Raw genomic sequence first — 54,525 nt, forward strand, 5'->3', positions numbered from 1 at the left:
GAGCCCGGATTATGTCACCTCCCCGGCAGAACTCACCGCCTGGTGGGCGAAATATGCCGATGAGCCGGAGGCGGCCGAGATCTATCAGCTCATGCAGCACAAGCTGAGCCGCGCCAGCCTGCCGCCCGCGCCGCAGACGGCGCTGCTGCCCGAAACCACCATCACCGCCGGCGCCGCCGCGATGCCAGTTTATGCGCCAGATAGCGCGCTCTGGCATGCGCGCTTCATGACCGGGCTTGAAGCCTGGGAGCGCGGCGACCTCGTCTCCGCCGGCAAAATCTTCGCCGCTACCGCGCAATTGCCGGGCATTTCCGACGATGACCGCGCCGCCAGCCAGTTCTGGGCCGCGCGCGCCGCGCTGCGCCAGCAGCAGCCCGAGCAATATCTCGACTGGCTGCACCAAGCCGCCTGGGCCAGCAGCACCTTCTACGGCATGCTGGCCGGCAAGCTACTCGGCCAGGGCTTCGGCCCCACCGGCATTTCGGCGACGCTGACGGAAGCCGATGTAATCGCCGTCGACTCGCTGCCCGAGGGCCACCGCGCCTTCGCGCTGCTGCAGATCGGCGAGCCCGCCCAGGCTGCCCAGGCGCTGCGCGCGCTATGGCCGCAGATGCAAGCCAACCCTGCCCTCTCCCGCTCGGTGATGGCCGTCGCCGCCCGCGCCGGGCTGGCCGATGTTACCATCGCCATCGCCAGCACCATGCCGAGCCCGGTGGATGAGATCGCCGGTGCCCGTCTACCCCTGCCCGCCCTGCACCCAACCGGCGGATTCACGGTCGATCCGTCGCTGGTCTATGCGCTCACCCGCACCGAATCCGGCTTCGACCCGCGTGCCGTGTCGCGCTGCGGTGCGCGCGGGCTGATGCAGCTGATGCCGACCACCGCCGCCGCCGTGCGCCGGACCGAGGGGGTGGATGGCTCGCTCTCCGACCCCTCGGCCAATCTCGCCATGGGCCAGGCCTATCTGCGCTATCTCGGCGAGCAGCCGGGGGTGAACAACAACCTTCTCGCCGTGCTGGCAGGCTACAATGCCGGGCCAAACGCCGCCGCCAGCTGGTATTCGCAGCTGCAGGACACATCCGACCCGCTGCTGTTTATCGAGACCATCCCGAACAACGAAACGCGCCGTTTCGTCCGTCAGGTGCTGGCCGATAGCTGGCTCTACGCGGAGGAGATCGGCGCCAAGCCCGCCAGTCTCGACGCGCTCGCCGAAGGCAATTATCCTCAACTCAATCTCAACGTTTACACCGCAGACGCCAATTGAGCCGTATCGACGAGACCGCGCCATTTTTGCCCGTGCGCATCGCGCTGGCGACCATCTCTGACACGCGCACGCCGGAGACCGATAAATCCGGCGACGCGCTGGCTGCGCGCGTCACCGGTGCCGGGCATATTTTGGCCGCGCGCACAATCATTAAGGACGACGCGAACGCCATCGCCGCCCAGCTCGCGGCTTGGATCGAAGATCCCGCCATCGACGTGGTGATCACGACGGGCGGCACCGGCGTCACGGGCCGCGATGTCACGCCCGAGGCCTATCGGCGGGTGCTGGACAAGGAGATCGAGGGCTTCGGCGAGCTATTCCGCTGGCTCTCCTACGGCAAGATCGGCACCTCCACCATGCAATCCCGCGCGCTGGGCGGCGTCGCCGCGGGCACGTATCTGTTCGCCCTGCCGGGCTCCACCGGCGCGGTGATGGATGGATGGGACGAGATCCTGCGCTTCCAGCTCGACAGTAGGCACCGCCCCTGCAATCTCGTTGAGCTGCTCCCCCGCCTGAAAGAACATTTCTAGACCGTTGCGGCCCCGCACCTGCTGAAAGTTAACGGCGGAGTAAGGTTTTCCGGTAAATGTTCTTGTTTTGTTCTTGACGACCACACCCTGAAATGATTTTATCCACAGGGAACGGAGCATGAACATCATGGTCGCATCCCGGTTGCAGATCAACAGCGAGGTCAGGCACGGCGTCATCAAGGGGCGCGGCACCGCCGTGAACCCGCCCAACCGCTTCGAAAGCGCCAGCCGGGAGGCCTTCGACGATGGTTGGGAGCGCGAGGAAGACACCCCCCGCCCCCGCACCACGCTGCTGCGCGACGCCAGCCGCAGCATCATCGCCCGCAATGACAGCCCCGATCTCGCCTTCAGCCAGAGCGTGAACCCTTATCGCGGCTGTGAGCATGGCTGTATCTATTGTTTCGCCCGTCCCAGCCATGCCTATCTCGGCTTCTCCGCCGGGCTGGATTTCGAGACCCAGATCGTCTTCAAGCCCGAGGCGCCGCACCTGTTGGAAAAGGAGCTCTCCCGCCCCGGCTACAAACCCGGCGTGATCGTGCTCGGCTCGAATACCGACCCGTATCAGCCTGTGGAGCGGACCCTGGCGTTGACCCGCGCGGTGTTGGAGGTGCTGGAGCGCTTCGGCAACCCGGTGGCCATCGTCACCAAATCGGCGGGCGTGCTGCGCGATGCCGACATCCTGGCGCGCATGGCCCGCCGCCATCTGGCCAAGGTGTATGTCTCCATCACCACGCTCGACCCCGCCCTCGCCCGCGCCATGGAGCCACGCGCCGCCTCGCCCGCCCGGCGGCTGGCGGCGATCAGCGAGCTAGACGCGCAGGGAATTCCGGCCGGGGTGATGGCGGCGCCGATGATCCCCGGCGTGAACGACGCGGAATTGGAGAGCATTCTGCAAGCGGCTGCGGCCGCCGGCGCCCGTACCGCGCATAGCGGCATCGTGCGCCTGCCGCATGAGCTGGCGCCGCTTTTCACCGATTGGCTGGAGAAACACCTGCCCGGCCGCGCCAGTCATGTGCTGAGCCTAATCCGCCAAAGCCGCGCCGGGCCGCTGAACGATCCGAGGTTTCACACCCGCCAGACTGGCTCCGGCCCTTATGCCGAGATGCTGCGCCAGCGCGTCGCCCGCGCGATTCGGCAATTGGGCCTGGAGGATGGCGACACCCCGCTGGACTGCACCCAGTTCGCCGCACCCCGCGTCGCCTCGGCGGTGGCCCAGCTCAGCCTTTTCTGAAACAGGAGGAACGAAAAATGCTCATCGACGCGCATATGCTGATCGGTCTTTTGTCGCTGTTTGGCTGCCTGTGCATGCTCTGTTTCTGCGCTCTGCAAGTGGCCGAAATGCTGCAAACGCTGCGCCCCGCCAAAGCGCCGGTCCCCGTCTGGGAGATCGCGCCCACCCGGCATCTGGCGCGCGAAGGCTGGCGCCCGGCCTGAGGCCCTCACAGCGTGGCGAACATGCCGATGCCCGCAAATAGCATCACCGCCGTGCCGGCCCAGCCGAACAGCTTTTGCCAGGGCCCGATGCAAAATTGCCCCATGATGCGCGGGCTGCCCGCCAGCAGCACCATCACCGCCATCAGCGGCACCGCGACGAGACCATTGATCACCGCGCTCCAAAATAACGCCTTGACCGGCGGCAGGCCAAAAAAGTTCAGCAGCGCCCCCACCAGCACCGCCACTGTAATGGTGCCATAAAACGCCTTGGCGCGCTCGGCACGATACGCCAAGCCGACCGGCCAGCCAAAGGCCTCGCCCAGCGCATAGGCCGCCGAGCCCGCCAGCACCGGCAGCGCCAGTAGTCCGGTGCCGATGATGCCAAGCGCGAACAGGGTAAAGGCGAATTCGCCCGCCAGCGGCCGCAGCGCGTCGGCGGCCTGGGCGGAGGTCTGGATGTTGGTGATGCCGTGCACATTGAGAGTGGCGGCGGTGGTGAAGATGATGGCAAGCGAGATCAAATTGGAAAACGCCATGCCGATATACGTGTCGAGCCGGATGCGCCGCAATTCGCGCCGCGCTTGCTCTGGCGCCTCCAAGAGCGGCTTGGCGTCAGGGTCCTCGCGCTCATCCTCCACCTCCTCGGCAGCCTGCCAGAAGAACAGATACGGGCTGATGGTGGTGCCGAACACGGCGACGACGACCGTGAAATAACCGCTGTTGAACTGGATATGCGGCAGCAGCACCTGCCCCGCCACGCGCCCCCACGGCACATGCACGACAAACACGGTGGCGACATAGGCGAACAGCGACAAGGTCAGCCATTTCAGCACGGCCACATAGCGCACATAGCGCACATAGATTTCGAGCAGCACCGAGACGATGGCGAAACCCGCGATGCCCACCGGCATCGGCACCGGCACCAGCAGCCGGAGCGAGGCGGCCATCGCCCCGAGATCGGCGCCAATATTGATGGTGTTGGCGAGCAACAGCAGCGCCACGATCACGCCCAGCGTGCCGCGCGGCATGAAACGGCGCAGATTGCCCGCCAAGCCCAGCCCGGTCACCCGCCCGATCTCGGCGCTGATCTGCTGGATCGCGCACATCAGCGGATAGCCGATCAGCATCGTCCAGCCGATGCCATAGCTGAATTGCGCCCCGGCCTGGGAATAGGTGGCGATGCCGCTGGGGTCGTCATCCGCCGCCCCGGTCACCAGCCCCGGCCCCAGGATCTGCCGCAAGCGCGGCCAAGTGGGCACGCCGGCGCCTTCGGCTTCCGGGCGCCCCGTTTCAGCTTCGGACATGAGGACGCCTCACTCTCGCTCGTTATGAAAGCAAGATGCCGAAGCGCCCACCCTCGCGCAAGCGAGGCCGCCTCGTTATAGCAATTCCTTCACCATCTCCGCCGGGCGGCATGCCTTCACCCCCTTGGGCGAAACCACCACCGGGCGGTTGAGCAACACCGGATGCGCCGCGATGGCGTCGAGAATCGCCTCGTCACCGGCCTGTTTCAGCCCGAGTTCCTCAGCCAGCTTCTCCTTTTCGCGCAGCAGCCCGCGCGCCCCGCCCATCTGCCTGGCCAGCGCCGCCAGTTCAGCCCGGCTCGGCGGGGTTTTCAGATATTCCACGATCTCCGGCTCGATCCCGGCTTCGCGCAACAGCGCCAGCGTGCTCCGTGCCGTGCCGCAATTCGGGTTATAATAAATCTTATAATCAGACACTTGTACTACATTCCTCAGCCGCGATCACTTATGGATCATGGTGCCGATGCCGCCCTCGGTGAACAGCTCCAGCAGCAGCGCATGCGGCACGGTGCCATCCAGAATGGTCGCGCCCTTCACCCCCTGGGTCACGGCCTCCATGCAGGTCTCGACCTTGGGGATCATGCCGCCTGAAATGGTGCCATCGGCGATCAGCTCATGCACCTGCGCGATGGTGAGGTCGGAGAGCAGGTTCTTGCTCTTGTCGAGCACGCCAGGCACGTCGGTGAGCATCAGCAGGCGCTGCGCGTTCAGCGCCCCGGCGATCGCCCCGGCCGCGGTGTCGGCGTTAATGTTATAGGTCTCGCCATTTTCGCCCATGCCGACCGGCGCGATCACGGGGATCAGCCCGGCGCCGGTCAGGGCATGGATCACCCGCGTATCGACAAAGGCCGGCTCGCCGACATGGCCGAGATCAAGCACGCGCTCAATGTTGGAATCCGGGTCCTTGTAGGTCCGGTGCAGCTTGCGCGCGCGGATCAGCCCGCCATCCTTGCCCGAGATGCCAACGGCCAGCGCACCGGCGCGGTTGATGAGCCCGGCGACCTGCTTATTCACCTGCCCGGCCAGCACCATCTCGACAACTTCGACCATCGCCTCATCGGTAACGCGCAGGCCGTGGACAAAATTGCTCTGGATATTCAGGCGCTTGAGCATGGCGTTGATTTGCGGCCCGCCGCCATGCACCACCACCGGGTTGATACCGACCTGCTTGAGCAGCGCGATGTCGCGCCCAAACTCATTGGCCAGGCTGCCTTCCATCGCGTGCCCGCCATATTTCACCACGATGGTCGCCCCGGCATAGCGGCGCAGATAGGGCAGCGCGCGCGCGACGATATGCGCCTCCTGCGCGGCGGTGGTCATGGCGTCTTCAGTCATGTCTCGCTCCCCTGCTGCAAAAACCCGGCGATGGTGGCGCGCAGCTCCTCGATCCCCGCGCTCGTCTCACTAGACGTGGTGAAAATGCTGTTCAATGCCGCCGGATGCTTCTTCACCAGCGCCATTACCTCGTCCTGCTTGCGCTTCAGCGCCCCGGGCTTCACCGCGTCGGCCTTGGTCAGCACGACCTGGAACGCCACCGCCGACTGGTCGAGCAGCTCCATCACCGTCTCGTCGGAGACTTTCACCTCCACACGCGAATCGAGCAGCAGCAGCACGCGGCGCAGATTCGGCCGCCCGCGCAGATAGTCGAGCATCAGCCCCTGCCAGTCGCGCTTGATCTCCTTCGGCGCCTCGGCATAGCCGTAGCCCGGCATGTCCACGAGCACGATGGGCCCGGCGGCGCAGCGGAAGAAGTTGAGCTGGCGCGTGCGCCCGGGCTGGTGCGACACGCGCGCCAGCGCCTTGCGCCCGGTGAGCGCGTTCAGCAGCGAGGATTTACCCACATTCGAACGGCCAGCGAAGGCGACCTCCACCCCCACCGGCGGCGGCAGGGTTTGCAGCGTCTGCGCGGCGTAAAAAAACTCGCAGCCCGAGGCGAAGAGCTTGCGCCCCGCCTCGATCTGCGCGGGGGTCAGCTCTTCGCCGAAACCGCCCGCGGCTGCGCCGCCGTCTGGCGCATGATCAGCCATTGTTGCCCCACGGAAAGAAGGTTGTTCCATGCCCAGTAGAGGACCAGCCCGGACGGCGAGCCCGCCAGCATGAAAGTGAAGATAACCGGCATCAGCTGGAACATCCGCGCCTGGGTCGGATCGGCCGGGGCTGGGTTCAGCTTCTGCTGCAGGAACATGGTCAGGCCCATGATCAGCGGCAGCGCGCCGAGATGCAGCGGCGCGTAGATCGCCGTCGGGTCGAAAGGCAGCAGGCCAAACAGGTTGAACAGATTGGTCGGGTCCGGCGCCGAGAGGTCGTGGATCCAGCCATAGAACGGCGCCTGGCGCATCTCGATGGTGATGAAGATCACCTTATACAGCGAGAAGAACACCGGGATCTGCAGCAGCATCGGCAAGCAGCCCGAGGCCGGGTTGATCTTCTCGGTCTTATACAGCTCCATCGTCGCCTGCTGGAGCTTGGCCGCGTCATCCTTGAACTGCTCGCGCAGCGCCTGCACCTTCGGCTGAATCAGCCGCATCTTGCCCATCGAGCGATAGGAGTAGCTGGCCAGCGGGAAGAACAGCAGCTTGATGCCGACCGTGAACACGATGATCGCGAGACCGAAATTGCCGAGCAGCGAGTTCAACCAGTCGAGCGCGAAGAAGATCGGCTTGGTCAGGAAGTACAGCATGCCGAAATCCACAGCCTTGTAGAAATTCGGGATGTGATACTGACTCTGATAGGCGTCCAGGATCTTCACCACCTTGGCGCCGGTGAAGACATGGCTGGTGAAGCTGGCTGCCCCGCCCGGCGCGGCCGTGACCGGCGTGGCGGTGATGAACGAGGTCTCATAGGCGCTGCCGTCGCCATCCGTCACCGTGCCGTAGCTCATGCTGCCGGTCATCTTGGCGGATTGGTCGGGAGCCACGGCGGCCAGCCAGTATTTGTCGGTAATACCGACCCAGCCGCCGGGGGCGGTTTCGGTATAAGCAACGCCGCCGGGCGCCTTGGCGCCATCGGATTTCAGAGTGGCGTAGGATTCCTGCTTCAACGTGCCGTTGAACACGCCGAGCGGCCCGTCGAACAGCACCCAGCTGCTCTGCTCCTTGGGCTTATAGTCACGCACCACGCGCGACCACGGATAGAGCTGCACCGGCGCGGCCCCGTGGTTGAGCACATTCTGCGTGACCGTGAACATGTATTTGTCGTCAACGGCGAGCTGGAGCTGGAAGGTCAGGCCCTGGCCGTTATCCCATGACAGCGTGACCGGGCTTTGCGGCGTCAGCGCGCCCGCGCTGGCCGACCACACAGTGGTGTCATCAGGCACCTTCACCCCGGCGGGGGCGGTCCAGCCGAACTGCACATAGTTCGGCGTGGCGGTACCGCGCCGGCCCATGATCTGCACCAGCGGCGAATCCGGCGCGGTGGTCTCGTGATATTGCTTCAGCACCACATCGTCGAACACTGCCCCGGTCAGCCCGATGCTGCCTTGCATCAGCGGCGTCTCCACGCTCAAGCGCGGCCCTGGCGCGGGCGCGGCCTGGGGCTGCGCGGCGGCGGCGGGCGAGCCGCCCGGCGCCTGCACCTGGGTTTGCGCCTGGGTTTGCGCCGGCGGCGGGTGGGGCAGGAACTTGTCCTGAATGAAGGTGAACACCAGCACGATGACCAGCGACACGGAAAGGGCGAGCAGCAGACGCTTCTGATCCATGGGGCTTTCAGGAGTCCTTGTGGGAGGGAGGAACCGGGTCGTAACCACCGGGATTCCAGGGATGGCAGCGCAGGATCCGCCGCGCCGCGAGCGCGCCGCCCTTGCCCGCGCCATGCACGCGGATGGCCTCACGCGCATAGGCGCTGCAGGAGGGAAAGAACCGGCAATTCGCGCCAATCACGGGCCGCAGGGTCAGCTCATAAACGCGGATCGCGCCCGAGAGCATATACGCCGCGGGGCTCATGCCAGCGCCTCGTCCACGGCCTTGGCCAGATTGCGACGCAGCGTGGCGAAGGGAACGCCACCGGTCTCGCGCCGGGCGATCAGCACCAGCTCCACGCCGGGCAGGTCGCGCCCGGCCAGAGTCAAGCGCGCCGCCTCCCGCAACCTGCGCTTGGCGCGGTTGCGGGCGACGGCGTTGCCGATTTTCTTGGTCGCGGTGAAGCCGAGGCGCAGTTCCGGGGCTTCGGTCTCACGCAACGCCTGCATGACAAAGCCGGGCTTGGCGATCTTCCGCCCGCGCGAGGCGAGGCGAAGAAAATCAGCCCGTTTTTTCAAGCGTTTCGGTGGTGACAGCCGAGCCATGCCGGGCTCCTGGCGCGGCCGCGCCGGATCAGGCGGAAAGCTTGGCGCGGCCCTTGGCGCGGCGGTTGGCGAGAACCTTGCGGCCGCCAACGGTCGCCATGCGGGCGCGGAACCCATGCCGGCGCTTGCGGACGAGTTTGGAAGGTTGATAGGTCCGTTTCACGGTATTCTACTCCGGCGAAAGACATAAATAAGGTAAGCGCCAGACCGTCCCCGGCCAAGCGTGATGGCGCGGTATAGGCATCCTCGCCCGTTGCCGTCAATGTGGCGCAGTTGCGCGCGCTGGCGGAACACGCCACAAGGAAAACAAAAATCATGCTGAAATTTTCTCCCACACGTCCCCGGAACTGTCTGGCCCTGCAGGGCGGCGGCGCGCATGGCGCCTTCACTTGGGGCGTGCTCGACCGCCTGTTTGAGGACGGGATGGAGATCTCGGCCATCACCGGCGTCTCCTCGGGCGCGATGAACGCGGCCATGGCCGTGCAGGGCTACGTGAAGGGCGGGCCCGAGGGCGCGCGCGCCGCCCTGCGCCAGCTCTGGACCCGCGTGGGCGAGGCCAACATCTTCAGCACCATCGCCGCCACGCCAATGGATTGGCTCTGGGGCTGGGACAAGGGGCTGGAACTCGGTAACGAGCTGGCCTGGACCGGGCTGACCAGCGTGCTGCGCCTGCTCAACCCCGGCCAACTCAACCCGCTCGGGCAAAACCCTCTGGCGCCGCTGATGAAGGAGCTGCTGGACAAGGATGCCATCCGCTCTCCCGGCGCCCCGCGGCTTTATGTCGGCGCCACCGATGTCGAATCCGGCACCGGGGCCGTGTTCAGCAACGCCGAAATCGGCGTGCGCCACCTGCTCGCCTCGGCCTGCCTGCCGATGATCTTCCCCGCCATCGAGATCAAGGGGCGGCATTATTGGGATGGCGGCTATTCCTGCAACCCGCCGCTCGCCCCGGTGCTCAGCCCGCGGCCCGAGCGTCTGATCCTGGTGCGCGCGCAGCCGCGCAGCCGCAAGGGCGTGCCCAACTCCACCGCCGATATCGTGCACCGCCTGCACGAAATTGCATTCCAGGCGCCGCTGGACGCCGAGCTGGCCCTGCTCCCGCGCGGCGTCCAGCTGCTCGACATCTCGGCCGACGAGGCACTGGCCAAACACCCGCTCACCTCGAAGATGAACACCGAGAAGGGCTTCCTCGACAACCTGTTCGCGGCCGGACGCAAGGCGGCGGAGACCGCCCTTCACGAAGCATGAACCCGCTGAGCCGCGCCACCCGTCCGCGCTTCGAGCTGTTTGGCGACACGCTGTCGGGCCGGGTGCTGTGGCTCACCGTGGCCATCATCCTGGCGATCGAGCTGGTGGTCATGCTCCCGGGCCTGGGGCGCGAGCGCCAGCTTTGGCTGTGGGACCGCGCGACGCATGCGGATCTGATGTTTTCGCCGCTGGAACGCGCCGGCGTGCCGCTGCCGCCCGGCGTGGTGGAGCAGATGCTGAGCCTCTCGGGCATCGACCAACTGGTTCTGCAACTCCCCGGCCAACCGCCGCTGGTGCTTCGCACCAGCCAAGAGCCGCCTCCGCTCAACTCTCTGGTCAGCCTGGGGCAGGAAACGCTCTGGCTCAGCACTTGGCGGGCCTGCCTTCATCTACTCGGCTTTGGCGGCACCGAAATGCAGCTCAGCGCCTCCTCGCCCACCGGTGACGCCGCGCAGCTGCAAATCACATTCAACGAATCGCCGCTCGACGCCGATCTGCGCGGCTATGCCCGGCGCACCTTCACCCTCACCGTTATCGTCGCGCTGATCACCGGCCTCCTGGTGTTCGCGCTGCTCGACCGTATGCTGGTCCGCCCGATGCGGATCATCACCACCAGCATCATCAATTTCCGCGAAGACCCGGAGCAGGAGAGCGAGAGCGACCTTGCCTGGCTCGCGGCGCGGCCCGAGGATGAAATCTCGGGCGCGGCGCGGGAACTGAAATCGATGCAGGACGAGATGCGCGCGGCGCTGTGGCGCAATGCCCGCCTCGCCGCCGTGGGCACCGCGGTCGCCAAGATCAGCCATGATCTGCGTAACATCCTCAGCTCCGCCCTGCTCGTCTCCGACCGGCTGGAAGGCGCGAGCGACCCTGCCATCCAGCGCGCCGCCCATACGCTGGTGAGCGCGGTGGAGCGCGCGGCCCAGCTGGTCACGCGCACGGTCGATTTCGCGCGCGAAGGTCCGCCTCCGGTCGTTCGTTCGGCGGTGCCGCTTTTCGAGGTGGTGGAGGAAGCGGCGCTGGTCGTCCGCCCCGTGGATGCCGCCATCGCCATCCGCAACGAGGTGCCCGAGGCGCTGGTGCTGCCGCTCGACCGCGCGCAGATCTATCGTGTGCTGGTCAACCTGATGCGCAATGCCGCCGAGGCCGGGGCCAGGACCATCGATGTGACCACCGAGACCAAGGGCGGGCTCACCCGCATGCGCGTGGCCGATAATGGCCCCGGCCTGCCCCTACGCGTGCAGGACCGGCTGTTCAAGCCCTTCACCAGCTCCGGGCGCTATGGCGGCACCGGGCTGGGGCTGGCCATCGCGCGCGACCTGATCCGCGCCCATGGCGGCGATCTGGTGCTGGAGGAAACCGGCCCGCGCGGCACGGTGTTCGGCATGGATCTGCCGGTGAGCGACACGCCCGTCTGAGCGGCGCTCCGGGCATGGTGCGGCTTTGCCGCCAACGGCGCAAAATGATGAAAATATTTCGTCATAACCGCTAAAAGGCGAACAACAACCTTATTTTTCCGCTCCCATTGCAAGCTGAAAAAAAATACTCTTCTAGAGTGCCATGATCCCCGTGGCTCTCTCACCCGACCGTTTGCGTCTCGGCCTCGCCGGAACCGGCCCGGCCGCGTTGCGCCGGCTGCGCGCCCTGCGTGAGGCTGGGGCGGCGCCGCTGGTGTTTTCGCCCGCCCCAGATGCCGCGCTGACCGCCGAGGCCGGGGCCAGCCTGCGCGTCGCCCTGCCGGACGAAGCGGCGCTGGGGGAATTGCACCTGCTCTGGATCGCCGGCCTGCCATCCGAGGTGTTCGCCCCGCTGGCCGCCGCGGCGCGGCGCCTGCGTGTGCTGGTCAATGTCGAGGATGAGCCGCAGCATTGCGATTTCCACGCCGTCGCCGAGATCCGCCGTGGCGACCTGCTGCTCACAATCTCCACCGGCGGCGCCGCGCCAGGCCTCGCGGGCACCATCCGCCGCCATCTGGAGGGCTGCTTCCCCGCCGCCTGGGCCGGGCATGTGCGCGAGGCCGCCGCGCTGCGCCAAACCTGCCGGGCGGAGGGCGCCTCAATGCCCGAAACCGCCCGGCGCATCGCGCGCCTGGCCGATGACGCCTGTTGGTTCACCTGCCCGAAACCGGATTAACCCTTGCCCCTCGCCCACGACATCGCGCCGGACCTCGCCGGCCAGGACTCACCGCCCATGCTCGACACGCTTTCCACCACCGACGCCTTGACCGTGCTGCGCGACGCGATCACCCACCGTTTCCCCGGCAAGATCGCGCTGGTCTCCTCCTTCGGCACCGAATCGGCCATCCTGCTGCATATGGTGGCCGAGATCGACAAGGCGCTGCCGGTGATCTTCCTCGAAACCGGCAAGCTGTTCCCCGAGACACTGGCCTATCGTGACGAGTTGGTCGCGAGGCTCGGCCTCACCGATGTGCGGGGCATCCGCCCCAGCGGCGCCCAACTCGCCGCCTATGATCCGGACGGGCGGCTCTGGGAGAAGGACCCTGATCTCTGCTGCGCCATCCGCAAGACCAATCCGCTGGACGAGGCGCTGACCGGCTTCGAGGCCTGGATCACCGGGCGCAAGCGCAGCCAATCGGGCACGCGCGCCAATCTGCAACTGATCGAAACCGGGGCGGATGGGCGAATCACGGTCAACCCCCTCGCCTTCTGGACCGACGAGGATCTCGACGCCTATTTCGAGACGCATCACCTGCCGCGCCATCCATTGCAGGCCGAGGGCTACACCTCGATCGGCTGCGCCGTGTGCACGCATAAGCCGCTACCGGGGCAGGATAAGCGCTCCGGCCGCTGGGCGGGCAAGGCCAAGACCGAATGCGGCATCCACATGCCGCGCGCCATGACCAAGCCGGACTGGCCCGAGGAACTCAGCTTCGAGGTGTAACCCCGGCCCGGGCCGGGGAAGCACGGTGCCCGCTCAGCGCCGCCCCCGCATCGCGCGGCAACCCGGCGCAGAGCGGCGCGGCCAGCATCGCCACGGCGCTGACGATGAGAAACGCGATGTCATAATCGCCGCGCAGCGCCGTCGCATGGCCATGCAGCGCCGCCGAAATCTCCAGCGTGAACGCGCCAACCACAATGCCCATGGTCAGGGTGAGCTGCTGGATGGTGGAATACAGCGTGGTCGCGGCTGACATGCGCGGGCGCGGCACATCGCCATAAGCGATGGTGTTGAAGGCGGTGAATTGCAGCGAGCGGAAAAAGCCGCTGGTGAACAGAATCGCATCCATCACCAGCGACGGCCAGCCCGGCCTGAAGGCCGCCGCCACGCCCATCAGCGCCGAGGCGAGTACGCCATTCCAGATCAGCACGGTGCGGAAGCCGAAGCGCTCCAGCACCGGCTGCGCGGCGGGCTTCATCAGCAGCGCCCCGGCGGCTGAGGCAAAGGTGACCAGGCCGCTCTGCAGCGGCGTGTAGCCAAAGCTGAGCTGCAGCAGCAGCGGCAGCAAGAAGGGCAACGCCCCCACGGCGACGCGGAACAGGCTGCCCGCCAGCACCGAGCTGGCGAAGGTGGGAATGGCAAGCAGCGAGAAATCCAGCACCGGATGCTCCACCCGGCGCGCGTGCAGCGCATAGCCCAGGCAGCTGAGCGCCCCAGCGGCAAAGGCGCCGGCGGTCCAGAGCGCGGGCACCAGATGCCGCCCCGCCGTCTCCAGCCCGATCATCAGAAACGCCATGGCCAGACCCGAGAACACCAGCCCAGCAAGGTCGAGCCTGCCACCCCGTCCCTCCTCGCGCACATCGGGGATGAACAGGCTCACCGCCACCGCGCCGATGATGCCGATCGGCACGTTGATGTCGAACACCCAGCGCCAGGAGGCGTAAGAAACGATGAAGCCCCCGAGCGGCGGGCCGAGAATCGGGCCGATCAGCGCCGGCATGGTCAGCCAGGACATCGCCGCCACCATCTGCGCGCGCGAGACCGAGCGCAGCAGCAGCAGCCGCCCCACCGGCAGCATCATCGCCCCGCCCAACCCCTGCACGATGCGCGCCGCCACCAGCACCAGCAGATTGGGGGCCACGCCGCATAGCACCGAGCCGATGGTGAAGATGACAATGGCGGCGCGGAACACCTGGCGGGCGCCGAAATGGTCGGCCACCCAGCCCGAGGCCGGGATGAACACTGACAGGCTGATGAGATAAGAGGTGAGCGCCACGCTCATATGCAGCGGCACGGCATGGAAGCTGCGCGCCATCGCCGGCAGCGCCGTGGCGATGACGGTGGAATCGAGGTTTTGCATGAACAGCGCGGTGGCGATGATCACCGCCATCAGCCGCATCCGTCCGGGGGCCACCTCGGGCTCGGCCTCGGCGTCCGCGCTCATCCGCGCCCCGGCCCGGCGGGTGGCAGCCCGCGCCGCGCCGCCGCCTCGGTCACGGCGCCAGCGGGCGGGCTTCCTCCACCAGCATGATGGGGATGCCATTGCGAATCGGGTAAGCCAGCCCCGCCTTGGCGCTGATCAGCTCGTTATGTTCGCGGTCATAGGTCAGCGGCCCGCGGGTGAGCGGGCAGACCAGGATTTCCAGCAGCCGCGGGTCGAGCGGCGGGGAGGTGTTCTCGTTATCCATGTTTCAGCTCGCTCTTGGTTCCGAATCGCCATTGCCCCCGCCATCCAGCGCGCCAATCTCCAGCAGCGTGAGCAGCGCGCGGGCGCGCTCGGCGGGGTCGCGGGCTTCCAGCAGGGCTTGTTTTTCCTCGTTGGTAAAGGGGCATGCCATGCTGAGCGAGGTCACCAGCATGTCATCGGGCATCTGCTCCAGCCCGTCCCAGTTCACCTGCATGCCGATGCTGGTGAAATAGCGGCGCAGCGCATCGAGCAGCGTGGTCCGGGCGAAGGGCAGGCCCAGCTCGGGCGGCGGGCGCAGATCGGCGGCAAACCCCGCCAGCCCCGCGCGCACGCGCCGGTAGCCCCGCTGCATCTCAATCTCCTCGACGACGGTGAAGCGGATCACCCCGGTGAGGGTGATCAGATAGCGCCCATCAGCGGTCTCGTCGAACGAGGAGAGCCGCCCCAGACAACCGATGCGATACAGCCCCGGGCCGTTTTCGCCCTGGCCGAGGCGCTTATCGGGCTGCACCATGCCGAAATAGCGCCCCTGCCCCAGCGCGTCCTCGACCATGGCGAGATAACGCGGCTCGAAGATGTTGAGCGGCAGCCGCCCGCCCGGCAGCAGCAGCGCCCCGCCCAGCGGAAACACCGCGAACTCCTCGGGCAGTTGCTCAAGCTGTGGCCTGAACGCGGCCATCGCTCAGCGGAACAGCAAGGCGGAAAGCTTGCGGCGCGCCGCCATGGTGGCGGGGTCGTCCATGCCCCAGGCCTCGAAGAATTTCAGCAATTGCAGCCGCGCGCCGTCATCGTTCCAGGCGCGGTCGCGGCGCATGATCTCCAGCAGCTCCGCCGCCGCCTCGGCCCGCATGCCGGAGGCGTTGAGCGCCGTCGCCAGCTCATAACGCGCCTCGTGATCATCCGGATTTTGGCTCACACGCTGCGACAGCCCCGCCATCGCCGCCTGCGCCTTGCGGCCTTCCTGGGCCAGGGCCAGCGCCGCGCGCGCCCCCGCAACTTCGGCATGCTCGGCCAGCTTGGCCGGAACCTGCGCCAGCACATCGCCAGCCTGGTGCTCATCGCCCATCGCCAGCAGCGCGCGCGCCAGCCCACCCCAGGCTTCGGGCTTCTCCTTATCTTCCTGCAAGGCCGCGGCGAAGAGCTGCGCCGCCTGCTCGGCCGCGCCCTGCTCCAGCAGCTCCTTGGCCTCGGCGATGTAATCCGCCGCCGGGGCGGCGCTGCCCGCCAGCTTCAGCAGCGCCTCGACGAATCGCTTCAGCTCGCTCTCGGGCAGCGCGCCGGAGAAGGTGTCGGCGATCTGCCCCTGCCAGAACGCCACCACCGTCGGCACGGACTGCATCGGCAGCCCCATGCGCGCCAGCTGCGTCACCAGCTCGCGGTTTTTATCCACGTCGATCTTCACCAGCTTCACCCGCCCGCCCTGGGCGCGGATCACCTTTTCCAGCGCCGGGGTGAGGGTTTTGCAAGGCCCGCACCAGGTCGCCCAGAAATCGACCAGCACCGGCAGTTTCTGCGAGGCATCCACCACCTCGGTCATGAAATTGGCCTGGTCGCAATCGATGATCATCGCCGGCGCGGCGGGGCGCGCATCGTCCTGCGCGGTATTGAGAAGGCTAGTCATTCTGGTCCCGTCCATATACGTTTCGTCCCTATATAGGGGATCGGGCTCAACTCTCACACCCCAAAGCATTTTAGTTCGCAGGTCCGCTTGCATTCCGCCGCGCTGGTGGCTAAAGAGCCTCCACCGCGCCGTGAGCGGGCGTAGCTCAGGGGTAGAGCACAACCTTGCCAAGGTTGGGGTCGAGGGTTCGAATCCCTTCGCCCGCTCCAATTTTCTTTAAGTTCAGCGCCTTCCAGCCGGTTGGTCCGGTCCGGGCGCCGCGTGGTAACATAGCGCCATGAGCGGGCGTAGCTCAGGGGTAGAGCACAACCTTGCCAAGGTTGGGGTCGAGGGTTCGAATCCCTTCGCCCGCTCCAAAATTCCATTCCTTCCTGCACGCAGGTCCGCATGGCCGAAACCGACACCGCCGATGATCCGCTGACCACGCCCCGCGCGCTTGCGATCGAGGGCGGGCATAATCTGCGCGACATGGGCGGCTACCGCACGCGCACCGGCCAGCGGGTGAAATGGGGCATACTTTACCGCTCGGGCGCGATCACCAGCCTCACCGAGTCGAGCCGTGCCGCGCTGCACCGCCTCGGCATCGCCGCGATCTGCGATTTGCGCACCCCCGGCGAGCGCGCCCGCGTGCCAATGGATTGGCATGAAGGTAGCGCCATTCCCTACCACGCCTCCGATCTCGAACTCAGCATCGGCAATCTGCAGAACTTCGTCTCGCCCACGGGCGGCCGCGCCGGGGCGATGCGCGCGGCCATGCATGGCATCTACCGCAACCTGCCCTTCGAACAGGCCGCCAGCTACCGGCGGATTTTCCATTTGCTGGCCCAGGGCCAGGTGCCGCTGCTGTTCAACTGCGCCGCCGGCAAGGACCGCACCGGCCTCGCCGCCGCCCTGATCCTTTACACGCTCGACGTGCCGCGCGAGACCATCGAGCACGACTATATCCTGACCAACCAGGCGATCGCGGAGCTGGAAGCCACCATGCTGCGCGATGTCCACTTCGCTGGAGTCGCGGCGCTGGGGCGCGAGGAATACCTGCCGCTGCTCGACGCCAACCCGGAATATCTCTCCATCGCCTTCCGTGCGATCGAGGAAAAGCACGGCAGCATCGACAATTATCTGCACGACGCGCTCGGTGTTGGCGCGGCCGAGCTAAAAAAGCTCCGTGAGCTACTGCTAACGGCTTGACAAACACAACCTGTTAGTTTCGCTAACAAAGCGATGCGATGGCGGATTGTCCCGGTTTCGAATCTTACCTAAGGTGCAACATCCAGTTGCTTTTTAGGGGATATTCATGGGATGGCGCGCGGACAAAGAAATTCCAAGTGAGTACCGGCTGGGTTTTCTGCTGAATGACGTCTCCCGCCTGCGCCGCACCCTTATCGACAACGCGCTGAAGCCGCTTGGCATCACCCGCGCCCAATGGTGGGTGCTCATGATTTTGTGCCGCAACGACAACGCCCCCACCATGCAGAGCGAGCTGGCGCGCGCGCTCGGCATCGGCAAGGTGGCGATCGGCGGGCTGCTCGACCGGCTGGAGGCGATCGGCGCCGTTGTGCGGCACAGCACGATGCGCGACCGCCGTGCCAAGCTGGTCGCAATCACCCCGGCGGGCCAGGCGCTCCTGGCCAGCACCAAGCCGCTCTCGGTCGAACTCAGCCGTGAAATGCTGCACTGCCTAAGCGATGAGGAAGCCCTGGCACTGGAGGAGCTGCTGGAGCGGATGCGCCGCCACCTGGGCGGGCTGGCCCGCGCGGCGGACTAAGCCGCCAGATTTTACACCCCCGCGAAACCGGCCCATACTCGGGCCATGTCCAAGGATCCGAGCTACGACAAAACCCTGCGCCACCTGCAAATCGAGCTGGTGAAGCTGCAGCGCCACGTCATCACGCGGGGCCGAAAGGTGCTGATCATCCTCGAAGGGCGCGACGCCGCCGGCAAGGATGGCACCATCAAGCGCATCATCGAGCATCTCTCCCCGCGCGACATCCGCGTCGTCGCCCTGCCCAAGCCTTCCGACGTGGAGGTAACGCAATGGTATTTCCAGCGTTATATCGCCCATCTGCCCGCCGCCGGCGAGATCGTGCTGTTCAACCGCTCCTGGTATAACCGCGCCGGGGTCGAGCAGGTGATGGGCTTCTGCACCGAGCCGGAATATCACCAATTCCTGCGCGATGTGCCAGTTTTTGAAAACATGCTGGTGCAGTCGGGCATCACGGTGATCAAATATTACCTCGACATCGACCGCAAGGAGCAGAAAAAGCGCCTCGAAGCCCGGCACGACGACCCGCTGAAGCAATGGAAGATCAGCCCGATCGACGACAAGGCGATCAAGCATTTCGATGACTATACCGAGGCGCGCGACAAGATGCTGCGCGCCACCGACAGCGCCGCCGCGCCCTGGATGGTGGTGCGCGCGGGCGACAAAAAAGCTGCCCGGCTGGCGATCATCGCCGATCTCATCACCCGCGTCGACTACGAGGACGCGGTGAAGCACGATCTTCACGACGAGCTGGTTTGCCGGTTCGACGAATCTTGCCTGACCAATGGGTTCCTCGCCCGATGAACAAGCTCCTCGACGCCATCAAGTTCAACGCGGACGGCCTGATCCCGGCCATCGCCCAGCAGCACGACACCGGCGAAGTGCTGATGATGGCCTGGATGAACGCCGACTCCGTGCTGGAAACACTGGCCACCGGGCAGGTCTGCTACTGGTCGCGCTCGCGCCAGAAGCTGTGGCGCAAGGGCGAGAGCTCGGGCCAGCAGCAGAAGCTGGTGGAGATGCGCCTGGATTGCGACGGCGATACCCTGCTGCTGCAGGTGGACCAAAAAGGCGTGGCCTGCCACACAGGCCGGCGCAACTGCTTCTTCCTGGCCGCGCGCGATGGCGCGTGGGTGGAGATCGCCAAGCCAGAGGTAAGCCCGGAGGCGCTTTACGGCCATTGAACCGGCGCACTTGAAGCCGGGGCGGAATTTGGCGAAAAAGGGACCGACCAGAATTATTATAGAGCCTTGGGAGTAGTTCATGCCGCTCGCGTTGCCCAAGTTCCGGGTTAAAAGCCTCGTCATCGCCGCGGCGGCGCTCGCGCTGGTGTTTGGCGGTGTTGCCGCCACCCGCGTCGCCATCGCCGATGACAGCGCCGATTACCCGGCCGCCTCGCTCACCGCCCCCACCGACCAGGCGGCGCTAGTTGCCCGCGGCCAATATCTTACCAACGCGGCGGATTGCATGCCCTGCCATACCGGCCCCGGCCATGCGCCGTTCTCCGGCGGGCTGGTGATGAACACCCCGTTCGGCGGCTTGGCCACCCCCAACATCACGCCCGACAAGCAAACCGGCATTGGCGGCTGGACGGATGCGCAATTCTACGCCGCGCTGCATGATGGCATCGCCCCCGGCCATAGCTGGCTGGTGTTCCCGCGCTACCTCTACCCGGCGATGCCCTACACCTCCTACACCAAGCTGTCTTATGCCGACGTGATGGCGATCAAGGCGTATCTCGACACGCTGCCGCCGGTGAACGTGGCGCCGCCCCCGTCCTCCATGCGCTTCCCCTTCAACCAGCGCCCGACGCTGCTGGGCTGGCGCATCATGTTCTTCCGTTCAGGCCCCATGCACATGGACCCGAGCTGGGATGAACACATGAAAAACGGCGCCTATCTCACCGAGGCGCTGGGCCATTGCGGCGAATGCCACACCCCGCGCAACATCCTCGGCGCCATGGAACTGAGCCGCGCCTATGCCGGTGCGCCGATCGACGCTCTCTACGCGCCCAACATCTCGTCTGACAAAACCCAGGGCGTGGGCGGCTGGACGCAGGCCGATCTCGTCGCCTATCTGCATGACAGCGGCAACATGGTGAAGGGCTCGCCCTATGGCGCGATGGGCGACATGGTGAACCACTCCACCAGCCTGATCCCGGTCTCCGACGACGCCGACATCGCCGCCTATCTGCAAACCGCGACAAAGCCGCAGCAGGTCACCGCGCCCGCCGCGCTGGCCGATGCCACGGCCTCCGAGGCGCGGGGTGCGACCGTCTATGCCGCCAACTGCGCGGGCTGTCATGGTAAAACCGGCGGCGGGCTGCCGCCGAAGCTCGTGCCGAATCTCGCAGGCAACGACTCGGTGACGGCGACGCAGCCCTATAACGTAATCGGCGCCGTGCTCGGCGGGCTCGCCCCCTGGGGCAACGGCCCGGCCATGCCGGGCTTCGCCGCCAGCTTGTCGGACCAGCAGATCGCCGATCTCACCAATTATGTGCGCACCGCCTGGGGCAACCAGGGTGTGCCCAACGCCACGCCGGACGATGTGATGCGCCTGCGCGGCGTGGCCGTGGTGCCCGCGATGGCCGACGCCCAATCGGACGCGCTTGGCTGTCCGCATATCTCCGCGGCGGGCGGGCCCACCACGGTGGCCGACCCCGGCAACGGGCTGCTGGATATCTATGCCGGCGCCACCCCTGGGACGCTGGCCAACCGCACCCGCGCACTCATCGCGGCGGTGCGCGCCAATAATGCCACGATCAGCGACGCCGACCTCACCAACACGCTGATTGCGGCTTATTGCCCGGTGGTGGCGCATCAGGCCGGGATGAGCCTCGCCGATAAACAGGCGGCACTGAAGAACTTCGTCGCCGGGGCGGAGCCGCTGATTGCCGCACATTAACGTCGAAACCCTGCGCGGAGCGGCGCTGCTGCCGCTCCTGCCAGACCTCGCGCGGCTGCGCATCACCGTGTTCCGCGCCTTTCCCTATCTTTACGATGGCGACGAAGCCTATGAGCGCGACTATCTGAAACTCTACGCCGAAACGCCCGGCGCGGCGGTGGCGGTGGCGCGCGATGGCGCGCAGGTGGTCGGTGCGGCCACCTGCCTGCCAATGGCGGCGGAAACGCCTAACGTGCAGAAGCCGTTTCTCGATGCCGGGCTCGACATCTCCCGCATCTTCTATTTTGGCGAGAGCGTGCTGGAAGCCGCCTATCGCGGCCAGGGCATCGGCGTGGAATTCTTCCGCCACCGCGAGGCCGCCGCCCAGGGCTACGCCACCACCGCCTTTTGCGCCGTGCAGCGCCCGGCCAACCACAAGCTGCGCCCGGCCAATTACGTGCCGCTCGACGAATTCTGGCGCCATCGCGGCTACCGCCCGCGCCCAGAGCTTGTCTGCACCATGTCCTGGCGCGATATCGGGGAGGCGGACAAAACCGCCAAGCCCCTGATGTTCTGGACCAAAGACCTGTGAAACTCGCCCTCGCCGCCTTCGGCGTCACCCCGCCGCCCAGCCGCGCCGCCTTTCTTACCCGCATCGAACGTCTGGCCGCGCAGGCCGCGCTGGGCGGCGCGCAACTTCTCGTGCTGCCGGAATATTTCTCGATGGTGCTGGCCGGAGCGGCGGTCAAATCGCCCGATATCATGGCCGAGCTGGCCTTCGTGGTGGACGAGGCCGAGGAACTGGTGGCCGATCTCGCCGCCATGGCTAAACGCCACGGGCTGTATCTGCTGGCCGGGTCGGTGCCGATGCGCGGGGCGGAGGGTAAAATCTATAACCGCGCCCCGTTCATCGCCCCTTCTGGCCATGTGCTGTTTCAGGACAAACAGGCGATGACGCGATTCGAGGATGAGGAGTGGCACATTGCCCGCGGCGCCGGGCCGCGCGTGTTCGACACCGAACTGGGCCGCATCGGCGTGTCCATCTGCTATGATTCCGAATTCCCGCTGCATGTGCGCGCCCAGGTGGCGGCCGGGGCGAAGCTCATCCTCACCCCGTGCTGCACCGCCTCGCTGGCCGGGTTCAACCGCGTGCGCCTCTCCGCCCGCGCCCGCGCGGTGGAGAATCAGTGCTATGTCGCCGTGGTGCCGCTGGTCGGCAATGCCGCCTGGTCAGGCTCCATCGACACCAATACCGGCCATTCCGCCCTGTTCACCCCTTGCGACACCGGCTTTCCGCCCGATGGCGTCGCCGCCGCCGGGCCAATGGACGAGCCGGGGCTGATCTTCGCGGCGCCCGATTTCGCCGCCATCGACAATGTGCGCGCGGCGGGCACCGTGCTCAACCACCGCGACTGGCCGGATGTGCCCCCCTGCCCGGTCGTGGCGCTGGCGTGACCAAAATCTTCATCATCGCGGGCGAGGCCAGCGGCGACGTTCTTGGCTACCGGCTGATGACCGCGCTGCGCGCCTTGCGCCCTGGCCTCGAATTCAGCGGCATTGGCGGCGCGCGCATGGCCGAGGCCGGGCTGGTCTCGCTCTTCCCCATGCAGGAACTGGCGCTGATGGGGCTGGCCGAGATCCTGCCGCGCGTGCTGCACCTCAAGGCCCGGCTACGCCAGACCGTGCAGGCCATCGCCGCGCAAAAGCCCGATATCGTGCTCACCATCGACAGCCCCGGCTTCACCCTGCGCGTGCTCAAGGCCGTGGGAGCGAATGGGCCGAAGCGCGTGCATTACGTCGCCCCGCAGGTCTGGGCGTGGCGGCAGGAGCGCGTGAAGCATTTCCCCGGCCTCTGGGATGAGCTGATCTGCCTGCTGCCCTTCGAGCCGGACTTCTTCGCCCCGCACGGGCTGCACCCGGTCTTCGCCGGGCATCCGGTGCTGGAATCGGGCGCCGACAAGGGCGATGCCGCGCGCTTCCTGGCCCGCCACAGGCTGGGGCCGGAGGCGGTGCCGGTGGTGCTGATGCCCGGCTCGCGCGTGACCGAAACCAAGCGCCTGCTGCCGGTGTTCCGCGAGACCTTGGCCCTGCTGGCCCCGCACGTGCCCAATCTGGCCCCGGTATTGGCCGCCGCCCCCGGCATCGCCGATGCGGTGGCCGCGTACACCGCCAACTGGCCGCACAAGCCGGTGATCGTGCGCGATGTGCAGGAGCGCTACGACGCCTTCGCCGCCGCCCGCGCCGCGCTCACCAAATCCGGCACCTCGACGCTGGAACTGGCGATGGCCGGCGTGCCGATGGCCGTGACCTACCAGGTGAACCCGGTCTCCGCCTGGTTCGGCCGCCGCCTGATCAAGGTGCCGCATGTGGCGATGATCAACCTGCTGGCCAAGCGCGCTTTGGTGCCGGAGCTGCTGCAGGAGCAATGCCACCCCGAGATCCTGGCCGCCACGCTGCTGCACCTGCTGCGCGACGATGAAGCCGCCGCCGCCCAGCGCGCGGGCTATGCCGAAGCTCTGGCCAGCTTGCACGCGCCCGAAGGCACGCCCTCGCACGCCGCCGCCAAGGCGGTGCTGTCAGTGCTCGGCTGATTCAGGATTTCAGCGTCTTCAGGTAGGCGATGATATCATCCACCTGGGCGGTGGTGAGGCGCCCGGCCCAGGCGGGCATCGGCATGTCCAATGGCTCATCGTCCTGGTCCCTGGCGTGCAGGATAGCGCGGCGCAGCAAATCGTCGCTCTGCTTGTAGGTCTGCTCCAACCCCGGCGCGCGCAAATCGGCCGAGACGGCGCTGCCCAGATGCACCCCGCCCGCGCCAGTGCTGAGATGGCAGACGCTGCAATTCTGATCGAACAAAGCCTGCCCCGCGGCGAGTTGCGCCGCATCGGGCGCCTGCGCCAGCGCTGGGGCGGCAAGCCCCAGGGCCAGAACGAACGCGAGAAGAAATTCACGGCTCATGCGGCGCCTCCTGCGGCTGAAACGGCACAGCAGAGATAAGCGCCCCACCCCGCCCCCGCAAGCTCAGCGCTGCGCCGCCAGCGCCGCTTCCATCGCCGCCACGGCGGAGAGGTTGATGATCCCGCGCGCGGTGGCGCTGGGCACGGCGATGTGCATCGGCTTCGCCAGCCCCAGCAGAATCGGCCCCACGGTCACGCCCTCACCCGTCGCCTTCACCAGGTTGAAGGCGATGTTGGCGGAGTCGATATTCGGGAAGATCAGCACATTGGCGACACCATGCAGCGTCGAATCCGGCAGCGCCTGGCGGCGGATCTGCTCGACCAGCGCGGCATCGGCGTGCATCTCGCCATCCACCTCCAAATCAGGGTCGTGGCTGTGGATCAGCCCCAGCGCGTGGCGCATCTTCTTGGCGCTCGGCGAGTTGGAGGCGCCGAAATTCGAGTGCGAGAGCAGCGCCACCTTCGGCGTGATACCAAAATGGCGCACGGTTTCCGCCGCCATCAGCGTCATCTCCGCGATCTCCACGGCGGTCGGGTCCATGTTCACATGCGTATCGCAGAAAAACAGTACGCCCGCCTGCAGGATCAGCGCCGTCATCGCATAGACGCGCCCCGAGCCCGAGCGGCGCGGAATGATCGGCAGCGCGTATTGGAATTGCCGCCACCAATCGCCCACGCCACCGCACACCGCGGCATCGGCATGGCCGGTGCAGAGCAGCATGCCCGCGGCCACGGTCGGGCGCTTGCGGATGTGGCGGATGGCCGTGTCGGGCGGGGTGCCGCGGCGGCCGACCTTGGCCGAATAGGCGTTCAGCACGGTCTTGAACAATTCCGGCTCGCGCTCAAGGTCGAGAATATCGACATCGCGCCCCGGCTGCAGCCGCAGGCCCAGCAGGCGGATGCGGTTGACGATCGCGTCGGCCCTCCCGAGCAGGATCGGCCGCGCCAGCCGCTCATCCACCACGCCCTGCACGGCGCGCAGCGTGCGCTCATCGTCACCCTCGGCATAGACGATGCGCGGCCGCGCCTTGCGCGCCACCTCGATGACCGGGCGCAGCAACTGGCCCGAGCGCACGCCGAAACGCTCCAGCTCGTGCTTATAAGCCTCGAAATCCGCGATTGGCTTGCGCGCCACGCCCGCTTCCATGGCCGCCTTGGCCACCGCCGGGGCGACATGCAGCATCAGGCGCGGGTCAAACGGCTTGGGGATGATGTATTCCGGCCCAAACATCGGGGCGTGCCCGCCATAGGCGGCGGCCACGGTCTCCGAGGCCTCCACCCGCGCCAGCCCGGCAATGGCCTGCACCGCCGCCAGCTTCATGCTCTCGGTGATCGCGGTCGCCCGCACATCCAGCGCGCCGCGGAAGATGAACGGGAAGCACAGCACGTTGTTCACCTGGTTCGGAAAATCCGAGCGCCCGGTGGCGACGATGGCGTCCGGCCGGGCGCGGCGCGCTACGTCCGGCATAATCTCGGGCTCCGGATTCGCCAGCGCCAGGATCAGCGGATTCGGCGCCAGCAGCTCCAGCCACTCTTCCTTCAACACGCGCGGGGCCGAGAGGCCGAGGAAGATATCCGCCCCCGGCAGCACCTCGGGCAGCGTGCGCGCATCGGTCTCGCGCGCCACGTCCAGCAGCGTCGGGTCCAGATTCGGACGCCCCTTATATACCACGCCTTCCTTGTCGGTCATGGTGATGTTCTCGGGGCTCGCGCCCAGCGCGCGCAGGATCCGCACGCAAGAGAGCGCCGCCGCCCCCGCGCCGGAGGTGACGATCTTAATCTCCTCGATCTTCTTGCCCTGCACCAGCATGGTGTTGAGCACCGCCGCGCCGACGATGATCGCGGTGCCGTGCTGGTCGTCGTGAAACACGGGGATCTTCATCCGCTCGCGCAGAACCTGCTCGATGCGGAAGCATTCGGGCGCCTTGATGTCTTCGAGATTGATGCCGCCGAAGCTCGGCTCCAGCCGCGCCACCGTCTCGATGAACTTATCCGGGTCCTGCTCGTTGATCTCGATGTCGAACGAGTCGATCCCGGCGAATTTCTTGAACAGGACGGATTTGCCCTCCATCACCGGCTTGCCGGCGAGCGCGCCGATATTGCCCAGCCCCAGCACCGCGGTGCCGTTGGTGATGACGCCGACGAGATTCGCGCGCGAGGTCAGGTCGAAGGAGGCATCCTCATCCGCGACGATGGCCTCGCAGGCCGCGGCCACGCCGGGGGAATAGGCGAGCGAGAGGTCGCGCGAGGTTTCCATGCGCTTGGTGGCGACGATCGCCAGCTTCCCAGGCCGCGGGAAGCGGTGGTATTCGAGCGCGGCTTTGCGTAAATCGTCGTCCATAGGTCACGTTCTCCCCTGATAGTCCAAGGGGTTCATGGCCCAACGGCGCGGGCGGGACAACCCGTCCCGCCATTCGTTTTTTACAGAGGAGAGAAAATTTGGTGCGGTCGAGAAGACTCGAACTTCCACGGGGTTGCCCCCACAAGCACCTCAAGCTTGCGCGTCTACCATTCCGCCACGACCGCACGGACGAAACCGCCGTGCTAAGAACGGCGCCGGGAGCCTATAGACGATGATTCCCGCTCCTGCAACATGGGAGGTGAGCGAAGATTTCACCGATTATAACGCGGCGCTGGAGCGCATGCGCCAGCGCGTGGATGACATCCGCGAGCGCGGCGCGCCGGAGCTGGTCTGGCTGGTCGAGCATCCGCCGCTCTACACCGCCGGCACCTCCGCCAAGCCCGAGGATCTGCAGGATGCCGCCCGGTTCCCCACCTATAGCGCCGGTCGCGGCGGGCAATGGACATATCACGGCCCCGGCCAGCGCGTGGCCTATGTGATGCTGGACCTCACCCGCCCGCACGGCACCGTGCCCGCGCGCGATGTGCGCTGTTACGTCGCGGGGCTGGAGCGCTGGGTGATCGAGACCTTGAAGGAATTCGGCATCAAGGGCGAGATCCGCGAGGGCCGCGTCGGCATCTGGGTCGTCACCCCGCATGGCGAGGACAAGATCGGCGCCATCGGCGTGCGCGTCAGCCGCTGGGTGAGCTGGCACGGCTTGGCACTGAACGTGAACCCCGATCTCGGGCATTTCACCGGCATCATCCCCTGCGGCATCCGCGAACATGGCGTCACCAGCCTGCACGCGCTGGGGGTGAAGGCCAGCATGGCAGAGGTGGATGCGGCGCTGAAGCGGAACTGGCGCAAGATCTTCGGATGAAGATTTTCGTTTACGGCACGCTCATCGACAAAACCGCGCTCGGCCGCTGCGCGGGCAAGCCGGTGAACATCCACCCCGAACCCGCGGTGCTGCACGGCTATACGCGCGTCTATCTGCGTGGCGCGCGCTACCCCACGCTGCGCCGCGCCCCCGGCCAGCACGTGGCCGGGGTGATGCTGCGCGTGAACGCCGACATGCTGGTCCGGCTGCGCAATTACGAGTCGGTGCGCTACCGCGTGGCGCATGTGCGGCTGCTGGCGCAGTCTGGCCCGCACCGGGCCCGCGTGTTCATCGGCGATGCCGCGACCCGCGTGGCCTGGATACCAGACCAGAAGCTCATGACCCTACGCTCGCGCAGTTTTTAGGTTATACACCCTGCCATGAAAATTTCCGTGCTCGACCAGTCGCCGATGAAAACGGGAATCTCCCCCGATGCCTGCATCCGCGAGACGCTGGACCTCGCCCGTTCCTGCGAGGCTTATGGCTATCACCGCTATTGGCTCTCCGAGCACCATAATTCCGAGGCCCTGGCCGGCTCCGCGCCCGAGGTGCTGATGGCCGCCATCGCCGCCACCACCAGCCGCATCCGCATCGGCTCGGCCGGGATCATGCTGCCGCATTATTCCGCCTTCAAGGTGGCCGAGCAGTTCCGGGTGCTGGAGGCGATCGCGCCCGGGCGAATCGATCTCGGGGTGGGCCGCGCCCCGGGCTCCGATGGCCGCACCGCCATGGCCCTCAACCCCGGCGCCTCGCACGCGGCGGAGAACTTCCCGGCCCAGGTGCGCGACCTGCAAGCCTGGACCGCGGGCGCCGAGCTGCCGGTGGACCACCCGTTCCGCACCCTGCGCGCCGAACCGCGCGGGCCTTTTGCGCCGCAGATGTGGATTCTCGGCTCCTCGAATTACGGCGCCCAGCTCGCCGCCTGGTTCGGCCTGCCCTATTGCTTCGCCTATTTCTTCTCCGACGGCGAAGGCGCCGCCGAGGCGCTGGAAACCTACCGCGCCCAATTCCGCCCCTCGCCGCTGCTGGACAAACCGCATTGCGGCATCGTCGTTTGGGCCTTCGCGGCGGACACGCAGGAGCAGGCGGATTACTGGTTCCGCTCGCGCGCCATCATCCAGACCCTGCGCGCGCGCGGCCGCTTCCTGCCGCTGCCCATGCCCGAGGAAGCTGAACAGGTGGAGCTGAGCGAGATGGAAAAGCTGCGCCTGGCGCAAATCAAGGCGCGCGCCTTTGTCGGGCCGGGGCAGGAAACCGCCAACCGCCTGCGCGCCCTCTGCGCCGAGCTTCAGGCGGATGAGCTGGTGATCACCACCGGCGTCACCGATCACGAGGTGCGCCGCCACTCCTTCAAGCTGCTGGGCGAGGCGTTCGGGTTAGCCGCGTAAGGCGTCCAGCGCCTTTTGCAAAATCGCCTGGGCGGCGAGCTTGTCGATGATCTCGTCGCGCCGCGCCCGGCTCATCCCGGCCTCGATCAGCCGCTCATGCGTCTCGGCGGTGGTATAGCTCTCATCCACCATCGCCACCGGCAGCCCGGTGGCGGCGCTCATGCCATGCGCCCAGTCCCGCGCCGCCTGGGCGCGCGGCCCCAGCTTTTGCTCGGCATCCAGCGGCAGGCCCACGACCAGCCCGCCCACCCCCTCGCGCGCCACGATGGCGGCGATCTCGGCGGCGTTCTGCTTCATCTTGGCGCGGGCCAGCGTGGCATAGGGGCTGGCGATCTGCCGGTTCACGTCCGACAGCGCCACGCCGATGCGCTTGCTGCCCGGGTCCAGCCCCAGCAGCCGTGCGCCGGGGGCGAGGTGAGTCTTGAAATCCGCGAGGTTGTAGAGCGCCATGCCCGCCTGTATGGTCCGCCCGGTATTTTTAGCCAAGTGTTTGGAGCCAAGATGTCACTGGACGCCGCAACGGTACGCCGGATTGCGAGACTCGCCCGCATACGGGTGGAAGATGCAGAAGTCGAAACCCTCAAGAGCGAGTTGAACGCCATTCTCGGCTATGTCGAGCAGCTGGACGAGGTGGATGTGGATGGTATCGCGCCGCTCGCCAGCGTGGTGCAGCTCGGCCTGCGCCAGCGCGAGGACCAGCTCTCCGATGGCGAAATCGCCGAGCAGGTGCTGGCCAACGCGCCGGACCGCATCGGAAACTTCTTTGCCGTGCCGAAGGTGGTGGAATGAGCCCGTTTGACCTGACCATCGCCCAGGCCGCCAAGGCGCTGCGGGCGAAAGACATCTCGGCCGTGGAGCTGACCACCGCCTATAACGGCGCCGTGGCGGCGTTGAACCCGCGCCTGAACGCCTATATCACCACCACGCCGGAGCTGGCGCTGGAACAGGCCAAGGCCGCCGATGCGCGCCTGAAGGCGGGTGACGCCACCGCGCTCACCGGCATCCCCATCGCCATGAAGGATTTGTTCTGCACCGAGGGCGTGCGCACCACGGCGGCGAGCAAGATCCTCAGCCCCTTCGTGCCGCCTTATGAGAGCACCGTCTCCGCCAAGCTCAAAGCGGCGGGCGCGGTGATGCTGGGCAAGGCCAATCTCGACGAATTCGCCATGGGCTCGGCCAATATCACCTCGGCCTATGGCCCGGTGGAAAACCCCTGGAAGCGCCGCGAGGACGCGGACGCCAAGCTGGTCCCCGGCGGCTCCTCGGGCGGCTCGGCGGCGGCGGTGGCGGCGCGCATCGCGCTCGCAGCCACGGGCACCGACACGGGCGGCTCCATCCGCCAACCCGCCGCCTTCACCGGCCTCGCCGGCATCAAACCGACCTATGGCCGCTGCTCGCGCTGGGGCATTGTCGCCTTCGCCTCCTCGCTCGACCAGGCCGGCCCGATGGCCCGCAATGCCGAGGATTGCGCCATCCTGCTCAACGCCATGGCTGGGTTCGACGAGAAGGACTCCACCTCCGCCCCGCAGCCCGTGCCCGATTTCACCCAGGCGCTCACCCGTGGCGTGAAGGGGCTGCGCATCGGCATCCCCGCCGAATACCGGCTGGAGGGCACCAACCCGGAAATCCTGGCGCTGTGGGACAAGGGCATCGCCTGGCTGCGCGAACAGGGGGCCGAAATCGTCGATATCTCGCTGCCCCACACCAAATACGGCCTCGCGGTGTACTACATCGTCGCCCCGGCCGAGGCGTCGTCGAACCTCGCGCGCTACGATGGCGTGCGCTTCGGCGCGCGCGTCGATGGCGTGGACCTGATCGACATGTATGAGCGCACCCGCGCCGCCGGGTTCGGCGCCGAGGTCAAGCGCCGCATCATGATCGGCACCTATGTGCTGAGCCATGGCTATTACGACGCCTATTACCTCAAGGCGCAGAAGGTGCGAAATCTGATCCTCCGCGATTTTTCCAACGCCTTTGGAAAAGTCGATGCGATCCTCACGCCCACCGCCCCCTCGGCCGCGTTCGGCCTGGGCGAGAAGATGGACGACCCGGTGACGATGTATCTCAACGACGTGTTCACCGTCCCCGCCTCGCTCGCCGGTGTTCCGGCGATGAGCGTCCCCGCCGGGCTGAACGCCGAGGGGCTGCCGCTAGGCCTGCAGGTCATCGGCAAGCATTTTGATGAAGAAACGGTTTTCGCGGTCTCCGCCGCGATCGAGCAAGCGGCGGGCTTCGCGGCCCTGCCTGAAGTGCGAGCGAAATAATGGCATATTCTCTGGAAGGCCGCACCGGCACCTGGGAAGTGGTCGTGGGCCTGGAAGTTCACGCCCAGGTCATCTCCGAATCGAAACTTTTCTCCGGCGCCTCGGCCACTTACGGCGGCGCGCCCAACGCGCATGTCTCCTTCGTCGATGCCGGTTTCCCCGGCATGCTGCCGGTCATCAACAAGGAATGCGTGGCCCAGGCCGTGCGCACCGGGCTGGGGCTGAAGGCGCAGATCAACCTGTTCTCGCGCTTCGACCGCAAGAATTATTTCTACGCCGACCTGCCGAACGGCTACCAGATCAGCCAGTTCGCGCATCCCGTCGTCGGCACCGGCACGGTCGAGATCGAGCTGCAGGACGGCACCATCAAGCAGATCGGCATCACGCGCCTGCATCTGGAGCAGGATGCCGGTAAATCGATGCACGATCAGCATGCCAGCAAATCGGTCATCGACCTCAACCGCGCGGGCGTGGCGCTGATGGAGATCGTCTCCGAGCCGGATATCCGCTCGCCCGAGGAAGCCGGCGCCTATTTGCGCAAGCTGCGCCAGATCCTGCGCTATCTCGGCACCTGCGACGGCAACATGGAGGAAGGCTCCATGCGCGCCGACGTGAACGTGTCGGTGCGCAAGGCGGGCGAAGCCTTCCGCACGCGCTGCGAGATCAAGAACGTCAACTCCATCCGCTTCGTGATGCACGCGGTGGAGGCCGAGGCGCTACGCCAGATCGAAATCTGGGAATCCGGCGGCGAGGTGGTGCAGGAGACGCGGCTTTACGATCCGTCCAAGGGCGAGACGCGCTCGATGCGCTCCAAGGAAGACGCGCATGACTACCGCTACTTCCCCGAGCCCGACCTGCTGCCGCTGGTGCTGGAGCAGAGCTGGGTGGACGAGCTGGCCGCCAAGCTGCCCGAACTGCCCGATGAAAAGCGCGCCCGCTTCTGCGATCAATACGGCATCCCGTTCTACGATGCGGGCGTGCTGGTGGCCGAGCAGGCAACCGCCGATTTCTACGAGACCGTGGCCAAGACCCGAGACGGCAAGCTTGCCGCCAACTGGATCACCGGCGATTTCTTTGCCGCGCTGAACCGCACCGGCACCACCATCGAGACCTCCCCCGTCTCCGCCGCCGCGCTGGGTCAGTTGCTCGACCTCATCGCGGACAAGACCATCAATGGCCGCATCGCCAAGGATGTGTTCGAGGAGATGGTGGAAACCGGCGCCATGCCGGCCGACATCGTGGAGAAGAAGGGTCTGCGCCAAGTCACCGACACCGGCGCCATCGACGCCGCGGTGACCAAGGTGCTGGCCGAGAACGCCGACAAGGTGGCCGAGTATAAATCGGGCAAGGACAAGCTGTTCGGCTTCTTCGTCGGTCAGGTGATGAAGGCCATGCAGGGCAAGGGCAACCCGGCCCTGGTGAACGAGGCCGTGAAGAAGCAGCTCGGCTGAATACAAGGCCGGAGGCTCAGCGATGAGCTTCCGGCCTAGCTGCCCCGCTCTGGCGGCAGGCGGGGTTTGATCTCAATCAAGCCGCCTGCGTCAGGCCGGGCGTAATTTCCGGGGCATGTTGAAAGACCTGCCCCTCGCCAAAGTCTACCAGTTCATCGAACCCGGCCCAGTGGTGCTGCTCACCACCCAGGCGGCCAAGGAAAAGCCGGATGTCATGGCGATGTCATGGCACATGATGCTGGAATTCGAGCCGCCGCTGATCGCCTGCGTGGTCAGTGCCGATAATCACAGCTTCAAGGCGCTCCGCAAATACCGCGAATGCGTGATCGCCATTCCCCCCGCCGAACTGGCCGAAACCGTCACCGGCATCGGCAACTGCACCGGCGCGGACACCGATAAATTCGGCGTGTACGAACTCACCCCGCTTCCCGCCAAGCATGTCGCCGCGCCGCTGATCGGCGAGGCGATCGTCAACCTGGAATGCAAGGTGCGCGATACGCGGATGGTGAACGCCTATAACTTATTCGTGGTGGAATGCGTGCAGGCTTGGCAGAATCCGAAACTCAAAGACGCCAGGACCATCCATCACCACGGCTACGGCGATTTCGCCGTGGATGGCGAGATGATCCACATTAAATCAAAAATGCGTTAGCCCAGCTTCGGGATCAGCCCGCTCGCCTCGGCGACCGCCCGGCTGGCGGCGATCGATTCGCTCACCATCAGCGCCGCCGCCAGGGCGCGCTTGCCTGCCTCGGCGTCCACCGCCACCGGCGCGCCATCGAGGCAGGAGGCGAAAAACGCCTCATGCTCGGCCTGCAGGGCGTCATGGTCCTGCCAGCCCGCCTGCTCCACGCCAAATTCCTCGAAACCGGGCAACTTCATGCCGATCCCGCGGCCCACCAGGGTGAGCTTGCGGGCCGAGAAATCCACGGTCAGATAGCCGGTCTGTGAAAAGATGCGCATCTTGCGCTCGGTCTTCAGCGAGATGCGGCTGGCCGTGATCGTCGCCACCGCGCCATTGGCGAAGCGGATGCGCGCATTGGCGATGTCGTCATGCAGGCTGGCCACGGGCGCGCCCACGGCGTCCACGCTCACCACCTCCGAATCGGTCAACGCCAAAATCAGGTCGAGATCATGGATCATCAGGTCCAGGATCACCGACACATCGGTGCCGCGCGGCTTGAAGGGCGCGATGCGTACGGCCTCGATATAAAGCGGCTTGCCCATGCGTGCGCTCACCGCGCCATGCGCGGCCGAGAAGCGCTCCAGATGCCCCACTTGCAGCACCACGCCCGCCTGCCGGGCCAGCGCCGCCAGTTCCGTCGCCTGATCCAGCGTCGCCGCGATCGGCTTTTCCACCAGCACATGCTTGCCCGCCCGCAGCGCCCGGGCGGCAAGATCGTAATGAAACTCGGCGGGGGCGGCGATCACCACGGCCTGCGCCTGGGCCAGAATCTCCTCCACCGGCTTCACCGGGCACCCGGCTTCCCAGGCCACGATCTTGGCCCGCTCGGGGTTGGCGTCGGCCAGCCCGATCAGTTTCGCCCGCTTCGCCCCGGCCAGTTTCAACGCGTGGTAGCGGCCAAAATGCCCCGCCCCGATCAAGCCCACTTGCAATCGCTCGCTCATGGCTCCGTGGTATTCCGCTCCGGGGTTGCGCGCAACGCCTTGCCCGGCCATACCGCTACCGGTTCAGGGGAATTTTTGGAGCCACCGTGCTTTACTTCAGCCGCGCCAAGACTATCGGCATCTTGCTGCTTTGCGGGTTGGGCATTCTGCTCAGCCTGCCCAATCTGTCGGCCCGCCCGGGCTTCTGGCCAGGGTTTTTGCCCTGGAACCAGGTGCATCTGGGGCTGGATTTGCGCGGCGGCTCGTATCTGCTGCTGCAGATCGACACCAGCGCCATCGTCAAGCAGGACCTCAACAGTCTGGTCGATGAAACGCGGCAGACGCTGGTGCATGCGCAGCTCGGCTATACCGGTCTGCATGCAGATCCGGCGAAGGATGCGGTGGTGCTGCACCCGCTCGACGGCCAGACCCAGCAGGATCTGACGGCGCTGCAAAAGCTGATCTCCTACGCCCCCGGCGCCACTAGCCCCAGCGTCGCCATCGCCCAGCAGCCCGACGGCTCGATCGCCATCAGCATCCCCCAGGCCACGCAGGCCGCGCGCAATGCGCAGGCGGTGCAGCAGGCCATCACCATCATCCAGCGCCGCATCGACGGCTCGGGCGTGCTCAACGCCACCATCCAGCGCCAGGGGCAAAACCAGATCGTGGTGCAGCTCCCCGGCATCTCGGACCCTGAGCGCGTGAAGACCCTGATCGGCACCACCGCGCATCTCACCTTCCAGATGGTGGACGCCAACGCCGCCCCGGGCCCCATCGCCCCGCTGGGCGACGAGGTGCTGCCCATGGCCAGCAACCCCAGCCAGAGCATGGATGTCTATTCCACCGTGGCGGTGGACGGCGCCAGCCTGGAAAACGCCCAGGCCAGCACCGACCCGCAATCGGGCGAATGGGTGGTCAATTTCACCCTCAACGCGCTGGGCGCGCGGCAATTCGCCGATATCACCACCGCCAATGTCGGCAAGCTGTTCGCCATCGTGCTGGACGGCAAGATCATCGAAGCCCCGGTCATCCGCGAGCCGATCACCGGCGGTTCTGGCCAGATTTCCGGCAATTTCACCGCGCAATCCGCCACCGACCTCGCCTTGCTGCTGCGCGCCGGCGCCCTGCCCGCGCCGCTCAACATCGTCGAGGAGCAGAGTGTCGGCCCCGAGCTGGGCGCCGACGCCATCCGTGCCGGCGCCATGGCGCTGGGGCTCGGCTTTGTGCTCGTGCTCGCCTTCATGGGCACGTTCTACGGGCTGTTCGGCTGGTTCGCGAATGTCGCGCTGGTCATGAACCTCGTGCTGATGCTCGCCATCCTCTCGGTGATGGGCGCCACCCTCACCCTGCCCGGCATGGCCGGTATCCTGCTCACCCTCGGCATGGCGGTGGACGCCAACGTGCTCATCAACGAGCGCGTGCGCGAGGAGGTGAAGAACGGCCGCAAGCCGCTCGCGGCGCTGGAGGCCGGGTATAAGCGCGCCTACGGCACCATCATCGACAGTAACGTGACCACGCTGCTCGCCCATGTCACGCTGTTCATCTTCGGCTCGCCCCCGGTGCGTGGCTTCGCCGTCACCATCTGCGCCGGCATCATCACCACCATGTTCACCGCCACCGTGCTGGTGCGGCTCATCACCGGGCGCTGGTATATCTCGCGCCGCCCGGCCGCCCTGCCCGTCTAAGGAGCCCGCATGTTCTACCGGCCCATGTTCCGCTTCGTCCCGGACGGCACCAAGATCCGCTTCATGAATGGCCGCTTCGCGGGGCTCATCGTCTCCGCGGTGCTGTCCACGGCGTCCATCATCCTGTTCTTCGCGCCCGGCCTCAATCTGGGGCTGGATTTCCGCGGCGGCGTGGTGCTGCAGGTGCAAACCCCGCAAACCGCCAACTTCCCCGCCCTGCGCGCCGCCCTGGCCGAGGCCGGGCTGAAGGACGCCGCTTTGCAAACCTTCGGCAGCGGCGGCAACGGCGTGCTCATCAGCCTGGAAAGCCGCGACTCCGCCGCCGCCACCCAGACCTCGATCCAGGAAGCCGAGACCGCCCTGAACCAGGTGGCACCGGGCAGCAAGATCCTCTCCACCCAGGCGATTGGCGCGGCCGTGAGCCAGCAGCTTTTCGCCCAGGGGCTTGAGGCGCTCGGCCTGAGCTTCGTGATGATCCTGGCTTACATCTGGTTCCGGTTCGAGTGGCAATTCGCCGTCGGCGCCGTCGCCACGCTGGTGCTCGACACCACCAAGACCATCGGCTTCATGGTCCTCACGCGCATCCCGTTCGACCTGGTGACGATCGCCGCGATCCTCACCATCATCGGCTATTCCACCAACGACAAGGTGGTGGTGTATGACCGCGTGCGCGAGAATTTGCGCAAATATAAAAGCATGCCCCTGCGCGAGCTGATCGATTTGTCCATCAACGAGACGCTGAACCGTACGCTCGGCACCTCCGGCACGGTGTTCCTGGCGGCGCTGCCGCTGGCGCTGTTCGGCGGCAACGCGCTCTCGGGCTTCGCTTGGATCATGCTGTTCGGCATCGTTGTCGGCACCTCCTCCTCCATCTTCATCGCCGCCCCCATCCTGCTGTTCCTGGGCGAGCACCGGCTGCGCCGCAGCGCCGCCATGCCTAAAACCGCCACAAGTTGAGTTTTTAGACAATTATCATAATTTAAGTCGCCACCAACGCGGAAACCTGCTAAACCCGCGCTGAAATGACTTTTTTCTCGCAATTTTAGACGAATGCACCTCGCTTTGCCGGATACGGAGCTGCTGAGCGCGGTGCGTATTTCCTACCAGCCCATCGTCCGCCTGGCCGATGGGGGGCTGGATCATGTCGAGGTTCTGGCCCGCAGCGCCGATGATGACGGCACGTTGCGCGGGCCGGAGCGGCTGCTCAAGGCGATGCGCAGCGGCACCGGCGCGATGCGCGTGACCGAGGCGATCATCACCCGCACCCTGGCCGAATATGAGCGCTTCAGCTTCGCCGCGCATGGTTTGCCAGTGGCCTTCAACCTCAGCCTGGACGCGCTCCTGCATCCAGATCTTACCGAACTGATCGAGCGCCTGCGCATGGCGGCCGGACTAAGGCGAGAGCTGATCCGTTTTGAACTCACGGAAGACCAGCCCGTTCACGACCTCGCCGCGGCTGAAGCCGTCGTCACCCGCATGCGCCTCGCCGGCTACGCCCTGGCGCTCGACGACATCACCCCCGGCATGCCCTATCTCGCCGCGCTGCTCGACATGCCCTTCACCACCATCAAATTTGACCGCAGCGTGGTCACTTCGCCGGGGCGGATGGCGCAGGATTTCCTGCGCGACCTCGCCGCCTATGCCGCCCGGCGCGGCCAGCACAGCATCGCCGAGGGCATTGAAACCGCGCATGTGGATGCCCGCATGCGCGCCAGCCGCATGACCCATGCCCAAGGTTATCTGTACGCGCGCCCGCTGCCGGCGGGGGCGCTGCACGCCTACCTCAACCCGGCTTAAGCCGCGGGTCGCAGCCCGAAGCGGCGCATGGAATCGCTATAAAAGCTGGGAATCTCGCCGCCGCTCTCCATGTCCACCCCGCTCAGCGACTTTAGCAGAGCCAGGGTTTCGGCGGGGGGTTCGGCCTCGGGCGCATGCTCCTCCGCCACGCCTTCGGCCTTCAGCTTCAGCAGATGCGCCAACACATTGCGCTGCGCCGCGCCTTGCAGGAAGGGATCAGCCTTGTGGTACAGCCTGGCCGCCAGCGCCGCCACGCTCCAATCCTGCCGCGCCAGCTCCGCCATAATCGTGCGCTCACGATATTGCCGGTGCGCCAGCAGATCAGCCACCAGCTTGCGCGGCTCGGCCAATAGCGGCCCGTGCGCGCTCAGATACACATCGTCATCGCGCGCCAGCAACCGCTCCAGCGAGCGGTAATATTCGAGCATGTCGCCATCCGGCGGGCTGACGATCGAGGATGACCACGGCATCACATGATCGCCGCTGAACAGCACCTTCTGCCCGTTCTCAGCGTAATATTCGTAACACAGATGGTCCGCCGCATGGCCGGGGGTATGCAGCGCCGTCAGCCCGCCCACGCGGCTCCCGTCATCGAGCGGAAAATCGGGCCGCAGCCCGGGATGCGCGCTATAGCGATAGCCATAAACCGGCGCGCCCGTGGCCTCGGAGAGCGCCGGCACGGCGCCGCAATGGTCACCATGGGTGTGCGTGAGCACTTGCCGCTTGATCGGCCGCCCCGCCACCGCCGCCAGCAAATCCTGCACATGCTTATCGCTGTCGGGGCCGGGGTCGATCACCGTGACCCCATCCGGCTCGTCGATCAGATAGGTATTGGTGCCATGATAGGTCATCACGCCAGGGTTCTCCGCCACCACGCGGCGGATGCCCGGCAACACATTTAGCGGAACACCGCGTGGCGGCTCCGGTTCTTCGAGAAATGCCATAGCCGCATCATGCACAGCGGTCATGACGAAGGCAATTGGCTCAGCCGAACGCGTAGAGCGCCCACAGCACGCCGAACACCGCCACCACGCAAACCACCCCCAGCACCGTCACCATCACGTTGTGATGCGCCGGCTCGCGGCTCATCGCCCGGTGTGGCGGGTCTCGCGTCTCGCTCGTGGAAATCGTAGGAAAATCTTTTACAGTCATTGCCTTATACCTCGAAACCTCGAAGCGCTCCCGGTCGCGTCCGCCGGGTTGCCTGGATTGTTTCCCGGACCAAATTATGCGCCCGAAGGTCTTTACAATGCAATAAAAACAAGCGCGGCGGGCTTTGCGCCACCGGGGCTGGCCGTTACTGTCAGCGGCATGACTCAAGACTCGGATGCCAGCTTGCGCGCCTCGCTCACCCGCCACAGGCTGTTCGCCAGTTCGCTGCTGGGGCTGATGGCCGCCCTTACCTTGCTCGGCTATTGGCTGCCGCTCTCCCCCTGGTCGGCGCTGCTGCGCGATGCCGCCAAGGCCGGCTTCATCGGCGGGGTGGCGGATTGGTTCGCCGTCACCGCGCTGTTCCGTCATCCGCTCGGCCTGCCGATCCCGCACACCGCCATCCTTCCGGCGCAGAAGGAGCGGCTGGGCAACGCACTGGGGCGCTTCGTCGCCAACCACGTGTTCACCGAGGCGGATATCCGGAAGGTGCTGGCCAATCTTGACGCTCCGGCGATCCTGCGCCGCTTCCTCACCGACAGCACCGCCACCCGCCCGCTGGCGGAGGCCCTGGCCGGGATGCTTCCCAAGCTGCTCGCCAGCATCGAGGATGGCCGCGCGCGGCGCCTGCTGGCGCGGCTGCTGCCCAAGCTGGCCGGGGGCCGTGCCGCCGGGGTGGTCGTGGCCCGCGCCCTCGCCGGGCTGGTCGAGGGAGGACGCCATCAGGAAGTATTTTCATTCATTCTCAGCCAATTGAAGGACACTCTTGCGACGCGTGAGGAAATCCTGCGCGACGCCATCAAGGAGCGCGTGCGCGAGCAGGGCGGCAAGCTGGTCGGCTGGGCGCTGGGCGCCACCGTGGCCAACCGGGTGCTGACTGCGGTGAATGCCGAACTCGACCGCATCGGCCCCGATAGCTCAGAGATCCGCGAGGCCTTCGATGAATGGGCGCATCGCGAGATCGCCCGGCTGGAGACCGACCCCGAGCGCGCCGCGGAACTGGGCCGCGCCCTGCGCGCCGTGCTGTCGCACGACACGGTGAAGGCCTGGGCCTGGGATGTCTGGGCCCGCATGCGCCACGCCCTGGAGGTGGACGCCGCCAACCCGCATGGCCGCTCGGTCGCGGTGATCGAGGCGGCGCTGGTGCATCTCAGCGATGTGCTGGAAAAAGACGAAGCCGCCCAGCAGCGCGTCAACGCCGCGGCGCAGGCGCTGGTGCTGCGCATGCTGCCCGGCGCCCAAGCCGAGGGGGCGAAATTCATCGGCCGCGTCATCGGCGCGTGGGACACCGCGACCATCACCGAGAAGCTGGAACTGCGGGTCGGCAAAGACCTGCAATATATCCGCGTCAACGGCACGCTGGTCGGCTTCTTCCTCGGCGCGGCCATCAACCTCGCCTTGGCGGCCCTGCATCTGGGGTGAGCACATAGGAGACCTGCCCGGTCCCGGTTTTACTTGGATCGGCCAGCCAGTTGGGCTATCTGGGCGGCATGAAGCATCTCCCCCTCGCCGCCGTGCTCGCCTTGCTGCCCGCCCTCGCCCTTGCCGATTCGCCCGCTCCGCTCGGGGCCAATGGCGGCAAATATGGCGACTGGACAGCCGCCACCTACGGCACCGGCGCCGCCAAGATTTGCTACGCCTTCACCACCGCGCAGAGCTCGAAGCCCGACTGGAAGAGCCGCGGCAAGGTGATGCTGACCGTGACCGAGCGCCAGGGCTCGCGCGACGAGGTGACGCTGACCCCCGGCTACACCTATCTCAAGGCCGCCACCGTCAGCCTGAAAATCGGCACCACGCCCTTCGCCTTCTACACCCAGGGCGCCAACGCCTTCACCACCTCGGGTGGCGCCGTCGTCACCGCCTTCAAGGCGGGCGACGCGGTTGAGGCCACCGGCACCGGCCCGCACGGCCACCCTGTGGTGGACAGTTTTTCCCTCACCGGCTTCTCCGCCGCCTATAAGGCCATCAACGCCGCATGTCCGTAACCGATCTCACCGCCGCCGAGCGCGAGCGCATCCTCGCCAAGGCGGCGCATTTCTCCCCGCCCGAATACACCCTGCCCGACGGGCGGCGCGATCTCGTCGGCCTCTCGCGCGAGGAGCTGGTGGCCGAGATGGCGGCGTTCGGTGAGAAGCCCTTCCGCGCCAAGCAGCTTTGGCACTGGATCTATCACCAGGGCGTGCGCGATTTCGCCGCCATGTCCAGCATCGCGCGCCCCTTGCAGCAAAAGCTGGCGGAGCGTTTCGTCATCGGTCGGCCCGAGGTTGCCACCGACCAGCTCTCCAAGGACGAAACCCGCAAATTCCTGTTCCGCTTCCGCGATCACGAGGCGGTGGAAACGGTCTACATCCCCGACCGCCAGGAGGATCGCGGCGCGGTCTGCCTGTCCTCGCAGGTGGGCTGCACGCTGTCGTGCAAATTCTGCCACACGGGCACGCAGCGCCTGGCGCGCAACCTCTCGGCGGCCGAGATCGTCGGCCAGTTCATGGCCGCACGCGATGCCTATGGCGAATGGCCCAGCCCCAAGGGTGAAACCCCGCGCCTGCTCTCCACCATCGTGCTGATGGGCATGGGCGAGCCGCTGTATAATTACGAAAACGTGGCGAAAGCCATGAAGATCATCATGGACAATGAGGGTATCGCCCTCTCGCGTAGGCGCATCACGCTCTCCACCTCGGGCGTGGTGCCGATGATGGACCGCGCCGGGGCCGAGCTGGGCGTGAACCTCGCCGTGTCTCTACACGCCGTCACCGATGAGCTGCGCGACGAGATCGTGCCGCTGAACCGAAAATACCCGATCAAGGAGGTCATCGAGGCCTGCCGCCGCTATCCCGGCGCCTCGAATGCCCGGCGCATCACGTTTGAATACATCATGCTGCGCGGGATCAACGATTCCGAGGCCGATGCACGGGCGCTGGTGAAGCTGATCGCGGGCCTGCCCGCCAAGGTGAACCTGATCCCCTTCAACCCCTGGCCGGGCAGCGCCTATCAGCCCAGCACGCCCGAGGCCCTGAAGAAATTCGCCGCGATCGTGATGAACGCGGGCTATGCCTCCCCCATCCGCACCCCGCGCGGACGTGACATCCTGGCTGCCTGCGGGCAGCTCAAGAGCGCCGTGGAAAACGGCGCGGCGGCATAAAACCAACTGGAATTAAAAGTTTTTGTGGGGTTTGGGGGGCTTTTGAAAAAAGCCCCCCAAGGCTTTCGCCCCTTTTCCGCAAAAAAAGGGTAGCCCAAAAACCTTTATAACCTTTCGTCAATCACCCGGATCATCCGCGTCAGCACCTCGTTCACCGGGGTCGCCACGTCCAACTCACGGCCCAGCGCCATCACGGTGCCGCCGAACAGCTCCACCTCGGTCGGCCGGCCCGCCTCCACATCCTGCAACATCGAGGTCTTCTGCTCGGGCCCGAGCGTGCCGATGATCGGGAAGATCTTCTCGATGTCATCCTCGCGCAGATCGATGCCCTTGCGCTGCGCCACCGCCACCACTTCGCGGCAGGCCAGGCGCACCAGTTCGCGCAGCTCGTCGGAGCCATGGAATATGCCATAGGGCGCGCGCAGCACCGCCGAGAGCTGGTTGATGCCGACATTCAGCATGAATTTCCACCACAGCTCGCGCAGCATGTCCTCGGGCACGCGCGTTTTCAGCCCGGCCTTGGCGAACAGCGCCTGCACCGCCGCCACGCGCGGCGAGATCGCGGCGTTGCGCGCCTCGCCAAACACCGTGGTACCGGGCAGCGAGAAGCGCACCTCATGGCCCGTTCGCACCGCGTCCACCTGCACGGCGAAGGCGTAGAGCAGCTTCTCCGGCCCAAATGCGGCGCCCAGGATCTCCTCCGATGAAATCCCGTTCATCACCGAGAGGATCACCGTCTCCGGCCCCACATAAGGGCGCAGTAATTCCACCGCCTCGGGCAGTTGCTGCCCCTTCACCGCCACGATGATGAGGTCAGCCGGTGGCGCCGTCTCGCCAGGAGCGAGGTAGTTCAGCGCCAGCGCCTCGCCATTCACGCGCACGCCCTCGGCGCGGTAGCGGGCGATTCGCACCGCATCAGCCACCACGCGCAGCCCCAGCGGCGCCAGATGCCGCACATAAATCGTGCCCAGCGCGCCCAGGCCGCAAAGATAGATATTTCGCATCACTGCGCCATATCATCCCAATATGGACCTGGAAAAGCCAGATTTGTGCCACAACCGGCCAAGCATAACCGAGGGGTGGGCCCTCACCGGCCAAGGCTGACAACAGCGAAGGAGCGGAAACATGGCGGTTTATCTCATCACCGGCGGCGCGCGCGGGATCGGATCCGGCATCGCCCGGCGGCTGGCGGCGGCGGGTGGCACCGTCATCATCGCCGACCGGGAAAAGGCCCATGTGGACGGCGCGCGCAGCGTGATCTGCGATGTGGCGGACGAAGCCCAGGTCGCTAGCCTGCTCACCGGCATCGAGGCGGTGGAGGGCAAACTCGACGGCCTAGTCTGCAACGCGGGCGTCATGATCCGCAAGCCGGTGGAAGATCTGACGCTGGAGGAGTGGAACAGCGTGCTCGCCACCAATCTCACCAGCACCTTCCTGCTGGTGAAGGCGGCGGCCCCGCTGCTGCGCGCGGCCAGGGGCGCGGTGGTCACCATCACCTCCACCCGCGCGCATATGTCAGAGCCCCATACCGAGGCTTACAGCGCCTCCAAGGGCGGGCTGCTGGCGCTTACCCATGCGCTGGCCGTGTCGCTCGGTCCCGAGATTCGCGTGAACTGCATTTCGCCAGGCTGGATCAACACCTCGGGCGAAACCCTGAGCCCGGCTGACCATACCCAGCACCCGGCCGGGCGGGTCGGCACGGTCGAGGATGTCGCCGAACTCGCCGCCTTTCTGCTCAGCGGCAAGTCGGGCTTCATCACCGGGGCGGAATTTATCGCCGATGGCGGGATGACGCGGAAGATGATCTACGTCTGACGCCGCGCTTGACTCCGACTGTATTACGATATATCTAAACTGTATTCTGAATACAGTTGGAGCCAATCTCATGCGTCATTTTCATCAACACCGCCACGGCGGCGAATGCCGTCGCTTCGTCCGTGGCGAGGGGCCTCACGGCCGCGGCTTCGGGCGCGGCGGGCGGCTCGGGCGGTTTCTGGAGCACGGCGACCTGCGCGTGCTGGTGCTGCACCTGCTCAACCAGCAGCCCCGCCATGGCTACGACCTGATCAAGGAGATCGAGGGCCTGACCGGCGGCGCCTACGCCCCCAGCCCCGGCGTGATCTACCCCACCCTGACCATGCTGGAGGAACTCGGCCAAGCCGAAGCCGCCGCCGAGGGGGCGAAGAAGCTCTACAGCATCACCGCCGCCGGGCGCGAGGCGCTGGCGCAGAACGGGGCCGGGCTGGCCGCCATCATGGCCCGGCTGCAAGCCGCCACGCCCCGCGCCGCCGCCCTGCCGGTGATGCGCGCGATGGAAAACCTGAAGACCGCGCTGCGCCTGAAACTGGGCAGCGAGACCGTGCCGCCCGAAACCGTGCGCCAGATCGCCGATCTGCTCGACCAGACCGCGCGCCGCATCGAGGATCTCTAACGCTGGACGCCGCGACGCCGATGAGGGCGCCATCCGCCACGTTTCGCCCTCCGCGAGTCCATCGGCATAGAACGGCGCGGCTGACGAGGTTGGCGCGCGGCGCCGCAGGTGCTACCCGCCCGTTGTGAAACGTATCCTGAAATCCGCCCCCGCCCAGGCCGCGCTGGCTTGGCTCACGGTGGGGTATGTCAGCCTTGTCATCCGCACCCAGCGCTGGCGCATCGAGGGCGAGGAGAATCTGCGTGCGGCGCTCGACGGCCCGGTCATCGCCGCGCTGTGGCACGAGGCCCTGCCGGCCTCCGCCATTCTGTTCCGCGTGCTGCGCCGGCGCGGTATGCGGCGCGAGGTTGTGGCGCTCGCCAGCCTGCACCGCGACGGCCAGCTCATCGGCAACGCCTTCCGCCATCTTGGGATGAGTCTGGTGTCCGGCTCCTCCTCGCGCGGCGGGGCGGAGGCGCGCGAGGCCCTGAACCAAGCCCTGGCTGAAGGCAAGCATGTGGTGCTGACGCCCGACGGCCCTCGCGGCCCGCGCCGGATCGCCGCCCCCGGCGTGGCCCGCCTCGCCGCCACCAGCGGCAAGCCGGTGCTGCCCTTCGGCGTCTGGACCTCCCGCGCCATCGGCCTGAATTCCTGGGACAAGATGCGACTCGCCCTGCCCTTCGGCCGTGGCGTGGTCGCCATCGGTGCGCCCGTGCCCGTGCAGGGCAACTGGGAGGAATCGCTGCCCGCCATCGCGGCGGCGATCAGCGCCGTGCAGGATAAGGCCGCCAAGGGATGATGCTGCGCCTCTACGCCGCCGCCGCCACCCTCGCCGTCCCGGCCCTGCGCCGGATGCTCCGCCGCCGCGCCGCGGGCGGCAAGGAGATCGCTTCGCGCCTGCCCGAGCGCGAGGGCCTCACCGCCCTGCCGCGCCCCGCGGGCCGGCTCGTCTGGGTGCATGCCGCCAGCGTGGGGGAGACGATGTCCGTCCTCCCGGTGCTGCGCGAACTCGCGGCGCGCGGCTCGGTGCTGCTCACCACCGGCACCGTCACCTCGGCCAAGCTCGCCGCCGAGCGCCTGCCGTCGGGCGCGCTCCACCAATTCGTGCCGCTCGACGTGCCCGCCTGGGTCAACCGCTTCCTCGACCATTGGCGCCCCGATGCGGCGGTGTTCGTGGAGAGTGAGCTTTGGCCCAACCTGCTGCGCGGCTGCGATCAGCGGGGCATCCGCCGCGTGCTGCTGAATGGCCGCATCTCGGCCCGCTCCACCGCCCATTGGCGGCGCGTGCCGGGGCTGGCGCACGCGCTGCTCGGCGGTTTCAGCGCCATCCACGCGCAATCCACCGCTGATGCCGCGAATTTCCGCGCCCTCGGCGCGCCGCGCGTGCTAGAATGGGGCAATCTCAAATTCTTCGCCGCCCCGCTGCCGGTGGACGACACCGCGCTGGCCGCGTTGCAGGCCCGGCTCCCCGGCCCGGTCTGGCTGGCCGCCAGCACCCATCCCGGCGAGGAGGCGCTGGTCGCCGCCGCGCATCAAGCGCTGATCGCCGCCCATCCCGGCCTCGTCACCCTCATCGTGCCCCGCCACCCCGAGCGCGGGGCCGAAATCGCGGCGCTCTGCGGCAACGCGCCACGGCGCAGCCAAGGCGAGGCGCCGGTGCCGGGCCAGATCTACATCGCCGACACGCTGGGCGAGCTGGGGCTGTTCTTCCGTCTTGCCCCCTTCGCCTTCATCGGCAATTCCCTGGCCGGGTTCGGCGGCCATAACATCATCGAACCCGCCTTGCTGGCCCGCCCGGTCATCGCTGGGCCGCATCTGGAGAATTTCACCGAGGCCGCGCAGCGCCTCAGCGACGCCCGCGCCCTGGTGCGGGTGACGGATGCCGCGAGCCTCGCCGCCGCCGCGCAAACCTGGCTCACCGCGCCCGAGGCCGCGCTCGAGGCCGGCGCCCGCGCCGCCGCCTGCTTCGCCGAGGCCACGCATCTGCCCGCGCGCCTCGCCGCCCTGGCGCTGGAGGGCGCGGCATGAAGGCTCCCGGCTTCTGGCGCCATCGCGGCCTCCTTGCCCAGCTTTTGCGCCCCTTCAGCGTCATCACCCGCCTCGTCACCGCGCGGCGGATGCGCCGGCCCGGCTTCGCCCCTGGCATCAAGGTGATCTGCGTCGGCAATGCCGGGGTGGGCGGCGCGGGCAAGACCATCGTGGCGCTCGACCTGCTGGCCCGCCTGCCCGGCGCCTTCGCCCTCACGCGCGGCTATGGCGGCACGCTGGCCGGACCGGTGCTGGTCAACCGGAGCATCCACACCGCCGCGCAGGTGGGCGACGAGGCGCTGCTGCTGGCCCAGGCCGCCCCCACCGTGGTGTCGCGTGATCGCGCCGCCGGGGCCCGCCTCGCCTTGGCCGAGGAAGCCAGCGCCATCGTCATGGATGACGGGCTGCAAAACCCCACCCTGCGCAAGGATCTCGCGCTGCTGGTCATCGATGGCGGCTATGGCTTCGGCAATGGGTTGCTGCTGCCCGCCGGGCCGCTGCGCGAGCCGGTGGCCGAGGCCGCCGCGCGCTGCCACGCCGCCGTGCTGATCGGCGATGACGAGACCGGCGCACTCGCCGCCCTGCCGCCCGGCCTGCCCGTGCTGCGCGCCACGCTTGAACCCGATTGCGCCGAGAGTCTCGCGCGGCGGCGCGTGATCGCCTTCGCGGGCATTGGGCGGCCCGATAAATTCTTCCGCTCCGTGCTGGCGCTCGGCGCCGAAATCGTCAGCCGCCACGCCTTCCCCGACCATCACGTCTATGCGCCCGGCGACATCAACGCCCTGCGCGCCGAGGCGCTCGACAAGGCCGCCGCGCTGGTGACGACCGAGAAGGATTTCGTAAAACTGCCCGCCATGCTGCGCGGCGCCTGCGTGGTGGTGCGCGCCAGGCTGCGCTGGGACGACCCGGACGCGCTGGACGCCTTGCTGCAATGAGCCAGAGCAAAGTGAAACTCGGGCACCGCCTGGAGGCCGCCATCGTCTGGCTGCTGATCCGCGCCCTGCGCCCGCTGCGGCCCGAGACGGCCTCACGCATCGGCGGCGGCGTGGCGGCGGCGATCGGCCCGCTGATCCCCACCTCACGCATCGCCGACCAGAACCTCCGCCTCGCCATGCCCGAGCTGGACGCCGCCGCGCGCCAGCGGATCGTGCGCGATTGCTGGCGCAACCTGGGCCAGACGGCGGCGGAGCTGGTCTGTATGGACCGCATCCGCGAGACCGAAACCGGCCCCGGCTATAAATTCATCGGCTGGGAGGAGAACATCGCCCCGGCGCTGAAAAACGGCACGGGCGGCCCCTCCATCTTCATCACCGGCCATATCGCCAACTGGGAGATCACCCCGCCCGCCGCCTTCACCCGTGGCCTCGATGTCGGCTTCATGTACCGCGCCGCCTCCAACCCGCTGGTGAATGAGATGATCCTGCGCCTGCGCGAGGCCAATTCCGGGCGCAAGGTGACAATGTTCCCCAAGGGTGGGGCCGGGGCCCGGGCGGCTTATGCGCATCTGTTCAAAGGCGGGCATCTCGGCCTGCTGGTGGACCAGAAGCTGGATACCGGCATCGCCGCGCCGTTCTTTGGGCACGAGGCCATGACCATGGACGCGATGGCCGCCTTCGCCCTGAAATTCCGCTGCCCGGTCTTTCCGGTGCATGTGGTGCGCGTGGCCCCGGCGCGGCTGCACATCATCTGCGAGCCGCCAATGCCCCTGCCCGATACCGGCGACAAGAAGGCCGACACCCTGGCCCTGACCACGCAGATGAACCAAACGCTCGAACGCTGGATCAGGGAGGCGCCGGGCGCGTGGCTCTGGCTGCACCGGCGTTGGCCGAAAGCGCTTTACCGGCGTTAGCTCCGCGCCATCTGCCCGGCGCGGTGCAAGCGGTAATGCCGCCATTCGCGGTCGAGCGCGGCATTCACCTCGGCCCCGAACAGCACCACATAGGCCGAGATGTAGAACCACATCATCAGGCCGATCAGCGCCCCCAGCGGCCCATAAACCACGCTGTAGGCGGCGAAATGCCCGACATACAGCCCAAACGCCCAAGAGGCGAGCAGCCACAGCACAGTGGCGATCGCCGCCCCCGGCGCCTGAAACACCCGCCCCGCCCCGGCCGGGCCGTAGCGGTAGAGTAGCCCCAGCGCCAGCGCCAGGAACGCGACCATCACCACCGCGCCGATCAGCCCGACCAGCGCCGTCGCCGCGCCCGAGAGCCCCAGAAACGCCAGCGCCACCGGCAGGAAGACAAGAAACGCGATCGCCAGGGCGGTGCCGATGATGGCGATCAGCGTCATCCCCAGCGCCACCAGCTGGAAGCGGATCAGCCCGCGCGTCTCGCGCTCATGGTAAGCCAGCGACAGCGCGTTGAGCACCGATTTGGTGCCGGTTGAGGACGACCACAGGGAAATCCCCAGTGAGACCAGCAGGCTCAGCCCCAGCCCCTTGGCCGGCTGCGCCACCACGCTCTGGATACGGTCCGAGATAAGCGAAAACGCGGCGGGCGGCATGAAACTTTGCAGGTAATGCAACTGCGGCTGCACGGTTTGCGGGTTATACACCAGCCCGTAGAGCGAGATCAGCATGGTGATGGTGGGGAACAGCGCCAGCGTGGCGTAAAACGCGCAGCCCGCCGCCACCAGCGACACGCGCTGCGAGGCCGTCGCCCGCCCCGCCGAGAGCAGCGCGCGCCGCAGCAGCGGCCAATGCGCAAGGGAGATGAAACGCTCGGTCATCGCGCCCCGAATCTACGCGCTTCGCCGCGCCTGGCAAACCCGTCACGCGGCGGACATAAACCGCCTCAGCCTTCGAGCAGAAATGCCTTGATGCGCGCGATCGAGTCGGCATCCATCAGCGCCGGGGCGTGGCCGGCATCCTCCACCACATAGCCTTGCGCGCCGGTTTCCAGCATGCGCGCATAGGTCGGCTCGGTCAGCAAATCGCTCTCCCCGCCGCGGATCACCAGCCGGGGCAGACGGATCATCTCCCAGAGCGGCCACATATCCACGTCGATCGGCACCGAGGCGAGCAGCGGCTCGACGATCTTCGGGTCGTAATGCATGGCGAAGGCGCCTTCGCCCGTCTGGTCCAGCACCTGGCGGGCGGAGAACCGGGCCAGATGCGCCCATTGCGCATCGGTAAGCGGGCCGAAGGGGGCATGCACGAGCCGGAGATGCGCCTCCACCGCCGCCATCGAGACAAACCGCTCCGGCGCGGCGCTCAGATAATCGCGGATGCGCTTGAGCGACACCGCCGGAATATGCGGACCGACATCGTTGAGCACCAGCCGGGTGAGCGGCGTGTTTTGCGTGCCGCCGAGCATCATGCCGCAAATGCCGCCGAGCGAAGTGCCCACCCACGCCACCGGCTTGTTGAGCTGCGCCAGCAGATGCCCGAGCGCCACCACATAGCTCGGCGGCTGATAGGCCATCGACTCGCTCAGCCATTCCGACTTCCCGCGCCCCGGCAGATCCGGGCAGATCACGTGGAAGCGCTCGGCCAGCGCCTCGGCCAGCGGGTCGAAATCGCGCCCCGTGCGGGTCAGCCCATGCACGCACACCACGGCGGGCGCGGCGGGGTTGCCGAACTCGGTATAGGCCATCCTGAAGAACCGGGTACCGAACAGATACTCCACCGAACCAGACCGCGGCATAGACCCTCCATCGACCGAACCTAAATCCTGGCTTAAGGCTTAGAATATGCCACCCGCCTCCACAACCAGCCCGGCGCGTCTGGCGCTCATCGCCGTGCTGGCGCTGTGCGGGGCGCTTAATGGCGTCACCCTGCTCTGGCTGCTGCTGCGCCAGCCGCATTTCAACGCCGATTTCCTGGGTTTCTGGTCCTATCCGCGCTTCGCCCCACTGGCGCAAATCTACGACCCGCAGGCGATGGCGCGCTTCCAGCAGGCGCTCTATCCCGGCTTCAAGAGCTTCTACCCGTTCACCTACCCGCCGGATTTCCTCCTCGTCACCGGCTGGATGCGCGATTTCAGCCTCGGCGCGGCGCGCGATATCTGGACGGTCACCGGCCTCGCCGCCTTCCTCGCAGCGGGGCTCGCGCTGTTCCGGGGCCGGCCGCTGCCGGTGGTGGCGCTGCTGGCTAGCCCCGCGGCGCTGCTCTCGCTGGTGGCGGGGCAGACCGGCTTCTTCGCCGGGGCGCTGCTGCTGGGCGGGCTTGCATGGCTGCCCAGCAGCCCAGTGCTGGCGGGCATCGCCTTCGGCCTGCTTACGCTCAAGCCGCAAATGGGGTTGCTGCTCGCCGTGCTGCTGCTGGCGCGGGGCGCGTGGCGGGCGATCGCCGCCGCCAGCCTCACCGCGCTGGCGCTGGCGGCGCTCTCCTGCGCGCTGCTGCCGCCCGAGCTCTGGCGGCTCTGGCTGCACTCCCTGCCGCAGATCCAGCGCGATTACTTCGCGGGCGGCGTCAACCTCAACGTCATGATCACCCCGGCGGCGAATCTCGCGCATCTTGGCGTGCCCGTGCGCTTGCTCGGCGCGACCCAGGGGGTATGCACCCTGGCCGTGATCACTGTGATGGCGCTCATCGCCCGCCGGGCCGAATACAGCCTCGCCGTGGCGGCGCTGCTGGCCGGCACTTTCCTCGCCCAGCCGCATGCCTATGCCTATGATGCCGTCACCCTCCCCGCCGCGCTCGCGCTCTGTGCCCCGCCCCGCCCGGCGCCCTGGCAACTCGCCCTGGCGGCGGCGGTCTATCTGTCGCCACTGCTGCTGCTCACCCCGGCGGATGGCTGGTTTCTCTACGCCCCGCTGCTCGCCGTGTTGTTTGGCGCCATCGCCGCGGCGCCGCGTGCAAATTCCCTGTTGACGCGGCGGGGGGAAAGCCAAACATAGTCATGCAATGAGCTTCAAGCCGCCCCGCCGCCCGCATTTCTTCTACACCACGGCGCCACTGCCATGCCCCTATGTGCCTGGGCGCATCGAGCGCAAGGTGGTGACGGAGCTGGCTGGCGTCTCCGCCGAAACCCTGCATGACCGGCTTTCGCGCGGCGGCTTCCGGCGCAGCCATAACATCGCCTATGCCCCGGTCTGCCCCGCCTGCTCGGCCTGCCTGCCCATCCGCATCCGCGCGGCGGATTTTACCCCCAACCGCACCCAGCGCCGCATCGCGCGGCTCAATGCCGATTTGCAGGTGCAGGAAATGCCGCCCCGCGCCACCGCCGAGCAATATCAGCTCTTCCAGGCCTATCAGCACGCCCGGCATGGCGAGGGCGACATGGCGGCGATGAGCTTTTACGACTACCGCGCCATGATCGAGGACACGCCGATCGAGACCTCGGTCCTCGAATTCCGCCTGCCGGACGGGCGGCTCGCCGGCGGCTGCCTCATCGACCGCGTCGGCGATGGGCTCTCCGCCGTGTATTCGTTCTTCGACACCGCGCTCGACGCCCGCTCGCTCGGCACCTACGCGGTGCTCTGGCTGGTCAGCCGCGCGGTGGAGCTGGGACTGCCCTATGTGTATCTCGGCTACTGGGTCGCGGAGAGCCGCAAGATGGCCTACAAGGCCAAATTCCGCCCCAGCGAAGTGCTGCGCGGTGGCCATTGGATGCCGTTGGCCGAGCCGCCGCGGATCACCCCGGCCAAGGCGCTGGCCGAGGCGTAGCCCCCGCCGCTAAAACCCGAACATGTGATCGAACGAGAACCCGCCCTCGCCGTCATCCACGCCGTGGAAGCCGAACAGCCGGCAGGTGGTGTCGCGGATCAGCACATAGCCGCTCTCGCCCGCCGCACTCAGCTCAGCGGGGGAGAAATGCGCCGAGGGCCGCACCAGCGCCGAGCCGGAGCAGGCAATGGCGAGATTCTTGCGGCAAATCTGCCGCCCGGCGCCGTCATATAGCTCCAGCACGGTGGTGGAGTGTTCCAGCCACGGCCCCGAGGCCGGGTAGATCAGCACGCAGAAACTCTCCCGCCCGCCGAAGCCGAGCTTGAGGAATAGCCGCGTGGACAGCCCCGGCGGCTTACCGGTGTAGCTCTGCGGCTCGTTTTTATAGACCATCAGCGTGTTGAAGATATGCCCGCCGAAGCTGCTCTCCGCCGCGTGGCCGCTTTGCCGGTCCTCGAAGCGGAACAGCGCGTGCAGCCAGCCATTGGCCTCGCCGCCAAAGCGGAAATCATAGACCAGCTCGGCATGGCCGCCCTCGGGCAGCGCGCCTTCGGGCAGCATGTCGTCGAGGTCGAAGGCGCAATCATGCTTGCGCGGCAGCACGCCGAAATAATGCTCGCCCAGCTTGCTGCCATCGGGGGCGAACACATCCAGCCTCAGCGGCGTGTTCTCCTCCGCAACCGCCATCGGCGTGGGCAGCACGATGGTGCGGAACCGCCCGCGCGGCAGCACCGGGAAGGGCAGCAGATAGCCGCGCCCCATCTCGGGGGACAGCGCCTTCAGCCCGGCATCGGACTTGAGGTCGGCGCGCTCGACATTCACATGCGCGATGCGCGTGCGCCCGCCGCGCGCCACCTCATAGCGTGGACGCACCACATGCCGCCCGGCCAAAACCTCAAGCTGCGCCGGCCATTTCAGGTCGGGGAACAGCGCCGCCACATCTAGCGCCAGCGTGGCGAAGGGCGGGATCTCGGTATCCAGCGCCACCGGCTTGCCCTCGCCCATGCGGTCGAGCGCCACCCCGCCCGCCGGAATGGCGACGGCATGGCTGTTTTGCAGCCACAGGATCACCCGCTCATCCGCGCCCGGCGCGGGCAGCCCGGCGAAGCGCTCCGAGGGCCAGGCATTGGCGTCATGCGTGCAGGAGAGCGAAGGCCCGCCATCGGTGGCATAAGTGTCCAGCGCGTATTTCACCACGTCATGTCCGGCGATGCCGGTGGCGTGGATGAATAACTGCCCGGTAAACGGCCCCAGCCCGAAACGCGCGCGCACGGTCTGGCTGTCGATGACATGCCCGCCCGGGCCGATCGGCGCGTCATCGGTCCATTCCGCCAGCACCTCGCCGCCCTGGCCGAACAGAATGTGCCTGAAGCGCACCTGATGCGCCCCATACCCGGCCCAGTAATTGGCCGTGGTCAAGCGGGTGGCGAAATGCCCGTCATCGCGGAAGAACACGAAATTGGTCGCGAAATTGCGCGCGTCCAGATAGCGCTCGGGCGCGCTCAGCCATTCGGCGGGCAGCTTCACCTCGTCCAGCGTGATCACCCGCGCCCCAGCCGGAATGAACCGCCCCAGCCGCTCGGCCACGCGCGGCGCGTCAAACGCCGCGATCAGCACGGTCTGCACCTGCGCGCCGGGCAGCGCCGTCAGTGGCCTCGCCTCGTGCCCGCCGCGCCTCCGGCCCAGGGCCAGCACGTCCTGCACATACACGCCCTCGACGTTGAAATCAGGGCAGAGCGCCAGCAGCGGGGCGGCGAAACCCTCGGTATCCACCACCGCCACCCTGCCGATATGCCGCGCCAGCCCCGCCAGAGCCCGCGCCGCCAGCGGATGCGCCAGCGCCTTGTAAACGGTGTTGCCGCCACGGACGTTATCGAAGGTCTCAATATCCAGCATTTCTTGCCTCACAGCCCTAGACGGCGGCGCAGCTCCGCCCCGGCTTCTGCCGTATCATCCAGCGGCGCGGTGTTCCATAGCTCCAGCCGCCCGGCGAAGTCGCGCACGCGGCCATCGCGCGCCAGCGCGTCCATGAATGCACCGATGCGCGCCGATTTGCCGGGCAGGCGCACCAGATACACCGGCACATGCGTCGCCACCGCCTCCGAGACCATCGACACCGAATCGGCGGTGACGACCACCGCGTCGGCGCAGGCGAGCATGCCGAAATACGGGTTCTCGCCGGAAAAATCCCAGATCCACGCCCCCAACGGCTCCAGCGCCGCGCGCAAGATGGCGATCACCTCCGGCGCGGTGCGGCGCGAGGGGGTGATGAGCAGTCCGGCCTCGCGCGCCACCTGGGCGAGTTGCGCAGCCAAGGCATGGGCCTGTGCGGCCTCAAACCGGTAGCGCCCGTTGGAGCCGCCCAACAGCACCGCCACCAGCGGGCGGCGATAGTCCGCGAAGCGCGCCGCCCAATGCTCCCGCTCCGCCGCGAGCCGCGCCTGGGTAACCCGGTGCAGCGCCGTGCGGGTGACGATCACATTCGGCCCCGAGATGCCGTCATGCCGCGCGGCCAGCACGGCGTCGAATTTTTCCAGCGCCATGCGCGGATGCTGGATCGCCACCGCCCGCACATCCTTGCGCCGCAGCGCTGCGGCCACCCGCGCCCCGGCCCCGCCCGCGCCCATCACCACCGGCGGCAGCGGCGTGGCGAAGGCATCCGCCTCCACCGCCAGGCGCGGGTTGAACCACAGGCTGGTGGGAATCCTGTCCCACGGTTTGCGGAAGCGCAGCGTGCGCAGATCTGGCGTCAGCCCGGCGGCCTCGGCCAGGCCCAGCGCCTGGTTCCGCAGCCCGGCGATGTCGGTGCAGAACAATCTCACAATCTCCATGCTCCGGCTTTGGCGGCGCCACGGCACGGCGTCAACCCGCGTGGATTGCGCCGCCCGCCAACCAAGCTACACT

The 54,525-nt window shown here is 67.1% G+C and carries 59 protein-coding genes and 3 tRNA genes (1 of these 62 only partly in view); 39 read left to right on the forward strand and 23 right to left on the reverse strand.

Going from position 1 to position 54,525, the window contains the following annotated elements; translation table 11 throughout:
- From LI953_RS01075 to LI953_RS01090, 4 genes are all read left to right on the forward strand, one after another.
- Positions 1–1,264 carry the 3' portion of a lytic transglycosylase domain-containing protein gene (locus tag LI953_RS01075; RefSeq protein WP_227074117.1) on the forward strand. The gene continues 215 nt to the left of window position 1, outside the view, so 1,264 of the gene's 1,479 nt are visible here — the last part of the coding sequence; the start codon falls outside the window, past its left edge; the stop codon is at positions 1,262–1,264.
- The gene (moaB, locus tag LI953_RS01080) at positions 1,261–1,794 is read left to right on the forward strand and encodes a molybdenum cofactor biosynthesis protein B (protein WP_227074118.1); all 534 of its coding nucleotides are present in this window, start codon (positions 1,261–1,263) and stop codon (positions 1,792–1,794) included. Before LI953_RS01075 ends, moaB begins: the two co-directional genes overlap by 4 nt.
- Before the next feature lie 127 nt (positions 1,795–1,921).
- A complete protein-coding gene (locus tag LI953_RS01085) occupies positions 1,922–3,025 on the forward strand; it encodes a PA0069 family radical SAM protein (RefSeq protein WP_227074224.1) in 1,104 nt (367 codons plus the stop codon).
- Between the two features lie 17 nt (positions 3,026–3,042).
- On the forward strand, positions 3,043–3,228 hold the full coding sequence (locus LI953_RS01090) for a hypothetical protein (protein ID WP_227074119.1): 186 nt from the start codon (positions 3,043–3,045) through the stop codon (positions 3,226–3,228).
- A 5-nt stretch (positions 3,229–3,233) separates the two neighbouring features.
- Here LI953_RS01090 and LI953_RS01095 read toward each other — a convergent pair whose 3' ends face one another.
- The 8 genes from LI953_RS01095 to rpmH all read right to left on the reverse strand — a co-directional run bounded on the left by LI953_RS01095 (position 3,234) and on the right by rpmH (position 8,977).
- Positions 3,234–4,532, reverse strand: a complete 1,299-nt coding sequence (locus tag LI953_RS01095; RefSeq protein WP_227074120.1) for an NRAMP family divalent metal transporter — start codon at positions 4,530–4,532, stop codon at positions 3,234–3,236.
- A 75-nt stretch (positions 4,533–4,607) separates the two neighbouring features.
- Positions 4,608–4,949: an arsenate reductase (glutaredoxin) gene (arsC, locus tag LI953_RS01100; RefSeq protein ID WP_227074121.1), complete on the reverse strand. Its 342-nt coding sequence runs from the start codon at positions 4,947–4,949 to the stop codon at positions 4,608–4,610.
- Between the two features lie 24 nt (positions 4,950–4,973).
- The gene (gene argB, locus LI953_RS01105; RefSeq protein ID WP_227074122.1) at positions 4,974–5,867 is read right to left on the reverse strand and encodes an acetylglutamate kinase; all 894 of its coding nucleotides are present in this window, start codon (positions 5,865–5,867) and stop codon (positions 4,974–4,976) included.
- Positions 5,864–6,559 (reverse strand): ribosome biogenesis GTP-binding protein YihA/YsxC, encoded by a 696-nt coding sequence (gene yihA, locus LI953_RS01110; protein ID WP_227074123.1) that lies wholly within the window; start codon positions 6,557–6,559, stop codon positions 5,864–5,866. Before yihA ends, argB begins: the two co-directional genes overlap by 4 nt.
- Positions 6,502–8,229 carry a membrane protein insertase YidC gene (yidC, locus tag LI953_RS01115; RefSeq protein ID WP_227074124.1) on the reverse strand — a complete coding sequence of 576 codons (1,728 nt, stop codon included), beginning with the start codon at positions 8,227–8,229 and terminating at the stop codon, positions 6,502–6,504. The genes yihA and yidC overlap by 58 nt, the downstream gene beginning before the upstream one ends.
- Positions 8,230–8,236: 7 nt before the next feature.
- Positions 8,237–8,473, reverse strand: a complete 237-nt coding sequence (gene yidD, locus LI953_RS01120; protein ID WP_227074125.1) for a membrane protein insertion efficiency factor YidD — start codon at positions 8,471–8,473, stop codon at positions 8,237–8,239.
- Complete coding sequence (gene rnpA / locus LI953_RS01125) at positions 8,470–8,814, reverse strand: ribonuclease P protein component (protein ID WP_227074126.1); 345 nt, start codon at positions 8,812–8,814, stop codon at positions 8,470–8,472. The genes yidD and rnpA overlap by 4 nt, the downstream gene beginning before the upstream one ends.
- 28 nt (positions 8,815–8,842) lie before the next feature.
- Positions 8,843–8,977 (reverse strand): 50S ribosomal protein L34, encoded by a 135-nt coding sequence (gene rpmH / locus LI953_RS01130; protein ID WP_027285151.1) that lies wholly within the window; start codon positions 8,975–8,977, stop codon positions 8,843–8,845.
- Positions 8,978–9,129: 152 nt separating this feature from the next.
- On the opposite strand from rpmH, the gene LI953_RS01135 reads away from it, so the two are divergent.
- The 4 genes from LI953_RS01135 (at position 9,130) to LI953_RS01150 (ending at position 12,963) form a co-directional block, all read left to right on the forward strand.
- Positions 9,130–10,062 carry a patatin-like phospholipase family protein gene (locus tag LI953_RS01135; protein WP_227074127.1) on the forward strand — a complete coding sequence of 311 codons (933 nt, stop codon included), beginning with the start codon at positions 9,130–9,132 and terminating at the stop codon, positions 10,060–10,062.
- Positions 10,059–11,480: a sensor histidine kinase gene (locus LI953_RS01140; RefSeq protein WP_227074128.1), complete on the forward strand. Its 1,422-nt coding sequence runs from the start codon at positions 10,059–10,061 to the stop codon at positions 11,478–11,480. The genes LI953_RS01135 and LI953_RS01140 overlap by 4 nt, the downstream gene beginning before the upstream one ends.
- Before the next feature lie 142 nt (positions 11,481–11,622).
- Positions 11,623–12,195 carry a bifunctional precorrin-2 dehydrogenase/sirohydrochlorin ferrochelatase gene (locus LI953_RS01145; RefSeq protein ID WP_227074129.1) on the forward strand — a complete coding sequence of 191 codons (573 nt, stop codon included), beginning with the start codon at positions 11,623–11,625 and terminating at the stop codon, positions 12,193–12,195.
- A 57-nt stretch (positions 12,196–12,252) separates the two neighbouring features.
- Positions 12,253–12,963 (forward strand): phosphoadenylyl-sulfate reductase, encoded by a 711-nt coding sequence (locus LI953_RS01150; RefSeq protein ID WP_227074225.1) that lies wholly within the window; start codon positions 12,253–12,255, stop codon positions 12,961–12,963.
- Here the strand turns inward: LI953_RS01150 and LI953_RS01155 are convergent.
- From LI953_RS01155 to LI953_RS01170, 4 genes are read right to left on the reverse strand one after another with little or no spacing between them, the layout of a single operon-like run.
- A complete protein-coding gene (locus tag LI953_RS01155; protein WP_227074130.1) occupies positions 12,947–14,404 on the reverse strand; it encodes an MFS transporter in 1,458 nt (485 codons plus the stop codon). The two genes, LI953_RS01150 and LI953_RS01155, sit on opposite strands and share 17 nt — an antisense overlap.
- Before the next feature lie 49 nt (positions 14,405–14,453).
- Entirely contained in the window at positions 14,454–14,648 is a 195-nt protein-coding gene (locus LI953_RS01160; RefSeq protein ID WP_227074131.1) for a Trm112 family protein, read from the reverse strand.
- 3 nt (positions 14,649–14,651) lie between these two features.
- Positions 14,652–15,326, reverse strand: coding sequence for an LON peptidase substrate-binding domain-containing protein (locus LI953_RS01165; RefSeq protein WP_227074132.1), 675 nt, complete (start codon positions 15,324–15,326; stop codon positions 14,652–14,654).
- A 3-nt stretch (positions 15,327–15,329) separates the two neighbouring features.
- Positions 15,330–16,268 carry a tetratricopeptide repeat protein gene (locus LI953_RS01170; RefSeq protein WP_227074133.1) on the reverse strand — a complete coding sequence of 313 codons (939 nt, stop codon included), beginning with the start codon at positions 16,266–16,268 and terminating at the stop codon, positions 15,330–15,332.
- A gap of 134 nt (positions 16,269–16,402) precedes the next feature.
- Between LI953_RS01170 and LI953_RS01175 the strand changes: the two genes are divergently transcribed.
- The 10 genes from LI953_RS01175 to lpxB all read left to right on the forward strand — a co-directional run bounded on the left by LI953_RS01175 (position 16,403) and on the right by lpxB (position 23,504).
- Positions 16,403–16,477 (forward strand) — tRNA-Gly (locus tag LI953_RS01175).
- Between the two features lie 72 nt (positions 16,478–16,549).
- Positions 16,550–16,624 (forward strand) — tRNA-Gly (locus LI953_RS01180).
- Positions 16,625–16,655: 31 nt separating this feature from the next.
- Positions 16,656–17,456: a tyrosine-protein phosphatase gene (locus LI953_RS01185; RefSeq protein ID WP_227074134.1), complete on the forward strand. Its 801-nt coding sequence runs from the start codon at positions 16,656–16,658 to the stop codon at positions 17,454–17,456.
- A gap of 106 nt (positions 17,457–17,562) precedes the next feature.
- Positions 17,563–18,033: a MarR family winged helix-turn-helix transcriptional regulator gene (locus LI953_RS01190; protein WP_227074135.1), complete on the forward strand. Its 471-nt coding sequence runs from the start codon at positions 17,563–17,565 to the stop codon at positions 18,031–18,033.
- Positions 18,034–18,078: 45 nt separating this feature from the next.
- Positions 18,079–18,834, forward strand: coding sequence for a polyphosphate kinase 2 (gene ppk2, locus LI953_RS01195; protein WP_227074136.1), 756 nt, complete (start codon positions 18,079–18,081; stop codon positions 18,832–18,834).
- Positions 18,831–19,214 carry a phosphoribosyl-AMP cyclohydrolase gene (hisI, locus tag LI953_RS01200; protein ID WP_227074137.1) on the forward strand — a complete coding sequence of 128 codons (384 nt, stop codon included), beginning with the start codon at positions 18,831–18,833 and terminating at the stop codon, positions 19,212–19,214. Before ppk2 ends, hisI begins: the two co-directional genes overlap by 4 nt.
- 79 nt (positions 19,215–19,293) lie before the next feature.
- Entirely contained in the window at positions 19,294–20,934 is a 1,641-nt protein-coding gene (locus LI953_RS01205) for a c-type cytochrome (protein WP_227074138.1), read from the forward strand.
- On the forward strand, positions 20,921–21,505 hold the full coding sequence (locus tag LI953_RS01210; protein ID WP_227074139.1) for a GNAT family N-acetyltransferase: 585 nt from the start codon (positions 20,921–20,923) through the stop codon (positions 21,503–21,505). The genes LI953_RS01205 and LI953_RS01210 overlap by 14 nt, the downstream gene beginning before the upstream one ends.
- Complete coding sequence (locus LI953_RS01215; protein ID WP_227074140.1) at positions 21,502–22,368, forward strand: carbon-nitrogen hydrolase family protein; 867 nt, start codon at positions 21,502–21,504, stop codon at positions 22,366–22,368. The genes LI953_RS01210 and LI953_RS01215 overlap by 4 nt, the downstream gene beginning before the upstream one ends.
- Positions 22,365–23,504 carry a lipid-A-disaccharide synthase gene (gene lpxB, locus LI953_RS01220; RefSeq protein WP_227074141.1) on the forward strand — a complete coding sequence of 380 codons (1,140 nt, stop codon included), beginning with the start codon at positions 22,365–22,367 and terminating at the stop codon, positions 23,502–23,504. The genes LI953_RS01215 and lpxB overlap by 4 nt, the downstream gene beginning before the upstream one ends.
- A gap of 1 nt (position 23,505) precedes the next feature.
- Here lpxB and LI953_RS01225 read toward each other — a convergent pair whose 3' ends face one another.
- The 3 genes from LI953_RS01225 to LI953_RS01235 form a co-directional block, all read right to left on the reverse strand.
- Positions 23,506–23,871 carry a cytochrome c gene (locus LI953_RS01225; protein ID WP_227074142.1) on the reverse strand — a complete coding sequence of 122 codons (366 nt, stop codon included), beginning with the start codon at positions 23,869–23,871 and terminating at the stop codon, positions 23,506–23,508.
- 63 nt (positions 23,872–23,934) lie between these two features.
- Positions 23,935–26,211: an NADP-dependent malic enzyme gene (locus LI953_RS01230; RefSeq protein WP_227074143.1), complete on the reverse strand. Its 2,277-nt coding sequence runs from the start codon at positions 26,209–26,211 to the stop codon at positions 23,935–23,937.
- Between the two features lie 99 nt (positions 26,212–26,310).
- A tRNA-Leu gene (locus tag LI953_RS01235) sits at positions 26,311–26,396 on the reverse strand.
- Positions 26,397–26,443: 47 nt separating this feature from the next.
- Between LI953_RS01235 and lipB the strand changes: the two genes are divergently transcribed.
- From lipB to LI953_RS01250, 3 genes are read left to right on the forward strand one after another with little or no spacing between them, the layout of a single operon-like run.
- Complete coding sequence (gene lipB / locus LI953_RS01240) at positions 26,444–27,091, forward strand: lipoyl(octanoyl) transferase LipB (protein ID WP_227074144.1); 648 nt, start codon at positions 26,444–26,446, stop codon at positions 27,089–27,091.
- Positions 27,088–27,456: a gamma-glutamylcyclotransferase family protein gene (locus LI953_RS01245; protein WP_227074145.1), complete on the forward strand. Its 369-nt coding sequence runs from the start codon at positions 27,088–27,090 to the stop codon at positions 27,454–27,456. The genes lipB and LI953_RS01245 overlap by 4 nt, the downstream gene beginning before the upstream one ends.
- A gap of 15 nt (positions 27,457–27,471) precedes the next feature.
- Positions 27,472–28,479: an LLM class flavin-dependent oxidoreductase gene (locus tag LI953_RS01250; protein ID WP_227074146.1), complete on the forward strand. Its 1,008-nt coding sequence runs from the start codon at positions 27,472–27,474 to the stop codon at positions 28,477–28,479.
- Here LI953_RS01250 and ruvX read toward each other — a convergent pair.
- Positions 28,468–28,929: a Holliday junction resolvase RuvX gene (ruvX, locus tag LI953_RS01255; RefSeq protein ID WP_227074147.1), complete on the reverse strand. Its 462-nt coding sequence runs from the start codon at positions 28,927–28,929 to the stop codon at positions 28,468–28,470. The two genes, LI953_RS01250 and ruvX, sit on opposite strands and share 12 nt — an antisense overlap.
- 51 nt (positions 28,930–28,980) lie before the next feature.
- On the opposite strand from ruvX, the gene gatC reads away from it, so the two are divergent.
- The 4 genes from gatC (at position 28,981) to LI953_RS01275 (ending at position 32,846) form a co-directional block, all read left to right on the forward strand.
- Positions 28,981–29,268: an Asp-tRNA(Asn)/Glu-tRNA(Gln) amidotransferase subunit GatC gene (gene gatC, locus LI953_RS01260; protein WP_227074148.1), complete on the forward strand. Its 288-nt coding sequence runs from the start codon at positions 28,981–28,983 to the stop codon at positions 29,266–29,268.
- Entirely contained in the window at positions 29,265–30,743 is a 1,479-nt protein-coding gene (gene gatA / locus LI953_RS01265) for an Asp-tRNA(Asn)/Glu-tRNA(Gln) amidotransferase subunit GatA (RefSeq protein WP_227074149.1), read from the forward strand. The genes gatC and gatA overlap by 4 nt, the downstream gene beginning before the upstream one ends.
- A complete protein-coding gene (gene gatB / locus LI953_RS01270; RefSeq protein WP_227074150.1) occupies positions 30,743–32,194 on the forward strand; it encodes an Asp-tRNA(Asn)/Glu-tRNA(Gln) amidotransferase subunit GatB in 1,452 nt (483 codons plus the stop codon). The genes gatA and gatB overlap by 1 nt, the downstream gene beginning before the upstream one ends.
- 115 nt (positions 32,195–32,309) lie before the next feature.
- On the forward strand, positions 32,310–32,846 hold the full coding sequence (locus LI953_RS01275) for a flavin reductase family protein (protein WP_227074151.1): 537 nt from the start codon (positions 32,310–32,312) through the stop codon (positions 32,844–32,846).
- Here LI953_RS01275 and LI953_RS01280 read toward each other — a convergent pair.
- Positions 32,843–33,823: a Gfo/Idh/MocA family protein gene (locus tag LI953_RS01280; RefSeq protein WP_227074152.1), complete on the reverse strand. Its 981-nt coding sequence runs from the start codon at positions 33,821–33,823 to the stop codon at positions 32,843–32,845. The genes LI953_RS01275 and LI953_RS01280 overlap by 4 nt on opposite strands.
- Before the next feature lie 86 nt (positions 33,824–33,909).
- Here LI953_RS01280 and secD point away from each other — a divergent pair, with 86 nt between their 5' ends.
- From secD to LI953_RS01295, 3 genes are all read left to right on the forward strand, one after another.
- Positions 33,910–35,487: a protein translocase subunit SecD gene (secD, locus tag LI953_RS01285; RefSeq protein WP_227074153.1), complete on the forward strand. Its 1,578-nt coding sequence runs from the start codon at positions 33,910–33,912 to the stop codon at positions 35,485–35,487.
- 9 nt (positions 35,488–35,496) lie between these two features.
- Positions 35,497–36,444 carry a protein translocase subunit SecF gene (gene secF / locus LI953_RS01290; protein WP_227074154.1) on the forward strand — a complete coding sequence of 316 codons (948 nt, stop codon included), beginning with the start codon at positions 35,497–35,499 and terminating at the stop codon, positions 36,442–36,444.
- A gap of 93 nt (positions 36,445–36,537) precedes the next feature.
- Positions 36,538–37,284 (forward strand): EAL domain-containing protein, encoded by a 747-nt coding sequence (locus LI953_RS01295; RefSeq protein ID WP_227074155.1) that lies wholly within the window; start codon positions 36,538–36,540, stop codon positions 37,282–37,284.
- Here LI953_RS01295 and LI953_RS01300 read toward each other — a convergent pair.
- Entirely contained in the window at positions 37,281–38,228 is a 948-nt protein-coding gene (locus LI953_RS01300; protein ID WP_227074156.1) for an MBL fold metallo-hydrolase, read from the reverse strand. The genes LI953_RS01295 and LI953_RS01300 overlap by 4 nt on opposite strands.
- A gap of 367 nt (positions 38,229–38,595) precedes the next feature.
- Between LI953_RS01300 and LI953_RS01305 the strand changes: the two genes are divergently transcribed.
- From LI953_RS01305 to rlmN, 3 genes are all read left to right on the forward strand, one after another.
- Positions 38,596–39,855, forward strand: coding sequence for a DUF445 domain-containing protein (locus LI953_RS01305; protein WP_227074157.1), 1,260 nt, complete (start codon positions 38,596–38,598; stop codon positions 39,853–39,855).
- 68 nt (positions 39,856–39,923) lie between these two features.
- Complete coding sequence (locus LI953_RS01310; protein WP_227074158.1) at positions 39,924–40,418, forward strand: invasion associated locus B family protein; 495 nt, start codon at positions 39,924–39,926, stop codon at positions 40,416–40,418.
- Entirely contained in the window at positions 40,409–41,572 is a 1,164-nt protein-coding gene (gene rlmN, locus LI953_RS01315; RefSeq protein WP_227074159.1) for a 23S rRNA (adenine(2503)-C(2))-methyltransferase RlmN, read from the forward strand. Before LI953_RS01310 ends, rlmN begins: the two co-directional genes overlap by 10 nt.
- Before the next feature lie 104 nt (positions 41,573–41,676).
- Here rlmN and LI953_RS01320 read toward each other — a convergent pair whose 3' ends face one another.
- Positions 41,677–42,576, reverse strand: a complete 900-nt coding sequence (locus LI953_RS01320) for a ketopantoate reductase family protein (RefSeq protein WP_227074160.1) — start codon at positions 42,574–42,576, stop codon at positions 41,677–41,679.
- A gap of 121 nt (positions 42,577–42,697) precedes the next feature.
- Between LI953_RS01320 and LI953_RS01325 the strand changes: the two genes are divergently transcribed.
- From LI953_RS01325 to LI953_RS01350, 6 genes are all read left to right on the forward strand, one after another.
- Positions 42,698–43,387: an SDR family oxidoreductase gene (locus LI953_RS01325; protein ID WP_227074161.1), complete on the forward strand. Its 690-nt coding sequence runs from the start codon at positions 42,698–42,700 to the stop codon at positions 43,385–43,387.
- Positions 43,388–43,457: 70 nt separating this feature from the next.
- Positions 43,458–44,003: a PadR family transcriptional regulator gene (locus LI953_RS01330; protein ID WP_227074162.1), complete on the forward strand. Its 546-nt coding sequence runs from the start codon at positions 43,458–43,460 to the stop codon at positions 44,001–44,003.
- Positions 44,004–44,127: 124 nt separating this feature from the next.
- Positions 44,128–44,781 (forward strand): lysophospholipid acyltransferase family protein, encoded by a 654-nt coding sequence (locus tag LI953_RS01335; protein ID WP_227074163.1) that lies wholly within the window; start codon positions 44,128–44,130, stop codon positions 44,779–44,781.
- Positions 44,778–46,010, forward strand: coding sequence for a 3-deoxy-D-manno-octulosonic acid transferase (locus LI953_RS01340; protein ID WP_227074164.1), 1,233 nt, complete (start codon positions 44,778–44,780; stop codon positions 46,008–46,010). Before LI953_RS01335 ends, LI953_RS01340 begins: the two co-directional genes overlap by 4 nt.
- Complete coding sequence (gene lpxK, locus LI953_RS01345; RefSeq protein ID WP_227074165.1) at positions 46,007–46,945, forward strand: tetraacyldisaccharide 4'-kinase; 939 nt, start codon at positions 46,007–46,009, stop codon at positions 46,943–46,945. Before LI953_RS01340 ends, lpxK begins: the two co-directional genes overlap by 4 nt.
- A complete protein-coding gene (locus LI953_RS01350) occupies positions 46,942–47,859 on the forward strand; it encodes a lysophospholipid acyltransferase family protein (protein ID WP_227074166.1) in 918 nt (305 codons plus the stop codon). Before lpxK ends, LI953_RS01350 begins: the two co-directional genes overlap by 4 nt.
- Here LI953_RS01350 and LI953_RS01355 read toward each other — a convergent pair.
- Together LI953_RS01355 and LI953_RS01360 are read right to left on the reverse strand one after the other, a co-directional pair.
- Complete coding sequence (locus LI953_RS01355) at positions 47,856–48,740, reverse strand: YihY/virulence factor BrkB family protein (RefSeq protein WP_227074167.1); 885 nt, start codon at positions 48,738–48,740, stop codon at positions 47,856–47,858. The two genes, LI953_RS01350 and LI953_RS01355, sit on opposite strands and share 4 nt — an antisense overlap.
- A 65-nt stretch (positions 48,741–48,805) precedes the next feature.
- Positions 48,806–49,657: an alpha/beta fold hydrolase gene (locus LI953_RS01360; RefSeq protein WP_227074168.1), complete on the reverse strand. Its 852-nt coding sequence runs from the start codon at positions 49,655–49,657 to the stop codon at positions 48,806–48,808.
- 46 nt (positions 49,658–49,703) lie between these two features.
- Between LI953_RS01360 and LI953_RS01365 the strand changes: the two genes are divergently transcribed.
- Positions 49,704–50,852: a glycosyltransferase 87 family protein gene (locus tag LI953_RS01365; RefSeq protein ID WP_227074169.1), complete on the forward strand. Its 1,149-nt coding sequence runs from the start codon at positions 49,704–49,706 to the stop codon at positions 50,850–50,852.
- Between the two features lie 7 nt (positions 50,853–50,859).
- Positions 50,860–51,621, forward strand: coding sequence for an arginyltransferase (locus tag LI953_RS01370; protein ID WP_227074170.1), 762 nt, complete (start codon positions 50,860–50,862; stop codon positions 51,619–51,621).
- Positions 51,622–51,630: 9 nt separating this feature from the next.
- Here LI953_RS01370 and LI953_RS01375 read toward each other — a convergent pair whose 3' ends face one another.
- Positions 51,631–53,517, reverse strand: coding sequence for a hypothetical protein (locus LI953_RS01375; protein WP_227074171.1), 1,887 nt, complete (start codon positions 53,515–53,517; stop codon positions 51,631–51,633).
- 8 nt (positions 53,518–53,525) lie between these two features.
- Positions 53,526–54,452, reverse strand: coding sequence for a mitochondrial fission ELM1 family protein (locus LI953_RS01380; RefSeq protein ID WP_227074172.1), 927 nt, complete (start codon positions 54,450–54,452; stop codon positions 53,526–53,528).
- Between the last annotated feature and the right edge of the window lie 73 nt (positions 54,453–54,525).

Origin of the sequence: Acidocella sp. KAb 2-4 (genome assembly GCF_020567705.1) — a bacterium.
Classification (GTDB): domain Bacteria; phylum Pseudomonadota; class Alphaproteobacteria; order Acetobacterales; family Acetobacteraceae; genus Acidocella.

Coding starts and splice junctions, on each gene's coding strand:
- LI953_RS01085 (WP_227074224.1), top strand. CDS start 1,922: ATGGTCGCATCCCGGTTGCAGATCAACAGCGAGGTCAGGCACGGCGTC.
- LI953_RS01090 (WP_227074119.1), top strand. CDS start 3,043: ATGCTCATCGACGCGCATATGCTGATCGGTCTTTTGTCGCTGTTTGGC.
- LI953_RS01095 (WP_227074120.1), bottom strand. CDS start 4,532: ATGTCCGAAGCTGAAACGGGGCGCCCGGAAGCCGAAGGCGCCGGCGTG.
- argB (WP_227074122.1), bottom strand. CDS start 5,867: ATGACTGAAGACGCCATGACCACCGCCGCGCAGGAGGCGCATATCGTC.
- yihA (WP_227074123.1), bottom strand. CDS start 6,559: ATGGCTGATCATGCGCCAGACGGCGGCGCAGCCGCGGGCGGTTTCGGC.
- yidC (WP_227074124.1), bottom strand. CDS start 8,229: ATGGATCAGAAGCGTCTGCTGCTCGCCCTTTCCGTGTCGCTGGTCATC.
- yidD (WP_227074125.1), bottom strand. CDS start 8,473: ATGAGCCCCGCGGCGTATATGCTCTCGGGCGCGATCCGCGTTTATGAG.
- rnpA (WP_227074126.1), bottom strand. CDS start 8,814: ATGGCTCGGCTGTCACCACCGAAACGCTTGAAAAAACGGGCTGATTTT.
- LI953_RS01135 (WP_227074127.1), top strand. CDS start 9,130: ATGCTGAAATTTTCTCCCACACGTCCCCGGAACTGTCTGGCCCTGCAG.
- LI953_RS01140 (WP_227074128.1), top strand. CDS start 10,059: ATGAACCCGCTGAGCCGCGCCACCCGTCCGCGCTTCGAGCTGTTTGGC.
- LI953_RS01145 (WP_227074129.1), top strand. CDS start 11,623: ATGATCCCCGTGGCTCTCTCACCCGACCGTTTGCGTCTCGGCCTCGCC.
- LI953_RS01150 (WP_227074225.1), top strand. CDS start 12,253: ATGCTCGACACGCTTTCCACCACCGACGCCTTGACCGTGCTGCGCGAC.
- LI953_RS01155 (WP_227074130.1), bottom strand. CDS start 14,404: ATGAGCGCGGACGCCGAGGCCGAGCCCGAGGTGGCCCCCGGACGGATG.
- LI953_RS01160 (WP_227074131.1), bottom strand. CDS start 14,648: ATGGATAACGAGAACACCTCCCCGCCGCTCGACCCGCGGCTGCTGGAA.
- LI953_RS01165 (WP_227074132.1), bottom strand. CDS start 15,326: ATGGCCGCGTTCAGGCCACAGCTTGAGCAACTGCCCGAGGAGTTCGCG.
- LI953_RS01170 (WP_227074133.1), bottom strand. CDS start 16,268: ATGACTAGCCTTCTCAATACCGCGCAGGACGATGCGCGCCCCGCCGCG.
- LI953_RS01185 (WP_227074134.1), top strand. CDS start 16,656: ATGGCCGAAACCGACACCGCCGATGATCCGCTGACCACGCCCCGCGCG.
- LI953_RS01190 (WP_227074135.1), top strand. CDS start 17,563: ATGGGATGGCGCGCGGACAAAGAAATTCCAAGTGAGTACCGGCTGGGT.
- ppk2 (WP_227074136.1), top strand. CDS start 18,079: ATGTCCAAGGATCCGAGCTACGACAAAACCCTGCGCCACCTGCAAATC.
- hisI (WP_227074137.1), top strand. CDS start 18,831: ATGAACAAGCTCCTCGACGCCATCAAGTTCAACGCGGACGGCCTGATC.
- LI953_RS01205 (WP_227074138.1), top strand. CDS start 19,294: ATGCCGCTCGCGTTGCCCAAGTTCCGGGTTAAAAGCCTCGTCATCGCC.
- LI953_RS01225 (WP_227074142.1), bottom strand. CDS start 23,871: ATGAGCCGTGAATTTCTTCTCGCGTTCGTTCTGGCCCTGGGGCTTGCC.
- LI953_RS01230 (WP_227074143.1), bottom strand. CDS start 26,211: ATGGACGACGATTTACGCAAAGCCGCGCTCGAATACCACCGCTTCCCG.
- lipB (WP_227074144.1), top strand. CDS start 26,444: ATGATTCCCGCTCCTGCAACATGGGAGGTGAGCGAAGATTTCACCGAT.
- LI953_RS01245 (WP_227074145.1), top strand. CDS start 27,088: ATGAAGATTTTCGTTTACGGCACGCTCATCGACAAAACCGCGCTCGGC.
- LI953_RS01250 (WP_227074146.1), top strand. CDS start 27,472: ATGAAAATTTCCGTGCTCGACCAGTCGCCGATGAAAACGGGAATCTCC.
- ruvX (WP_227074147.1), bottom strand. CDS start 28,929: ATGGCGCTCTACAACCTCGCGGATTTCAAGACTCACCTCGCCCCCGGC.
- gatC (WP_227074148.1), top strand. CDS start 28,981: ATGTCACTGGACGCCGCAACGGTACGCCGGATTGCGAGACTCGCCCGC.
- gatA (WP_227074149.1), top strand. CDS start 29,265: ATGAGCCCGTTTGACCTGACCATCGCCCAGGCCGCCAAGGCGCTGCGG.
- gatB (WP_227074150.1), top strand. CDS start 30,743: ATGGCATATTCTCTGGAAGGCCGCACCGGCACCTGGGAAGTGGTCGTG.
- LI953_RS01275 (WP_227074151.1), top strand. CDS start 32,310: ATGTTGAAAGACCTGCCCCTCGCCAAAGTCTACCAGTTCATCGAACCC.
- LI953_RS01280 (WP_227074152.1), bottom strand. CDS start 33,823: ATGAGCGAGCGATTGCAAGTGGGCTTGATCGGGGCGGGGCATTTTGGC.
- secF (WP_227074154.1), top strand. CDS start 35,497: ATGTTCTACCGGCCCATGTTCCGCTTCGTCCCGGACGGCACCAAGATC.
- LI953_RS01295 (WP_227074155.1), top strand. CDS start 36,538: ATGCACCTCGCTTTGCCGGATACGGAGCTGCTGAGCGCGGTGCGTATT.
- LI953_RS01300 (WP_227074156.1), bottom strand. CDS start 38,228: ATGGCATTTCTCGAAGAACCGGAGCCGCCACGCGGTGTTCCGCTAAAT.
- LI953_RS01305 (WP_227074157.1), top strand. CDS start 38,596: ATGACTCAAGACTCGGATGCCAGCTTGCGCGCCTCGCTCACCCGCCAC.
- LI953_RS01310 (WP_227074158.1), top strand. CDS start 39,924: ATGAAGCATCTCCCCCTCGCCGCCGTGCTCGCCTTGCTGCCCGCCCTC.
- rlmN (WP_227074159.1), top strand. CDS start 40,409: ATGTCCGTAACCGATCTCACCGCCGCCGAGCGCGAGCGCATCCTCGCC.
- LI953_RS01320 (WP_227074160.1), bottom strand. CDS start 42,576: ATGCGAAATATCTATCTTTGCGGCCTGGGCGCGCTGGGCACGATTTAT.
- LI953_RS01325 (WP_227074161.1), top strand. CDS start 42,698: ATGGCGGTTTATCTCATCACCGGCGGCGCGCGCGGGATCGGATCCGGC.
- LI953_RS01330 (WP_227074162.1), top strand. CDS start 43,458: ATGCGTCATTTTCATCAACACCGCCACGGCGGCGAATGCCGTCGCTTC.
- LI953_RS01340 (WP_227074164.1), top strand. CDS start 44,778: ATGATGCTGCGCCTCTACGCCGCCGCCGCCACCCTCGCCGTCCCGGCC.
- lpxK (WP_227074165.1), top strand. CDS start 46,007: ATGAAGGCTCCCGGCTTCTGGCGCCATCGCGGCCTCCTTGCCCAGCTT.
- LI953_RS01350 (WP_227074166.1), top strand. CDS start 46,942: ATGAGCCAGAGCAAAGTGAAACTCGGGCACCGCCTGGAGGCCGCCATC.
- LI953_RS01355 (WP_227074167.1), bottom strand. CDS start 48,740: ATGACCGAGCGTTTCATCTCCCTTGCGCATTGGCCGCTGCTGCGGCGC.
- LI953_RS01360 (WP_227074168.1), bottom strand. CDS start 49,657: ATGCCGCGGTCTGGTTCGGTGGAGTATCTGTTCGGTACCCGGTTCTTC.
- LI953_RS01365 (WP_227074169.1), top strand. CDS start 49,704: ATGCCACCCGCCTCCACAACCAGCCCGGCGCGTCTGGCGCTCATCGCC.
- LI953_RS01370 (WP_227074170.1), top strand. CDS start 50,860: ATGAGCTTCAAGCCGCCCCGCCGCCCGCATTTCTTCTACACCACGGCG.
- LI953_RS01375 (WP_227074171.1), bottom strand. CDS start 53,517: ATGCTGGATATTGAGACCTTCGATAACGTCCGTGGCGGCAACACCGTT.
- LI953_RS01380 (WP_227074172.1), bottom strand. CDS start 54,452: ATGGAGATTGTGAGATTGTTCTGCACCGACATCGCCGGGCTGCGGAAC.